Annotated in this window: 47 protein-coding genes (2 of these 47 running past the window's edge); 31 read left to right on the top strand and 16 right to left on the bottom strand. The window is 53.0% G+C overall.

Annotated elements, in window-relative coordinates:
• Positions 1–2,438, top strand: the 3' portion of a protein-coding gene (locus FBR45_RS12785; RefSeq protein WP_138502873.1) for a PIG-L family deacetylase. The gene continues 79 nt to the left of window position 1, outside the view; the window shows 2,438 of its 2,517 coding nt (coding positions 80–2,517); its start codon lies off the left edge, out of view; the stop codon is at positions 2,436–2,438.
• A gap of 30 nt (positions 2,439–2,468) precedes the next feature.
• On the opposite strand, the gene FBR45_RS12780 is transcribed toward FBR45_RS12785, so the two are convergent.
• Positions 2,469–3,059 (bottom strand): NUDIX domain-containing protein, encoded by a 591-nt coding sequence (locus FBR45_RS12780; RefSeq protein WP_138502871.1) that lies wholly within the window; start codon positions 3,057–3,059, stop codon positions 2,469–2,471.
• A gap of 53 nt (positions 3,060–3,112) precedes the next feature.
• Here FBR45_RS12780 and FBR45_RS12775 point away from each other — a divergent pair, with 53 nt between their 5' ends.
• From FBR45_RS12775 to FBR45_RS12750, 6 genes are all read left to right on the top strand, one after another.
• A complete protein-coding gene (locus FBR45_RS12775; RefSeq protein WP_138502869.1) occupies positions 3,113–3,865 on the top strand; it encodes a DeoR/GlpR family DNA-binding transcription regulator in 753 nt (250 codons plus the stop codon).
• Positions 3,866–3,868: 3 nt separating this feature from the next.
• Entirely contained in the window at positions 3,869–7,711 is a 3,843-nt protein-coding gene (locus FBR45_RS12770) for a hydantoinase B/oxoprolinase family protein (RefSeq protein ID WP_138502867.1), read from the top strand.
• Between the two features lie 178 nt (positions 7,712–7,889).
• Entirely contained in the window at positions 7,890–8,828 is a 939-nt protein-coding gene (locus FBR45_RS12765) for a sugar phosphate isomerase/epimerase family protein (RefSeq protein WP_138502865.1), read from the top strand.
• Between the two features lie 72 nt (positions 8,829–8,900).
• Positions 8,901–9,425 carry a Dps family protein gene (locus FBR45_RS12760; RefSeq protein WP_138502863.1) on the top strand — a complete coding sequence of 175 codons (525 nt, stop codon included), beginning with the start codon at positions 8,901–8,903 and terminating at the stop codon, positions 9,423–9,425.
• Between the two features lie 84 nt (positions 9,426–9,509).
• Entirely contained in the window at positions 9,510–10,703 is a 1,194-nt protein-coding gene (locus FBR45_RS12755) for an Nramp family divalent metal transporter (RefSeq protein ID WP_138502861.1), read from the top strand.
• A gap of 148 nt (positions 10,704–10,851) precedes the next feature.
• On the top strand, positions 10,852–11,661 hold the full coding sequence (locus tag FBR45_RS12750) for a hypothetical protein (RefSeq protein ID WP_138502859.1): 810 nt from the start codon (positions 10,852–10,854) through the stop codon (positions 11,659–11,661).
• 6 nt (positions 11,662–11,667) lie between these two features.
• Here FBR45_RS12750 and FBR45_RS12745 read toward each other — a convergent pair whose 3' ends face one another.
• Positions 11,668–11,997, bottom strand: coding sequence for a tetratricopeptide repeat protein (locus FBR45_RS12745; protein WP_138502857.1), 330 nt, complete (start codon positions 11,995–11,997; stop codon positions 11,668–11,670).
• 163 nt (positions 11,998–12,160) lie between these two features.
• On the opposite strand from FBR45_RS12745, the gene FBR45_RS12740 reads away from it, so the two are divergent.
• The 3 genes from FBR45_RS12740 (at position 12,161) to FBR45_RS12730 (ending at position 14,672) form a co-directional block, all read left to right on the top strand.
• Positions 12,161–12,898, top strand: a complete 738-nt coding sequence (locus FBR45_RS12740; protein ID WP_077921928.1) for an electron transfer flavoprotein subunit beta/FixA family protein — start codon at positions 12,161–12,163, stop codon at positions 12,896–12,898.
• Positions 12,899–12,978: 80 nt separating this feature from the next.
• The gene (locus FBR45_RS12735) at positions 12,979–13,941 is read left to right on the top strand and encodes an electron transfer flavoprotein subunit alpha/FixB family protein (RefSeq protein ID WP_138502855.1); all 963 of its coding nucleotides are present in this window, start codon (positions 12,979–12,981) and stop codon (positions 13,939–13,941) included.
• A 131-nt stretch (positions 13,942–14,072) separates the two neighbouring features.
• Positions 14,073–14,672, top strand: coding sequence for a bifunctional nuclease family protein (locus FBR45_RS12730; RefSeq protein ID WP_138502853.1), 600 nt, complete (start codon positions 14,073–14,075; stop codon positions 14,670–14,672).
• A 62-nt stretch (positions 14,673–14,734) separates the two neighbouring features.
• On the opposite strand, the gene FBR45_RS12725 is transcribed toward FBR45_RS12730, so the two are convergent.
• Positions 14,735–15,139 (bottom strand): PPC domain-containing DNA-binding protein, encoded by a 405-nt coding sequence (locus FBR45_RS12725; RefSeq protein WP_138503111.1) that lies wholly within the window; start codon positions 15,137–15,139, stop codon positions 14,735–14,737.
• Between the two features lie 120 nt (positions 15,140–15,259).
• On the opposite strand from FBR45_RS12725, the gene FBR45_RS12720 reads away from it, so the two are divergent.
• Entirely contained in the window at positions 15,260–16,312 is a 1,053-nt protein-coding gene (locus FBR45_RS12720) for a transglutaminase domain-containing protein (protein WP_138502851.1), read from the top strand.
• Positions 16,313–16,396: 84 nt separating this feature from the next.
• On the opposite strand, the gene FBR45_RS12715 is transcribed toward FBR45_RS12720, so the two are convergent.
• The 6 genes from FBR45_RS12715 to FBR45_RS12690 form a co-directional block, all read right to left on the bottom strand.
• The gene (locus FBR45_RS12715) at positions 16,397–18,412 is read right to left on the bottom strand and encodes a hypothetical protein (RefSeq protein ID WP_394344371.1); all 2,016 of its coding nucleotides are present in this window, start codon (positions 18,410–18,412) and stop codon (positions 16,397–16,399) included.
• 639 nt (positions 18,413–19,051) lie between these two features.
• A complete protein-coding gene (locus FBR45_RS12710; RefSeq protein WP_171044882.1) occupies positions 19,052–19,621 on the bottom strand; it encodes a GNAT family N-acetyltransferase in 570 nt (189 codons plus the stop codon).
• Complete coding sequence (locus FBR45_RS12705) at positions 19,618–20,379, bottom strand: HpcH/HpaI aldolase family protein (RefSeq protein ID WP_138502847.1); 762 nt, start codon at positions 20,377–20,379, stop codon at positions 19,618–19,620. Before FBR45_RS12705 ends, FBR45_RS12710 begins: the two co-directional genes overlap by 4 nt.
• Positions 20,380–20,706: 327 nt before the next feature.
• Positions 20,707–22,302 carry a peptide chain release factor 3 gene (locus FBR45_RS12700; protein ID WP_129605897.1) on the bottom strand — a complete coding sequence of 532 codons (1,596 nt, stop codon included), beginning with the start codon at positions 22,300–22,302 and terminating at the stop codon, positions 20,707–20,709.
• A gap of 102 nt (positions 22,303–22,404) precedes the next feature.
• Entirely contained in the window at positions 22,405–22,782 is a 378-nt protein-coding gene (locus FBR45_RS12695) for a DUF423 domain-containing protein (protein WP_129605899.1), read from the bottom strand.
• Positions 22,783–22,853: 71 nt separating this feature from the next.
• Entirely contained in the window at positions 22,854–23,510 is a 657-nt protein-coding gene (locus FBR45_RS12690) for a YggS family pyridoxal phosphate-dependent enzyme (protein WP_138502845.1), read from the bottom strand.
• Between the two features lie 178 nt (positions 23,511–23,688).
• On the opposite strand from FBR45_RS12690, the gene FBR45_RS12685 reads away from it, so the two are divergent.
• The 4 genes from FBR45_RS12685 (at position 23,689) to rplI (ending at position 25,927) form a co-directional block, all read left to right on the top strand.
• Positions 23,689–24,630 carry a hypothetical protein gene (locus FBR45_RS12685; RefSeq protein ID WP_138503107.1) on the top strand — a complete coding sequence of 314 codons (942 nt, stop codon included), beginning with the start codon at positions 23,689–23,691 and terminating at the stop codon, positions 24,628–24,630.
• 146 nt (positions 24,631–24,776) lie between these two features.
• The gene (gene rpsF / locus FBR45_RS12680) at positions 24,777–25,148 is read left to right on the top strand and encodes a 30S ribosomal protein S6 (protein ID WP_077921936.1); all 372 of its coding nucleotides are present in this window, start codon (positions 24,777–24,779) and stop codon (positions 25,146–25,148) included.
• A gap of 2 nt (positions 25,149–25,150) precedes the next feature.
• Entirely contained in the window at positions 25,151–25,402 is a 252-nt protein-coding gene (gene rpsR / locus FBR45_RS12675; RefSeq protein ID WP_012925715.1) for a 30S ribosomal protein S18, read from the top strand.
• An 81-nt stretch (positions 25,403–25,483) separates the two neighbouring features.
• Positions 25,484–25,927 (top strand): 50S ribosomal protein L9, encoded by a 444-nt coding sequence (gene rplI, locus FBR45_RS12670; RefSeq protein WP_077921937.1) that lies wholly within the window; start codon positions 25,484–25,486, stop codon positions 25,925–25,927.
• 51 nt (positions 25,928–25,978) lie between these two features.
• Here the strand turns inward: rplI and FBR45_RS12665 are convergent, their stop codons facing one another.
• Positions 25,979–26,356 (bottom strand): hypothetical protein, encoded by a 378-nt coding sequence (locus tag FBR45_RS12665; protein ID WP_138502843.1) that lies wholly within the window; start codon positions 26,354–26,356, stop codon positions 25,979–25,981.
• Positions 26,357–26,647: 291 nt separating this feature from the next.
• On the opposite strand from FBR45_RS12665, the gene FBR45_RS12660 reads away from it, so the two are divergent.
• The 4 genes from FBR45_RS12660 to FBR45_RS12645 all read left to right on the top strand — a co-directional run bounded on the left by FBR45_RS12660 (position 26,648) and on the right by FBR45_RS12645 (position 30,908).
• A complete protein-coding gene (locus tag FBR45_RS12660; protein WP_138502841.1) occupies positions 26,648–27,670 on the top strand; it encodes a GSCFA domain-containing protein in 1,023 nt (340 codons plus the stop codon).
• 35 nt (positions 27,671–27,705) lie between these two features.
• Positions 27,706–28,809, top strand: a complete 1,104-nt coding sequence (locus tag FBR45_RS12655) for an Mrp/NBP35 family ATP-binding protein (protein WP_138502839.1) — start codon at positions 27,706–27,708, stop codon at positions 28,807–28,809.
• 41 nt (positions 28,810–28,850) lie between these two features.
• Positions 28,851–29,117, top strand: a complete 267-nt coding sequence (locus FBR45_RS12650) for a NifU family protein (protein ID WP_138503105.1) — start codon at positions 28,851–28,853, stop codon at positions 29,115–29,117.
• 144 nt (positions 29,118–29,261) lie between these two features.
• On the top strand, positions 29,262–30,908 hold the full coding sequence (locus FBR45_RS12645; protein ID WP_138502837.1) for a D-alanine--D-alanine ligase family protein: 1,647 nt from the start codon (positions 29,262–29,264) through the stop codon (positions 30,906–30,908).
• Between the two features lie 57 nt (positions 30,909–30,965).
• On the opposite strand, the gene FBR45_RS12640 is transcribed toward FBR45_RS12645, so the two are convergent.
• The 3 genes from FBR45_RS12640 to FBR45_RS12630 form a co-directional block, all read right to left on the bottom strand.
• Positions 30,966–33,305: a TonB-dependent receptor gene (locus tag FBR45_RS12640; RefSeq protein WP_246082219.1), complete on the bottom strand. Its 2,340-nt coding sequence runs from the start codon at positions 33,303–33,305 to the stop codon at positions 30,966–30,968.
• 201 nt (positions 33,306–33,506) lie between these two features.
• A complete protein-coding gene (locus tag FBR45_RS12635; RefSeq protein ID WP_138502833.1) occupies positions 33,507–33,734 on the bottom strand; it encodes a helix-turn-helix domain-containing protein in 228 nt (75 codons plus the stop codon).
• 7 nt (positions 33,735–33,741) lie between these two features.
• The gene (locus tag FBR45_RS12630; RefSeq protein WP_138502831.1) at positions 33,742–34,578 is read right to left on the bottom strand and encodes a DUF2975 domain-containing protein; all 837 of its coding nucleotides are present in this window, start codon (positions 34,576–34,578) and stop codon (positions 33,742–33,744) included.
• A gap of 185 nt (positions 34,579–34,763) precedes the next feature.
• Here FBR45_RS12630 and FBR45_RS12625 point away from each other — a divergent pair, with 185 nt between their 5' ends.
• From FBR45_RS12625 to FBR45_RS12580, 10 genes are all read left to right on the top strand, one after another.
• Positions 34,764–36,536, top strand: a complete 1,773-nt coding sequence (locus tag FBR45_RS12625; protein ID WP_138502829.1) for a phospho-sugar mutase — start codon at positions 34,764–34,766, stop codon at positions 36,534–36,536.
• A gap of 252 nt (positions 36,537–36,788) precedes the next feature.
• Entirely contained in the window at positions 36,789–39,911 is a 3,123-nt protein-coding gene (locus FBR45_RS12620; RefSeq protein ID WP_246082231.1) for a SusC/RagA family TonB-linked outer membrane protein, read from the top strand.
• An 87-nt stretch (positions 39,912–39,998) separates the two neighbouring features.
• Positions 39,999–41,579, top strand: a complete 1,581-nt coding sequence (locus FBR45_RS12615; protein WP_138502825.1) for a RagB/SusD family nutrient uptake outer membrane protein — start codon at positions 39,999–40,001, stop codon at positions 41,577–41,579.
• 233 nt (positions 41,580–41,812) lie between these two features.
• Positions 41,813–43,105, top strand: coding sequence for a Gfo/Idh/MocA family protein (locus tag FBR45_RS12610; RefSeq protein WP_138502823.1), 1,293 nt, complete (start codon positions 41,813–41,815; stop codon positions 43,103–43,105).
• Between the two features lie 39 nt (positions 43,106–43,144).
• Positions 43,145–43,567 (top strand): tRNA (adenosine(37)-N6)-threonylcarbamoyltransferase complex ATPase subunit type 1 TsaE, encoded by a 423-nt coding sequence (tsaE, locus tag FBR45_RS12605; RefSeq protein WP_138502821.1) that lies wholly within the window; start codon positions 43,145–43,147, stop codon positions 43,565–43,567.
• Positions 43,568–43,649: 82 nt separating this feature from the next.
• Positions 43,650–44,861, top strand: a complete 1,212-nt coding sequence (locus FBR45_RS12600) for an alanine dehydrogenase (RefSeq protein WP_138502819.1) — start codon at positions 43,650–43,652, stop codon at positions 44,859–44,861.
• Between the two features lie 56 nt (positions 44,862–44,917).
• The gene (locus FBR45_RS12595) at positions 44,918–45,322 is read left to right on the top strand and encodes a hypothetical protein (RefSeq protein ID WP_138502817.1); all 405 of its coding nucleotides are present in this window, start codon (positions 44,918–44,920) and stop codon (positions 45,320–45,322) included.
• Between the two features lie 402 nt (positions 45,323–45,724).
• Positions 45,725–47,728, top strand: coding sequence for a DNA topoisomerase (ATP-hydrolyzing) subunit B (gyrB, locus tag FBR45_RS12590; RefSeq protein ID WP_138502815.1), 2,004 nt, complete (start codon positions 45,725–45,727; stop codon positions 47,726–47,728).
• Positions 47,729–47,800: 72 nt separating this feature from the next.
• Positions 47,801–50,155 carry a polyphosphate kinase 1 gene (gene ppk1, locus FBR45_RS12585; RefSeq protein ID WP_138502813.1) on the top strand — a complete coding sequence of 785 codons (2,355 nt, stop codon included), beginning with the start codon at positions 47,801–47,803 and terminating at the stop codon, positions 50,153–50,155.
• A 147-nt stretch (positions 50,156–50,302) separates the two neighbouring features.
• On the top strand, positions 50,303–51,544 hold the full coding sequence (locus FBR45_RS12580; RefSeq protein WP_077921952.1) for a NupC/NupG family nucleoside CNT transporter: 1,242 nt from the start codon (positions 50,303–50,305) through the stop codon (positions 51,542–51,544).
• Positions 51,545–51,559: 15 nt separating this feature from the next.
• On the opposite strand, the gene FBR45_RS12575 is transcribed toward FBR45_RS12580, so the two are convergent.
• Positions 51,560–52,495, bottom strand: a complete 936-nt coding sequence (locus FBR45_RS12575; protein WP_246082218.1) for a fatty acid desaturase family protein — start codon at positions 52,493–52,495, stop codon at positions 51,560–51,562.
• Between the two features lie 480 nt (positions 52,496–52,975).
• Between FBR45_RS12575 and FBR45_RS12570 the strand changes: the two genes are divergently transcribed.
• Entirely contained in the window at positions 52,976–54,643 is a 1,668-nt protein-coding gene (locus FBR45_RS12570) for a fatty acid--CoA ligase (protein WP_138502809.1), read from the top strand.
• Positions 54,644–54,662: 19 nt separating this feature from the next.
• Entirely contained in the window at positions 54,663–55,154 is a 492-nt protein-coding gene (locus FBR45_RS12565) for a metallophosphoesterase family protein (RefSeq protein WP_138502807.1), read from the top strand.
• A 49-nt stretch (positions 55,155–55,203) separates the two neighbouring features.
• Here the strand turns inward: FBR45_RS12565 and ftsH are convergent, their stop codons facing one another.
• Positions 55,204–57,234: an ATP-dependent zinc metalloprotease FtsH gene (ftsH, locus tag FBR45_RS12560; RefSeq protein ID WP_138502805.1), complete on the bottom strand. Its 2,031-nt coding sequence runs from the start codon at positions 57,232–57,234 to the stop codon at positions 55,204–55,206.
• Between the two features lie 148 nt (positions 57,235–57,382).
• Positions 57,383–57,671: the 3' portion of a ribosome silencing factor gene (gene rsfS / locus FBR45_RS12555; protein WP_138502803.1), read on the bottom strand. Its footprint extends 107 nt past the window's final position; only the last 289 of its 396 coding nucleotides appear in the window; its start codon lies off the right edge, out of view — the gene reads right to left on this strand; its stop codon occupies positions 57,383–57,385.

The raw sequence follows: 57,671 nt of genomic DNA, 5'->3' as shown, positions 1-57,671 counted from the left end.
CTATAAAGCCAACCCCTCCGGGTGAGATTCTGTCGAACCTGAAAAAGCTGAATGTACTCGGCTCCGTCCTGTATATAGCGGCCCATCCTGACGATGAAAATACCCTGTTTCTGGCGTACCTGTCAAAAGAACGGCTCCTGCGCACAGGCTACCTTTCGCTGACCCGTGGCGACGGTGGCCAAAATCTGATCGGTGCCGAACAGGGCGAAAACATCGGTATCATCCGCACCCAGGAGTTGCTGGCTGCCCGGCGCATAGACGGCCCCGACCAGTTCTTCAGCCGGGCCTATGACTTCGGCTTTTCAAAATCGACCGATGAGGCTGTACGCACCTGGGGGCAGGACAAAGTGCTGGCCGATGTGGTCTGGATGATTCGTACCTACCAGCCCGATGTAATTATTACCCGTTTCCCGCCCGATGCCCGCGCCGGTCACGGCCATCATAGTGCTTCGGGTTTTCTGGCCGAAGAAGCGTTCAAGATATCCGGCAACCCCGCCCGGTTTCCAGAACAACTGGCCTATGTAAAACCCTGGCAGGCCAAACGTATTCTCTGGAATGTGTTTATCCCGGGTCAGTTTCTGAGCAACCGCAAACCCGACGAAGCCGGTAACCTGATTGGACTGGAAACCGGGCTCTACAATCCGCTGCTGGGAAAATCGTATGGCGAGATAGCCGCCGAAAGCCGCAGCCAGCACAAAAGCCAGGGCTTTGGGGTTCCGGCCAGCCGCGGAGCCAAGGTAGACTACCTGCTGCTGAAAAACGGTGACCCGGTCCAGAACGACCCTTTTGAGGGCATCGACATGAGCTGGAAACGGGTGCCCGGTGGCGAAGCCATTCAACCGCAGGTCGACCAGTTGATCAGCAGCTTTTCGTCCGATCAACCAGCCAGACTGGTCAGCGGCCTGGTACGCCTGTACGGCGCCATCAGCCGGTTGGACACGACCAACCTCTACGTCCGCACGAAGCGGCAGGAGGTGCAGACCCTGATTCAGCAATGCCTGGGCCTGTGGTTCGAAACCAACCCAGCCAACTATGCCGCCACACCCGGCGAAACCATTAAGCTGACGACCACCGTAGTGGGCCGGTCCGACAGCCCGGTGCGGCTGGTCAATGTCCGGTATTCGACCGGCAAGGACAGTACGCTGAATGTGCTGCTCAAACCCAATGATCAGCTAACCCTGCCTACTAGCTTGACCATCCCGAAAACGCAGAAAATCTCGCAACCCTACTGGCTCGAAAAACCCATTGAGAAAGGTCTCTTTCAGGTCGATAATCAGGCCCTGATCGGTTTGCCCGAAAACCCGGCGGCTTTGTCGGCGGCCTATACCATTGAGATTGACGGCCAGCGGTTTACTTACCGCCGTCCGGTTGTCTATAAATCGACCGATCCGGTTGAGGGGGAAGTTTACCGACCGTTTATTATTCAGCCCGATGTAACGGCTAATCTCTCCGAGCGCGTCTTTACCTTTGCCGATACCAAATCAAAAACGGCCGAAGTCATTTTGAAAGCCGGGCGGGCTAACGTGTCGGGTACGCTCCGGCTCAACGTGCCCGCTGGCTGGCGGGTAGAACCGGCTTCACTGCCGTTCTCCCTGGCCAATACCGGCGATGAACAGCGCCTGACGTTTACCGTATCGCCAGCAGCAACCGCTCAGAACGGGCTGCTCCGGGCCACGATGACAACCAGCAACGGCAGCACCTTTACGACCGGGCTGCGGACCATTGCCTACAAACACATACCGACGCAGACGCTCTTCCCGCCGGCCGAAGCCAAACTGGTGAAGCTGGATGTGAACGTGCTGGCCAAGAACATAGGCTACATCGTCGGCGCGGGAGATGAAGTGCCCGCGGCCCTGCAACAGATGGGGTGCCGGGTTACCCAGTTGGGGCCCGCCGAGCTCAGCCGCGACCTGTCGGGCTACGACGCTATCATAGCCGGAGTCCGGGCCTACAACACCAACGACTGGCTCGGTATCTACCAGAAAAAACTTATGGATTACGTCAGCAACGGCGGCACTATGATCGTACAGTATGTGACCCCGGGCGGGTTTGTCAACAATGGCGGTATCAAAGTAGCTCAGCTGGGCCCTTATCCGTTCACGATTGGTCGCGATCGGGTTACGGAAGAAGATGCGCCCATGACCTTCCTGAACCCGAAACACCCGCTCCTGAATAGACCCAATAAAATTACCGACGCTGATTTTGCGGGTTGGGTGCAGGAACGCGGCATCTACTTCGCTCAGGACTGGGACAAAGCGTACGAACCGATTTTCTCGGCCCATGACCAGAACGAAGCCGACAAGAAGGGTAGCCTGATCTACGCCCGATACGGCAAAGGTCATTACATGTATACGGGACTGGTTTTTTTCCGGGAGTTGCCCGCGGGTGTACCGGGCGCCTACCGGCTGTTCGCGAACCTGATCTCGGTCGGCAAATAGCCCGACTATCAACTGGCCTGACCAAAATTGTCAGGCCAGTTGCCGTAACCGCAGGTGCTGAAGCAACATAATGGTTTTTCCATCTTTGATCTCGCCCGTTCCGATCATGGCCATGGCCTGACTGAGTGGCAGCTCCAGTATATCGATCTCCTCTTCATCGATTCCGCCACCGGCTTCTCGTTCGGTGTCGGCCGTGTATTCAGCCAGGTAGAAAAACAGCTTTTCGGTGACTGAGCCGGGACTCATATACGCTTCCATCACTTTCTCGACCGCCTGCAGCCGATAGCCGGTCTCTTCTTCCGTTTCGCGAAGAATAGCCGTTTGCGGATCGTCGTTGTCCAGCAGGCCGGCGCAGGTCTCGATCAGCATACCAGCCAGTGGGCCACCGGTATCATTGCCATTGACGTAGGTTGGTAGCCGAAACTGGCGGGTCAGGATAACGGTGTCGGTTTCGGGGTTGTGCAACAATATGGTCGCGCCGTTGCCACGATCATAGGCTTCGCGTTGCTGCGTAGTCCATTGTCCGTTTTTCCCCAAATAATCGAAGGTGTATCGTCTTAATACATACCAGTTGTCAGACAGCAGTTTTTCGTCGGTTATGCGAATACGTTCAGCCACCATTTGTTTATTTATGTTTGAAATTGTTTATTTTTGAACAAAAGAAGAGAAATGATATGAATTTTCAAAATCGCAAACGGCTCATTGTACAAACGGTAGAGGAACGCGGCTCGGTAGAGGTGCAGGAACTGGCTGAGTTGTTGCACACCTCTGAGATGACAGTTCGGCGCGATTTGGTGCAGCTGGCGGCCCAGGGGCTGGTCTACCGGACGCGGGGCGGGGCCATGAAGGTGAGTGCGGTTACCGATGCCTTTCGGTTTGAAAACAAAGCCGCCGTTAATGCTGACCAGAAAGATTATATCTGCCAGCTGGCCGCTCAAACCATTCAGGAAGGCGACATACTTTTCATGGATTGTGGCAGTACCGTTTTCCGGTTATGCCCGTTTATTCGCAACCGGCGTATTACGGTCATCACCAATTCGCTGCCGGTTGTTGCCGAGTTGATAAACAGTTCGGTATCGGTAAACCTGGTGGGGGGCGAAGTGGACAAAGACCGGCAGGCAGTACATGGCCTTATTGCCGAGGAGCACATAGCCCGCTACCGGGCCAACCGGGCCTTCATTGGCGTTGATGGCATTTCACTACGCAAAGGACTGACAGCCAACAGCGAACGAGAAGCCAGCACCGCCGTAGCCATGGCCCGGCAGGCCGAAACAACGTACCTGCTGTGTCACTCCGCTAAATTGGAAACCGAGAAATACCTCTATTTTGCGCCTTTAACCCTGTTCGACATCCTGATTACGGACAATGAAGCCCGACCCGATGTCGTTGACGCCTACCGGCAGGCGGGGGTTACTGTGATGAACTAACCCATGTGGCAGATCTGGATTGATACAGGCGGAACCTTTACCGATGGGCTCGGCCTGGCCCCCAACGGCGTTTTACACCGCACAAAAGTGCTCAGCAGTAGCCGACTTCGGGCCCAGCTGATTCATGATCGGCTAACCGCGTCATGGCTGACTGCCCCCCTCTTCGACGGGTACCAGCTCCGGCTCATCGAAACGGGCGAAACATTTACGGTGGCATCGCTGAACGCCGACGGGCAGTTAGTCGTAAACGCCCCAACCGGCCCCGTAGACGGCTCGGCGCTACTTCGGGCGCGGGGGCTGGACCGGCTAACGGTAGAACTGTTCACGAACGAAGAAGCCCCGGTACTCGCCACCCGGCTGCTGACCCAAACCCCGCTCCAGCAGCCTTTTCCGGCCCTGGACATGCGGCTGGGTACCACCCGGGGCACCAATGCGCTACTCGAGCGAAAAGGCGCCCGGGTTGCGTTGCTGATCACCAAAGGCTTTCGGGATTTGCTCCGAATCGGTACCCAGCAGCGACCCAACCTGTTTCAGCTGGCTATACCACCCGCCGAGGTGCTGTATGAAGAGGTATTCGAAGTTGACGAACGCATGGCTGCCGACGGCCAGGTACTGACGTCACTGGCCGGGCCTGCGCTCGCGACACTCATCGATCAGCTCCGGCAGATCAAACCCGAGGCCGTGGCGATCTCGCTGCTGAATGCCTATCGGAATCCGGCGCATGAGCAGCAGCTACGCGAGACACTACTGGCCGAAGGGTTTCCTGTCATCACCCTCTCCACCGACGTATCGACCGCCCCCGGCTACGTTTCCCGCACCCAGACCGCCGTCATCGACGCGTATCTGACTCCGGTGCTGCGGTCATACCTAAACAACGTACAGACGCAGTTGGGTAACGGCACAGCGGGCAAACAGCCCGTGCGGGTTATGACCAGTGCGGGTGGGCTAGTGCGGGCGGATCTGTTCCGGCCCAAAGACAGCCTGCTCAGCGGCCCTGCGGGTGGTGTCATTGGCGCAGCGGCTGTAGCCAACAGCCTGATGCAACCCGGCACCCTAACCCTCGACATGGGTGGCACCAGCACCGATGTAGCCAGGATTCAGCAAACCCCCGACTATCGTTATTCGACTCCCATCGGCCCGTTTGACCTGCAGCTTCCGTCGCTGTCGATCGAAACCGTGGCGGCCGGCGGAGGCTCCATCTGCTGGTTTGACGGCGCTCAGCTGCGCGTAGGGCCACAGAGCGCCGGTGCCAACCCCGGTCCGGCCTGTTACGGAGCTACCTCCCCGTCGGCCCCGGCGCTGTTGACCATTACGGATGTCAACTTGCTGCTGGGCAAACTTCATCCCAGCCAGTTCGGCATTCCGGTCTTCCCCGAGAAAGCACAGGATGCCCTGCAGACCATAAGCCTTCAAATTGAGTCGAAGACCGGCACCCAACCCGATCCGGCTACCCTGCTGCGCGGATTCGAACGCATTGCGAACGAAACGATGGCGGGGGCTATCCGCAAAATTTCGGTAGCCAAAGGGTTTGATCCTGCCCACTATAGCCTGCTGGTCTTCGGCGGAGCCGGCGGACTCCACGGCTGTGCCATCGCCCGGCTTCTGGGTATGGAACGAATTATACTTCCTTTCGACGGGGGGCTGCTCAGTGCCTATGGGATCGGTCAGGCTCGTATCGAACGAATGGCTGCCCGGTCGGTGCTTCAGCCGCTTCATCAGGTTAGCGACCAGCTACCGACCATCGCCAGCGAGCTGGTTGAGCAGGCTACCCGGGCCCTGCGGCAGGACATAGCCGCGGATGCTGCTATCAGAACCGACTCCGTGAACGTATTTCTTCGGCTCCAGGGGCAGGAGGCCAGCCTGGAAATACCCTTCAGCGATAACCTGGCCGACGATTTCCGAACCAGGTACCAGCAACTCTACGGGCACTATCCCGGCACCAGCACCGGCCAGCCCCGCCCGATCGACGTAGAAAGTCTACGGGTTGTTGTCAGTACAATCAGCCCTGAGGTTCCGGAGAACGGGCCGCCGGTCAGCCATCGGCATGCTGTTTCGTCGTTCGAGACGGATACCTACCCGGCCTATGACTGGACCCGCTTGCGGGAAGGCGACACCTTCCGTGGCCCGGCCTTGCTGCTGAATACCACCTCCTCGGCCTTCGTTGAACCCGGCTGGCGTGTAGTGATCCAGGCTGACCAGAATGCGCTTATTAACTACATTGCCGACTACGATTCTCCGGATGATTTCCAGTCCGGGCCAATTTCGACGGACGAAGCGGAGCAGGCCGACGTTATTCAGCTGGAGCTATTCACCCAGCGTTTTCGGGCTATTGCCGAAGAGATGGGCGCGCAGCTCCAGCGTACTGCGTTCTCAACCAATGTAAAAGAACGACTCGATTTTTCGTGCGCCCTGCTCGACGCCCGGGCCGAGCTGGTAGCCAACGCTCCCCATATTCCGGTTCATCTGGGCAGTCTGGGCGTATGCGCGCGGCTTTGCCTCGATAAACTCCCCCTGGCTCCGGGCGATGTCATTATCACCAACCACCCGAAATACGGCGGTTCCCATCTGCCCGATGTCACCCTCCTGCAGGGCGTATTTACGGACGACGCGCAGCTGATCGGCTACGTCATCAACCGGGCTCACCACGCCGAAATAGGCGGCAAAGTGCCGGGATCGATGCCCCCCGATGCTACCCGGCTGGCCGAGGAAGGGGTCGTACTGGAGCCCCAGTATGTTGTTAAAGCAGGTCAGTTTTTGTGGGATGGCGATGCGGGAACGGGCTTACAGGCACGGTTCACGCAGGCGCCCTACCCCACCCGCTCCCTGGCCGAGAACCGCGCCGATATAGAAGCCGCCCTGGCCTCGCTGCGGGCGGGCGAAACGGCTCTGCGCACCCTCGTCCGGCAATACGGTCTGGCTACGGTTCAGCAGTATATGACCCAGCTGAAGAACTCCGCTACCGCAATCATCACAACTGTACTGCATCGCTTCGACGGGCAGACCTTCGCGGCCGACGAATCACTCGACGACGGGCATACGATTCGGGTGAGTCTGACCATAGCCAATGGGCGTATCACCATCGACTTTTCGGGCACTTCGGCCGTACACCCCCATAATCTGAACGCCAACGTTTCGATTCTGCACAGCGCCATTCTGTATGTGCTCCGGTTGTGGGTAGGGACCGACGCTACCGTCAGTGATATACCGCTCAACGAAGGGCTGATGGCACCCGTGGATTTGGTTCTGCCCGAATCCTCATTCCTGAACCCAGTCTTTCCCAACCATGAAACGGAATGTCCGGCCGTGGTGGGCGGCAATACCGAGGTGAGCCAGCGGCTGGTCGATACGCTGCTGAAGGCCTTGGGACTGGCGGCCTGCAGTCAGGGGACCATGAACAATTTTCTGTTCGGCACCGCCACGATGGGCTATTACGAAACCATTGGCGGAGGCACGGGAGCGACGCCGGGCGCTGACGGGCGTTCGGCGGTTCATCAGCACATGACTAACACTAAACTGACCGACCCCGAAGAACTGGAACGACGCTACCCCGTCCGGCTCCACCAGTTCGGCATACGCCCCGGCTCGGGCGGCAGCGGCCAGTGGCGCGGTGGCGATGGCATTGTTCGTGAGATCGAGTTTCTGGAACCAGCCCAGGCTACCCTGCTGAGTCAGCACCGGCTGATGGCGCCCTATGGCTTAGGGGGCGGCCAGCCCGGTGCGGTAGGCCGGCAAACCCTGCTCCGGCAGGATGGCAGCGAAGAAGACATGCCTGGCATTTTCACCCGACCCATGCAGGCTGGCGAACGCATCCGCATCGAAACCCCCGGCGGTGGCGGAGTCGGGTAAATCCGGATGGGCCGCCCCTTTTCACCCTAATATCCCGCCAGACCATAGATAGAAAAACCTAACTGCCTGCCCGGCATTACCTTACTTAACTGACAACCAGCACCTTGAAAAGGTTACTCAGCTTTTTAGGGGCATCGACTGGGCTTACAGGCGGGAAACCGGTTATCGTTTATTGCTTATGTTTTCAACCAGACGAAATTTCTTATCGTCGCTCACGGCACTTACCGGCGCGACGTTGCTCCCCGATATCAAGCCAGCGGAAGGGCATTCGGCTGCGCCGGAGCGCCAGCCTCTTTCCTGCAACGCCTATACCTGGAGCACCTTTTACGGGCGTGAGCAGAAAGACTGGATGGCCGACCCCGACGCGTCGCTGAGCGAGTATGTAAAGACCGGACTAACCGCCTACGAACCGTCGTTTACCAGCGTCGATGAGGTGAAAAAGCTGGCGCCTTACCTGACTAAGTACAAGCTGACGATGCCATCTCTGTACGTCAACAGCTCGCTGCACCAACCCGACGAGGCCCCAAAATCTATCGCGTCGGTACTGGCCATTGCTGAGGCCGTGAAGCCCCTGGGCTCGCGGGTGATCGTTACCAACCCCAACCCCATCCGCTGGGGCACCAAAGACGACAAGACCGATGAACAACTGGCCGAACAGGTCAAAAATCTCGACCGGCTCGGGGCTGAACTCCGCCAGCGGGGGATGACCCTTGCCTATCATACCCATGCGCCCGAACACCGGCAGGCGGCCCGTGAATTTCATCATATGCTACTGGGCTCCGATCCTAAAAATGTGTCGCTCTGCCTGGACGCCCACTGGGTATACCGGGGGTCGGGCAATTCGCAGATAGCCCTGTTCGACGTGGTCCGGCTTTACGGTAACCGCATCGTTGAGGTACACATCCGCCAGTCGAAAAACGGCGTCTGGCAGGAGTCTTTTTCCGACGGCGACATCGACTACCGGCGACTGACCAGCGCCCTGAAAGCGCACAACCGCAGGCCGCTGCTGGTGCTGGAGCAATGTCTCGAAGAAGGCTCTCCGAATACAATGGGAGCAGTTGAAGCCCAGAAACGCAACATCGCTTATTCGAACGAAGTCTTCGCCGGACTCATCTGAGTTCATCAGTCGGTATTGGCAACAATTTCTGTGTGGTCGGGTTATACTTCCAATACATACACACTCCATGTTATGACTACCGATCTGAACAAACCGGAAACCCAACAGAAAGAGCCGAAGAACATTCAACCGAATATCGGTCTGGAGAAAGACTCGCTCAAAAAAGCGAATGAACTGCTCAATGCCTACCTGGCCGACCTGCACGTTCTCTATATTAAAACCCGTAAATATCACTGGAACGTAGCGGGTCCGAGCTTTAAGGAATACCACGAGTTTTTCGAAGAGCAATATAAAGCGCTCGAAGAAATGATCGACGAGGTTGCCGAACGCATCCGTACCCTGGGTGGTAAGCCACTCTCCACTATGGCTGAATTCATCAAAGGCACCAGCCTGGAAGAAGACACCAGTGGTGAGATAAAAACCCGCGATATGTTCGATCGGCTGCTGGCCGATCACGAGCAGATTACCCGAGAACTGCGCGAAGACGTTGACACCTGCGACGAAGACCTGAACGACGCCGGTACGGCCGACTTCCTGACCGGTATGATGGAGGCCCACGAGAAAATGGCGTGGATGCTTCGGAAGTACTTGTCCTAACTGGACGATGAACGATAAATGATGAATAATGGATTGTAGTTTTTTTCGGCTACATTCATCGTTCATCATTTATCATTTGTAGACGTGCCTAAATCGCTCTCCCTCCGCGCTGGTCTTGGCAGCGTGCTTTTCTGGTCGGTTATCTCGGCGGCTTTCATCGGTCCCGGCACCGTTACGACCTGCGCCATGGCTGGCTCCGGCTTCGGCCTTCGGCTGCTCTGGGCGCTGACCTTCTCCACCCTCGGTACTATTTTGTTGCAGGAAGCCGCGGCTCGGGTAACCATAGCTTCCGGCTTGAGTCTGGGCGAACTGTTGACACAAACCTACGGCTCCCGGGTACGCGGGCTGATGACGGTACTGTTTGGGGCCGTCGCGCTGGGTTGCGCAGCCTATCAGGCCGGTAATATTTTGGGAGCAGTATCCGGCCTGGCGCTACTAACGGGTGTGCCGAGTCAGGTGTTAACGGTAGGAGTCGGTATTGTCTGCGTGGGCCTATTGTGGCAAGGCTCTACCCGCCTTATTGCAAACCTCCTGGGGCTGATTGTCTTTGCCATGGGGCTTTGCTTCGCCTATGTAGCGGTCAGCGTGGCGCCTAATACGATGGAATTAACCAAAGCCCTTTTTATTCCTGCCTTGCCCGACGGGTCTACCGTACTGGTCATTGGGTTAATCGGCACTACCATTGTTCCCTATAATCTGTTTTTAGGCTCGGGCATCGGGCAGGGTCAATCGCTGACCGAAATGCGGTTTGGTATTGCATTGGCTGTCCTGATCGGTGGCTTCATCTCCATGGCAATTCTGGTTTCGGGCATGCTCGTTACGGGCGATTTCTCCTTTCAAACGTTTGAACAGACATTGTCCGCTCGCCTGGGAAGCTGGGCAGGTGCGCTGTTCGGCTTCGGGCTTTTTGCCGCTGGTTTTACGTCGGCCCTGACCGCCCCCCTGGCCGCTGCCGTTACGGGTCGAAGTATGCTGGGCTGGTCTGAACAATCCGGCCGCTACCGGGCAACCTGGCTTATCGTAATGGCCGTAGGGCTGACGTTTGGCCTGCTCGGCGTGAAACCCATTCCGGTAATCATTCTGGCGCAGGCGGCCAACGGCCTGCTGCTTCCGCTGGTGACCGTCTTTTTGTTACTGGCCGTCAACAACAAAACCCTTTTACCGGCTCAATACCGCAACCGGCCCTGGCAGAATGTAGCCATGCTGCTGGTTGTGGCGCTTACGACCTTTCTGGGTTTACGTAATGTATGGCTGGCCATAGAGGCCGGGCAGTTCTAGCGCAGTTCATCTGCCTGACCTGACCTCCTCCTGTCGGGTAACGGACAGATACACAGTCGGTAAAAAACCGGGGTTTACTGGATACATAGAAAGCCAGCCGCTAATTACCTTTACGCTAACAAGCAAATAGCCTCTTACCCTGACGGTTATGAACGCATCTGTTTACGTTAAATGGAGTTTACTCACGGCCGTTGTGCTGCACACAATGAGTAGCTGTGCGCCTACCATAACGACCTACCAGCTGGAACCCGCTTCGGGCGATATCACTACTATTGACGGTCGGCCCGTTACCAAGGCGGAAGATAACGGCGTAGGGGTTGTGGCGTCGTTCGAACGCGAAGACCTGGAGTATGCCGTACTCGATATTGAAATTAAGAACCGAACCGACCACCCGATCAGCATCAACCCTGCCGATTTTCGGTTTGTGGCCTTAGGCCCGCACCAGGACACCCTGCCCGATCCGCACAGCACCGGCCTGCCCCTCGCCCAATCAGCCGCCGACCCAACTTATGAAGCCAGTCGGATCGGTATCAAACGCAAACAGGAAGAAAAACGGCTGAAACGGGCCAAGATCATGAATACCGTGCTGCTCGTAGCCGCAGTTGCCTCGGATGTATCGTCCTCAACGAATCGAAACCGAACTTCGTACCGGGAATGGGTGAATAACCGGGTTACGCATGATTTCATGTACCAGGGCATAGCCGCCAAGCGCGCCATCGATTACGGCACCTTCGCCAACCGAATGCAACGCTACGATTACGAAGAATACCGCTGGCGCGAACTAGCCCTTAGAGCCAATACGCTTGAGCCCAACGAGTCGATACGCGGATTTGTATACTTGCCCAAAGTAGCCTCAGCCAACTACATAGCGCTCAGCTATACCCTGCCCGAACAGGCTACCGTACCGCTGCTCTTCAAACAGGGCTTCATAACGGAAAAGAAAAAACGCCGGCGCTAGCCAAACCTACCACTCGTCGTCGTCATCGTCGAACGCCTGGCGGGCGCGCTGCAACTCCTGTAACGCCTTCTGGTTATTCTGTACCTCTGCCAGCCTGATCCCTTTTTGGTAAAGTTCGGCCGCCTTATCGCGCTCATCCAGCTCGGCATACAAAGCGGCTACGTGGTAATACGTCGGCAGATAATCAGGATGATCGCTCAGGAGTTGGTCGAAATAAACCCGTGCCTGCTCGGGCTGACTGTTCATGTATTCCATGGCCAGCGCATAAACATTGAACGGCTCTCCGGGTTCTTCCTGTACAAATCGAATTAATTGTTGGATACGCTCGTTATTCATTGAGGCAAGAAAATTAGTATGCATGCATACTTTCTATAGGCGTATGATTACTTTTGCGCCGTAAAAGTAATGGTTAGTTTTCCGTTGTCTGCTGCCAACCGGCAGAAAGCAGGCTTCGAAAAACCGATCATCAGTCACTATATCAACCAAAACCGCATAGCCAATGAAGATTTTAGTGTGTGTGACGAGTGTGCCCGACACCACCACCAAAATTGCCTTTACGGACAATAACACCAGGCTCAACAAAGCGGGTGTAACGTTCATCACCGGCCCTTACGACGATTACGCACTGGCGCGGGCCGTTGAGCTAAAAGAAAAACTAGGTGCCAGCGTAACGGTCCTGAACGTAGGCGAAGCCGACGCCGAACCCGTCATCCGCAAATGTCTGGCTATCGGCGCCGACGATGCGATCCGGGTTAATGCCGAACCAACCGACGCTTATTTTGTAGCGGAACAGATTGCGGCCATTGCCAAAGATGCGCAGTACGATCTGATCCTGATGGGCCGCGAATCAATCGATTACAATGGCGGTCAGGTACACGGTATTGTTGGCGAGATGCTTGGCATTCCGTCTATCTCACCGGTTATGCTTCTGGATATCGCCGGCGACACGGCTCAGATCACCCGCGAAATTGAGGGTGGCAAAGAAGAGCTGGAGGCTAAGCTTCCGTTGGTTTTAGGTTGCCAGGAGCCGATTGCCGAATGGAAGATTCCGAACATGCGTGGTATCATGACCGCCCGGACTAAGCCGCTGAAGATTGTAGAACCAACCGGCACAGACAAACTGACCGCCGTCGGTAGCTACGAACTCCCCGCTCCCCGTGGCAGCGTGAAAATGATCAAGGCCGAAGAAGCCGAAACCCTGATCCAGCTCCTGCGCACCGAAGCTAAAGTTATCTGATCAAAGCTGTTTTCACCGGGTGGTTCCTGGACCTCGTCCGACGAACCGCGTGTCGAAAACCATAAACCGAAACCTCGTATATGTCTGTTCTCATATTTGCCGAATTAGACGAAGGCAAACTCAAGAAATCTTCACAGGAAGCAATTTTTTACGGCGCCAAGGTCGCGGCAATGCTCGGCACATCGGCCACCGCTATTGTAATTGGCCAGGCCGACGACAGCGAGCTGGCTTCGGCCGGTCGTTTTGGCGCCACCAAGGTGCTCCACGCGGCCGACGGCAAGCTTAACGAACCCAACGGCATGGCCTACGCTACCGTTGTTTCGGCCGCAGCGCAGCAGGAAAGCAGTAAAGTAGTTGTACTCGCCAAATCATCCCTGGCCGATGCGATGACGGCGCGGCTGGCCGGCAAACTCAAGGCGGGTCTGGCGGCCAATGTGATCGAATTACCCGACCTGTCGGCTGGCTTTCGGGTCAAAAGCAGCATTTATACTGGTAAAGCCTTTGCCTATAATGATCTGAAAGCCGACGTAAAAATTCTGGCTATTAAGAAAAACACCATTACGCCGGAAGAAAGTGAGGCAACGGCCTCCGTAGAGACTTTTTCGCCCACCCTTAACGAGAACGATTTCGTAATCACCGTTAAGAAAACGGAAAAAGCCACTGGCGATGTCCTGTTGCCCGAAGCCGATCTGGTTGTTTCGGCCGGTCGCGGTCTGAAAGGTCCCGAAAACTGGGCCATTGTAGAAGACCTGGCTAAGGCGCTGGGAGCCGCAACGGCCTGCTCGAAGCCGGTGTCGGATCTGGACTGGCGCCCTCACCATGAGCACGTTGGGCAAACCGGAATCAAAGTAAGCCCAAATTTGTACATAGCCGCCGGAATTTCAGGCGCTATACAACATCTGGCTGGCGTAAACTCCTCAAAGGTAATTGTTGTTATCAATAAAGACCCCGAGGCTCCGTTCTTCAAGTCGGCCGATTATGGTATCGTTGGCGACGTGTTCGACGTATTACCGCGGCTTACGAAGGCAGTGCAGGGGCTGTAACCGATCGGGAGTAGCAACAGAGCCACCCCGCTTGTCGTATAGATGACTAATTTCATAAATCGGTAGGCACGCAGACGCTTACTTATTATGCACCAGGTGGCCCTGTTACTACTTTTGATTAAATTCGCGCTGTGGATAAGATTAAGCTGGAAATACTAGGACTATCGCCCAGTCAGTCGCAGTCGGGTTCGTTTGCGCTGGTACTGGGAGAAGAATATGGCAACCGCCGGTTGCCAATCATCATTGGCATGTTTGAGGCCCAGGCAATCGCCATTGAGATTGAAAAAATCGTTCCGAATCGGCCGATGACGCACGACCTGTTCAAGCAGTTTGCGGAGCAGTTTCGGTTTACGGTTCGCGAGATCGTAATTTCGGATTTGCGCGAAGGCATCTTTTTCGCCAAAATCGTCTGTTTCGATGGCGTTCGCGAAACGGTCATCGATGCTCGCCCATCCGATGCTATTGCCATCGGCATTCGGTTCGATGTACCCATCTACACGAACGAGTCGATCTTGTCCGAAGCAGGAATCACCGCAAGTGGCAGCGACGAAGAGGAAGAGCAGGAAGAACTGGTTCGCTCGACACCTAACCGACCCTCGTCACGCTCTTTCGGTGATCAGCTGAAAAATGCGTCGTCGGAAGAATTGCAGAAGATGCTCGAAGAAGCGCTTGGCAACGAGGAATACGAGCGAGCTGCCAAGATTCGTGACGAGATGAGCAAACGCAACTAAATCATTTATTTTCAGCATATGTATACGCAAAAGCCATTCCCGTCGGGGAGTGGCTTTTGCGCTTATTTCTTCTTACGTTTTCTCACGACCAGCTCCCGATACCCAAACGCAGGGTCGGGCTCACGCGTATAGGTGATCTCAGGCATGACGCCAATCAACAATTCGGCGGTGGTGTATATGGTACAGCCGTCCAGCAGATGACCGCCCAGCGTACGCCCTGTCGAGTCGGAAACTGACAGATGGATGTGACTCCCATTGGCGGAAAGAGTACCAACCAGCGATACGATTTCGAAGTGCCCATGCCATGTACTGGGTCCTTCCTGATTGGCCAGCCGCAGCGTCACGTCAGTCAAACTGCCCACACAGGTCAGTATAGCCCCCGCCCCGATTCGCTGTTGCTGCACCACTTTTTCCAGTTCTTTTTTCAGATCCTGACCCGGCCTGAGCCGGAATGAATACGTGTGCATGGCCGCACCAACGGGCGTCGGTTGGGCGTGTGTATTGTCCGGAAGCATGACCAGAAGGGGTAAAATCAGCAATAAAAAAGCCTGCATTGGTGTTATGAAATTAGTGATACTGACTGAGGAATGCGAACATACACAACCTGGTTTCGGCAGAAAATTACCCTGCTGTTCCCCTCTTTGCAAGCCTGTTTCTGCCTGCTTTTCTTCACCGCCTTTTCAGCGCCAAACGAATCGGCAGTTCAACTATCAACATTGACAGCCGATATACCGCGCCCATCGAAATTTGTTACCGTCGATTATGGCGTAATTGACGCTTACGCCCGCAAGACACCAGAATCGGCAACCCGAAACCTGAATACGCTCAGCGATTATCTGACAGCGCCCGCCCGCAGCGAACTGGCCAAGGCCCGCTCGGTCTACGCCTGGATTACGTCGCATGTGCAGTATGACGAGGATGCCTATAGCGGTCAGCGTTACTCCTCCGAGACCGAGTATGCCGGCCGTGTGCTCCGGAGCCGGAAGACCGTCTGTACGGGCTTTGCCCTGCTTTACAAACACCTGCTCAACCGGGCCGGCATTGAGGTCGTAAACGTCAAGGGGTACTCTCGTACCAACGATAGTGAGGCCGGCCAGCCGATTCGTTATATTGATCATGAATGGAACGCGGTCCGGCTCGATGGTGATTGGTATCTGGTCGATATTGCCTGGGCCCAAACAACGGCAAAAGGTGGTCAGCCCAACGACTTTTATTTTCTTACGGAGCCCGTTGCATTCGGCGCCAACCATTTCCCGGCCGACCAGCGCTGGCAGCTTCTCGACAAGCCATTCAGTAAAGCACAGTTTGACCAATTTCCCAAGATCTACGATGCCTACTTCCGACTTGGATTCGACGACAACTTTCCCAAAACAGGTCTAATCCGGTCGACCAACGCGGTTACTCTCACGCTTCAAACCAGCCAGCCCGTTGAGTTTATTTGCTCGCTGGGCCGGCAAAACGGCTCTACTACGAGCCATGTTCCGATCAGCATCCAGCTGACGGCTGATGGCTATCGGTTAACAGTGCCAATCAAACAGCGCGGCACCCATACGTTACATGTGTATGCTAAACCTAAAGGTGCCCGCACCGAACGCTACAAATCCTACGAAGCTATTTCTGCTTTTACCGTAGTCTATTAATAACCTTTTTCCCCCTGCCTGATCGACACCTAACAAAAAAACCGGAAGCGTTGGCTCCCGGTTTTTTTGTTGGGTTTTCTGTGCTTATTCTACACCGAACATCACATCCGAACGACGGCCACTGTTGCCACCCCGGCGACGTGGTGTCTGCTTACGAGGTGCAGGCGGTGCCAGCAGTTTCGTACGCTCAGCGTCGGTCAGCGGTTTCAGATCAGTGATCGAGTATGTGTTGTCGCTGATGATCGTATTGAAGCTTCCCACCTGCTGCTCAGGCTGACCGTTGATCGGCAGCTTGGTGACAGTGAACACAGCGCGGAAGTACGATACCTGCGGACGAACTCGACGACCTTTGTAGCGGATACCACCGTTGTTTTCGATGTTGCTCTTCTCAGTCTGCAGCGTTGTAGCCAGATTGCCTGGAATGTCGCGCAGGTTCAGGATCACCGTGTTGGTGTCGAACTCAACTTCACCCGTAGCCAGACGGCGGTTCAGGCTTCTGTAGAACAGACGGTTCTTCTTGATCGTCTTACCGGTGATCTCACCGTTACAGTAACAGATACTGGTGAAGTCACGTGAGCCAGGCGTTCTGTAGAATACTTCCAGGCGCTCCAGACGGTGACGGAAACGAGACTCTTTGTCGATAGGGACACGTACGTTGGCGAAGCTTGTCGTAGCCACTTCGCTCATGCAGGAGCCACATTTGGCCGACTGGCGGCTGTGTACCGTTACGTAGTAGAAGCCACGGTTCAGCTGACCGTTCGTGAAGTACTGAGCGGGGAATGTCAGCGTGGTATCGGTGGTGTTCTCTAGCTGCGCGATCACCTGATCAGCACCCGGAGCACCCGCTACTACTGAATCGGCACGGTAGTACAGACGAGCGGTGAAGGTTTCGTTCTTCGGATTCGGAGTCGTGCTGCGCCAGCTGATAACCGGGGCGGCTGCCGATGGATTAACAGGCTGATCCGTGTACGAGAGCGATACGCCTTTGAGCGACTGACCATTGAACTGAACGCTCAGCTGCGGAATAGAATCGCAGGTTGGGCAGACAGTTGGTGCTTTCGGGATCAGCTTCTTCTGAACGAATCCTTTGCGAACAGCTACACCAGCACTAAAGCCACCATGTTGACGACGGAACTCCAGCAGTTGATCCTGGATACCGTTTACAATGATGTAGTTCAGACGGGTGAAGAAGCCCTGGCCCTGGATACCGATGTTCCAGTTGTTTCTGCCCACCGGGAAGAAAACGCCCAGCGATCCGATCACGCCCGGATGATACAGCCGGTAGCTTGGGTTTACAGTCCGAAGCAGAGCACCACCTTCTACGAACGAAGGAATGTTCGTTGGGAGCGATCCACCCTGCGACGGGATGAAAGCCGCGATCGTTGCGGCTTCGGTACGGAACAGACCACCCCGTACGCCAGCCTCAATAAAGGTGGTAGCATCTGGGTTACGACGGCTGCGAGCTACGGTGAAGGTCAGGACCGGACCGACAGTCAGGAACATGTCTTCCGAAGCACGCTGACGAATGGTTACCTGATCCCGGTTAACGCCCCGCACGGCAGCAAGGCCGTACAGATAATCCCGATAAACACCGCGCGTAATGTAATTCTGATAACCCAGTGCAGCGCCAACACCGAACCGTAAACGACGGGTTGCAGGTGTCAGGAAGTAATCAATGTTACCCGTGATGTTGAAGCCAGCACCATTGTACAGGGTGTTGTCACGACGGGTAGGACCAAACGTGTTTTCCCAGGTACCGCAATAGGCGAAGTTGGGACCGGCAAACAGTCCGATCCGCCAGGGCGACAGGCGCCGTACGAGTACAAACGTTTGGAACGTGGTGTCGCAATCGTCAAGCTCTGCCACATCGCTCGCCTGCGCTTTGAAGTCGTCCCGACGTAACGTATCGGTATAAACTCCTTTGCCTAGTCGATAAATGTTTTCGCGGGAGTAAGCTCGGTTGGGAGTTGTTGAACTCGGTACGGCGTCCCGACGGACTGTGTCTGCCTCTTGAGCAAGACCGACAGAAGGCATTGCAAAACCTAGCAACACGAGTCCAGCCAGCATCCGCATGGGGTGTTGTTGGATAAATGTTCGCATACTTATTGAGTTAATTTTGACGCAATGTTTCAAACTAAACTGTAATTCTCCCAAACGCGGCTACGGAAACTTAGGGAACGGCCTATCCACTGTTAAGGTGTTTTTTTTTACTTTTTAGCCAATCTGTTATGCCTTAGCCGCCTATCGGTTAACCTGACAATTCTTCTTGACTAGTTTCCCAAGTAAAATGTTTTCAAAATTTCGGCATCCCTGTAAAGATACCGTGCCTTTGACAACGCTGCTCCCGTCCGATTGTAACCCGATTGGGTTTGTGGTTGTATGCCGGATGGGTATGCTTACCATCCTCAAACAGCCCTCCAATGGTGAATTTTGGTGCAATGTTAATGGGTTATTACAAAAGTCAATTCATCTGGCTACTTTTTTTTCATCTTTCGAATAAAGTAACCTTTAAAATCATCCAATTTGCGTGAGGCTGACGGCGAGATTTCTGCTCATAACCGCTCCAAACCCCATTTAGCGACTAGAATCGATATGTTTTGCCGATCTCTATGAGCAAATTTATCAGTGGTCAATTATAAGTATTGTGTATTGATTAAAAAATCAGATCAGGTCGTTTTCGCAAATAGTTATGATTTTTCTACTGTAATTCCAATTTACCCTTCTGCTACGACTGGCATACTAAACACATTGGTGATTAATGGTCCCTAATTCGTCCGTGACCGCTCGCTTCATCTGAAGCATTCGCCGATAATGGGGCTTCATCTGGCTATAGGTAAGGTGAGTTTCGCCGACGGATTTGTAGCCATGTTTTTTGTAAAAAGCGATAGCATTTACGTTGCTGTCCATTACGTGTAACCAGGTATAATTCCGGCCATAATGTTGGGCGGTTGCGTGCGCATAATTCATGAGCCGTGTTCCAAGACCTAAGCCGGTAAACTCGTTTAAAAAATAGAGTCGTTCGACCTGTAATCCCCCTGGCTCATTAGCAAGATCGTTGTTGAGCTTCATCTTCATATACCCAACCGGTTTTCCGTCTACGCACGCATAATAAAACAGAACGCCAGGCTCAACAATCTCTTTCCTAAGCTGATCTGTATTATAGGTATGTTCCTGGTACCAGACCCCGTTATCGTACCATAAATGCTGGTAGTGTTGCGGGTAAATAGTCAGGCATAAAGCCGACAGCTCAGCAGCCTGATCGGCCCGTATCGGCGCACTGATTTCTGTATACTCCCTGCTGCGGTTCACTGACGTCCTTTCATAAATTCGCCGGTAGCTGACTTCAGCAGACCGGCAAATGAGTTCAGACAAAAGAGTACCCCTCTGTCAACAAGTGCTTTAGCCTGATCACCGGTAGCCGCCGTGGTACCTACAATTAAACCCGCTTTCCGGATTCGATCAACTACGCTACCAATCGTGCGCTTAACCTCGTCATGTCCGGGCCCATCGTAATACCCCATGCTCATCGCCAGATCACGGGGGCCTATCACGAACCCGTCTACTCCTTCTACAGCCAGCAGCTCATCAAGATTATTGATAGCTTCGCGGTCTTCAATCTGCGGCAAAACCAAGGTCTGCTCATTCGAAAACTGAACGAACTCTCCCTGGTTCATATCCCCCAGCAGATAGTCTGCCGCCCGAACAGGAGCCACTCCCCGATTACCCAACGGTGGAAATTTTACCGCCCTAACGAGCGCTTCCAGTTCCGCTACGGTGCGAACCCCCGGCATCATGATTCCTTGCACTCCAGTATCCAGGTACTGCCCGATGAGCTTGGCGTCATTGCTTCGCACCCGGGCCAGTGGCGTAATACCACTCGTTTCGCAGGCACGCACAATGTCCTGAACCTGGGCTGTTGTAACGGGGCTGTGCTCACCGTCGATCATATAGAAATCCAGACCCGAAAAGCCACACAGTTCTGCTACGGTTGGATCGGTCGTGTTCGACAGCACGCCCAGGACAGGCAGGTTGTTTTTGAGTCGGGTTTTAACAATGTTTGGCTTCATGAAGCAGGAAAAAGAGACCGGTGACAGATCCGAAGGACTGGCTATATAGGTAAACTGACAAAGTAAAGGAGTTTTGATGGCTAAACTATCCACCATCGTCCGGGGCTGGCTAGTCAGTACAGCGCCGGAGTTTGACTACAGCCAACGAAGCTAACAGCCTCCTGGCTTCCTGTATTTGTAAGAGTGGCTGACAATCAACCCGCCGGAGGGTGGTAGAAACAGCTGCCCCTGGTTGTGGAGAACGACCGGCCTCAGTGCAAAAAAAGGGCTGATAATTTTCGGATAGAAAACAACCAGCCCTTTTTTCCACACATTATATATGACTTTTTACGCCGTCACTTTAAACTCAGACGTCAGGTGGAACTGAATGTCGGGGTTATTTTGCTGATTCATCCGCAACATCCAGTCAGACTCGGCTAGAAATACAGGATTCTGATCTTTATCGTAAGCAATCTGGTTGCCTTTGAGCCGGATAAACTCGTTGAGCTTAGCGGAGTTTTCAGCCGTTATCCAGCAGGCTTTGGTATAGTTGAGTGGCACCCAGCGACATTTAGCACCGTATTCGTTCTCCAGACGGTACTGAATAACTTCAAACTGGAGTTCTCCGACTGTCCCTACAATTTTACGGTTGCCCAACTCCAGATTAAACAGCTGCGCAACGCCCTCGTCGGTCAACTGCTGAATGCCTTTGTCCAGTTGCTTGGACTTCATAGGGTCCAGGTTGACCAGTTCTTTGAAGATCTCGGGTGAGAAGCTGGGAATACCCTGAAATTGCAACTCCTCACCTTCGGTCAGCGTATCCCCGATTTTAAACGTTCCCGTATCGTACAGGCCCACCACGTCGCCGGGGAACCCTTCTTCGACTACGCTCTTGCTATCTGCCATGAAGCTGAACGGACTGGCAAAGCGAACGTTCTTATCGAGCCGGGTATGGTGGTAAAACTTACCCCGCTCAAAAACGCCCGAGCAGATGCGCAGGAAAGCAATACGATCACGATGGCGTGGATCGAGGTTAGCGTGGATTTTAAAAATGAACCCGCTGAAATTCTTTTCGTCCGGCAGCACTTCGCGTTTGTCGGTGGGCCGGGCAATGGGTTCGGGAGAGATATGGCAGAACCCTTCCAGCAGCTCTTTAACCCCGAAATTATTAACGGCCGAACCAAAAAATACGGGAGCCAGCTTACCGTCCAGATAAGCCTGCCGATCAAACGAGTCATATACCCCTTCGATCAGCTCTACATCTTCGCGCAGTTGAGCGGCATCCCGATCGCCCACCTTCTGATCCAGTAGGCTGTCGGCGAGTTCGATGGGCAGTACATCGTCCTCGACCTTTGTTTTATTGACTTTAAAGAAATATAATTTTTTCTCGATTAGGCTATATACCCCCTTAAAGTCGGACCCCATATTGACAGGCCATGTCATTGGTCGTACCCGAATGTTGAGCTTCTCTTCCAGTTCGTCGAGCAGATCGAACGGATTACGGCCTTCCCGATCCAGCTTATTGATGAAAATAATAACCGGTGTGTCGCGCATCCGGCACACTTCCATCAGCCGTTCTGTTTGCTCCTCTACCCCTTTTACGCAGTCGATAACCAGAATAACGCTATCAACCGCCGTCAGGGTCCGGTAGGTGTCTTCGGCAAAATCTTTGTGGCCAGGGGTATCAAGAATATTTATTTTCAGATTGTCGTATTCAAACGTCATCACCGACGTAGCAACCGAGATACCCCGCTGCTTTTCGATCTCCATGAAGTCTGACGTAGCCGACTTTTTGATTTTATTGGATTTAACGGCCCCCGCCGTCTGAATAGCTCCGCCAAACAGCAGCAGCTTTTCAGTCAGCGTGGTCTTGCCAGCATCCGGGTGACTTATGATGGCGAACGTCCGCCGACGGGCGGTTTCAGCCTGAACAGTAGTTTGCATTATTCTCAGAATCAGACTACAAAGATACAGAATAGAATGGGGAATGAGTACCGGGCGACCTCAACCGAGGGCAGGTTGTCTCCGACGCATTCGGTTATCCGATTACAGGAAAGCCCAGGCCAGCAACGCCCAGCCCGCAATCATCAAAACCCCGCCAATGGGCGTGATAGCCCCCAGCCAGGTAATGCCGGTTGCGCACAGTATATATAACGAGCCCGAAAAAATTAGCGTTCCGCCCAGAAATGAGTTCCCGGCCCAGCCCAGCCACTTGACCGTGGCCGGATTGCTACCAAAAACATGCATCAACAGGCCTACCAGTACCAGCGCCAGCGCGTGGTAAAACTGGTACTTTACGGCCGTTTCGAAGGTGTCGAGCCGCCCCGAAGCGGTCAGTGTTGCGCGCAGAGCGTGAGCCCCAAAGGCGCCAAGTGCAACGCCCAGTAAGCCCAGTATGGCTCCGGATAAGATAAAGAATTTCATAGGATTGAAGCCGAATGTCCACATTCGGCGCTTGCTTAACGAGTGGTAAAGACAGACGTGGACATCTGAGGTTATCGGCTTCCAAAAATAGCACTGCCGACCCGAACTAAGGTGCTGCCTTCCTCGACCGCAATTCTGTAATCACCGCTCATGCCCATCGACAATTCGCGAAACGCGAGCATGGGTCGGTGTAGGGTAGCCAGGTTATCATAGAGCGTTTTCAGGCCGCGGAACTCCCTCCGAATCTGTTCCTGGTCGTCCGTGTTGGTCGCCAGCCCCATCAGTCCTATGATGCGAACGTTTGGCAGCGCATCAAGTTCCGGACTATTCAGCAAAATGGCGGCTTCGTCGGGCAGGAGGCCAAACTTGGTCTCTTCGTCGGCAATATAGATCTGGAGCAGGCACTCTATTACCCGGTTGTACCTGGCGGCCTGTTTGTTTACTTCCTGTAATAACTTCAGGCTATCGATCGAATGAATCAGCGTCACGAACGGAGCTATGTACTTTACTTTATTGGTTTGCAGGTGTCCGATCAGGTGCCACTCTACATCGGCCGGAAGCTGGGGTTGTTTATCAGCCATTTCCTGCACTCTGTTTTCACCAAACAGGCGGCACCCGGCCTCGTAGGCCTCGGCTAACATACTGACAGGTTTAGTTTTGGTGACCGCAATCAGGCGGGCGCGGCCCTGTAAATCAGTTTCTATCTGGCGAATATTTTCAGCAATCATAGGGAGCTGGCCGGCTGTTTTATAACAGCCGTTTATTAAGATTGTGCAAAGATAGGTTTGAGAACTACGCAGAAACGCGTAGTTTTTCGCCGTGAACCGTCGAATCGTACAATAAGTGACCCAATCAGTTTGTTTTGGTCAAGAATCAACCTAACCTCTCGGCTTACGAATGACACCCATGGAACCCCGACCCCAACCGAAGAATAACAGCCGTAGCTTTCTGCTTGCTGCCCTCTTAATTCTGGCAGCTCTCAACGTTTTATTACTTTACTTCTGGTACCAGGAACGGCAGGACAACAAAACGAAAGACGCTACCATTGCCGCCAAAACCGAAGAGGTGCTGGTTACCAAAACTAAGCTCGATTCGATCTCGGCTCAACTGGACGCCAAGATTGCCGAAATTCAGCAATTGGGCGGCAGCGTAGACTCACTCCTGAAAGTAAAGGAACAACTGGAGGTCGACAAGAAAGAACTACGTAATGTCAACTCATTCGACAGCCGTAAGTACGATCAGAAGATCAAGAACTACCAGGCCATTCTGGCCCAGAAGGATCAGGAAATTGCCCGGCTGAAAGAAGAAAACGGTGTACTCACCCAACAGAACGAAACCCTGGCTCAGGAAAACTCGGGCCTGAAAGCCGAACGCCAGACGCTAAGTGATTCGGTGGCAGCTGTGGTATCAAAAAATCAGGAATTAAGCGAGAAAGTAACCATTGCTGCGGCCCTGCGCGCGGAGAACGTCACCGTCAGTGCCATCAATACCCGCGGTAAGGAACGCGACGGCGACAGCTTCAAGGCCCGGCGCATCGATAAGGTAAAGGTCGTGGTTCGGCTGGCTCCGAACGGATTAGCCAAACAGGATGAGAAAGACCTGTATATGCGTATACTCGACCCGGCCGGAGCTGTCATCGCCGACATGGCAACGGGGTCGGGCGAGTTTACCTACAACGGCCAGGGCGTCATCTACACGGCCATGCAACGGTTTAGCTTCGATAACACCCGCCAGCAGGTCACGTTCGTATACGGGCGCGGTGGTCAGCGTTTCAACGAAGGCAAGCATACGATCGAAATTTATTGTGAAGGATTCCGCATTGGCGAAGGCTCGTTCACTGTGCGGTAATTCCTGAGCAGATAGGTTATAAGCGAGTGCGATTGGCGGGGCTGGTCGCACTCGTTTCGTTTATACTGATATTTTCTGGCCGTTCTCTTTCGTGATTCGGTGATTTTTCATACCTTTGCGCCCTCATTTCAAACCAATTACGTACAATGTTTCCTAATAACTACGAAACGGTGTTCATTTTAACTCCCGTTTTATCTGAGATTCAGATGAAGGACGCCGTTGACAAGTTCCGCAAAGTGCTGACCGATAATGGGGCGGAGCTCGTTCACGAAGAGAATATGGGCCTGCGCAAGCTTGCCTATCCGATCCAGCACAAGAACACGGGCTACTATCAGCTTTTCGAGTTCAAAGCACCCGGCACGATCATCGAGAAACTCAACACCGAGTATCTCCGCGATGAGCGCATCATCCGTCACCTGACGGTTTCGCTCGACAAACACGCTGTGGCCTACAACGACCGCAAGCGGAATGGACTGGTGGGAAAGAAAAAACAAACCGAAAACGCTGAGAGCAAGTAATCATGAGCCTGCAAAACGAATCAGTCTCGAAAACCGAGAACCGCAAAAAGTACGACCGCTTCAAGAAAGCCGGCATCAAATATATTGACTACAAAGACGGCAACTTCCTGCTGAAACTGCTTAACGAGCAGGGCAAAATTCTGCCCCGCCGGTTAACTGGTACCAGCCTGAAAAATCAGCGCAAAGTTGCTCAGGCCGTTAAGCGTGCTCGTCATCTAGCCATCCTGCCGTACGTCGGCGATTCATTAAAATAGTTTACGGTTTTCGGTTTACGGCTTCCTGCCTATCAGCACTCCGTAAACTTATAAACTGTTAACCGAAAACTTTTTTCATAAATGGACATCATCCTAAAAACCGACATCGCCGGTCTGGGCTATAAAAATGACACCGTAACGGTGAAGCCAGGCTACGGCCGCAACTACCTGATTCCGCAGGGGTATGCGATCATGGCAACTGACTCGAACAAGAAGATCGTTGCTGAAAACATCCGTCAGGCAGCTCACAAAGCGGAGAAAATCAAGAACGACGCCCAGTCACTGGCCGACAACATTGGAGACCTAACGCTGACCATTCCTGCCAAAGCAGGGGAAAGCGGCAAAATCTTCGGACGTGTAACCAACACCCAGGTAGCTGACGCGCTGCGTGAGAAAGGCTTTGACATCGATCGTAAGAAGATTGCGGTTGACGATGTGAAGACCCTGGGATCGTACGAAGCCGTTCTCGACCTGCACAAAGAGGTGAAGCACACGGTAAAATTTGAGGTAGTATCGGCTGAATAAGCAACTACACAATCTCCAGAAAAGGCCCGGCATGTGTCGGGCCTTTTCTGTTTAGTTCAGGCTCGTTTGCTCAATGAGTCCGTAATACAGTTCGAGCGGGGCCTTACTGTTTTGAAAAGCCTGCTGAATCTCGTCAAACGCTTTACCGTTTTTGAATCGAATATGCCGCCAGTCGTCGGGAACTAGTAGCTTCAGGGTCTCACATAAAGTTAGTTGACCCGCATTCTGATAGTACGCCAGCTTATTTTTCTCGGCAACCGTTCGATACAGTATATCCCGGGCCCGAACCGACAGCGTCAAGTCCCGCAGCCGAAGCTTGGGAAGCTGGTCTATGAAACGCTGCCGACGGTCAATTTCTTCATGAGCCTGTTCAATGAGTTGGTATAAAGAATCGAAACTAAGGGCTTTGACGCGTTTATCGAGTGACATGCTGGCAGGAAAAGCGGAGTAATTAAGTTGCTCAAATATATAAATCGTAAACCAAAAAGAAACTTTATCTTCGTTTGCACAATAAACATTAACCAATCCAACCGGGTCTGGCATCACTGCTGTGCATTGGCATCTGCTCTTTCTCCCTGACGAACGTGCCTGAAGTGAAGTAACATCATGTCAAAAATTTGTTTACGCACATAATGTATCCTTCCTGACGGTGAGGCATTTACCACCTAATAATTAGCCTGTTCCGCGGACCTAATCAACCCCGTTTATTGTTAATTTAGTATGCATTTTCACACTGAATTAACGCCGGAGCCAATTCCGTATTCGATCGGCCTAACCAGCCGGATTGTAACCCTGGGCTCCTGTTTTGCCGAGGTCATGGGACGCCGACTGGCCGATCATAAGCTGACAGTGCTCAATAATCCATTTGGTACGCTGTTCAATCCGGTATCGCTGGTGAAGCTGGTCAGCCTGGCACTGGATGACGAAACTCCTGATGACACTCGCTATGTTAACCGGGATGGCGTGTGGTTCCACTACGATTTTCATTCTTCGCTATGGGCCCGGAGTCTGCCTGAACTACGAGCGTCCTTACAGAACGTACTTGCCGAAACGGGCGCTTTTCTTCGCACGGCAGACTACCTGCTACTAACCCTTGGTTCAGCCCTGGTTTATCGACACCTCGAAACCAGTCAGGTTGTAGCCAGTTGCCACAAAATGCCCGGGGCTTTGTTTCAAAAATATATGTATTCGTACGAGTACATGTTGGATGATATGAAACGGCTGCTCAAGCGATTGCACCGGGTCAACCCGCACCTTAAGGTCATTCTGACGGTTAGTCCGGTTCGTCATACGCGCGACACGCTTCCCTTAAATTCGGCAAGCAAGGCGACCCTGCGGGTAGTTGCTCACGAGCTGACGCTCTGGCACGACTGGGTTCAGTACTTCCCGGCTTACGAGATTATGCTGGACGATCTGCGCGACTATCGCTTCTACGAATCGGATCTGATTCACCCTAACTCCCAGGCTCACGACTATATTTTCGAAAAGTTTGCCGCAAGCGCCTTCGATGACGAACTTCGCACCTTCGTTGCCGACTGGAAAGCGGTCTCAACTTCCCTGGCGCACCGCCCACTTTATGGCACGGATTCATCCGCTTATCAGCAGTTTCTGATCCGCTTGCAGGAAAAGCTCGAAAAGCTGTCCGGGTATGTTGATGTTTCAACGGAACTGGCAGAAGTACAAAGCCGTTTAACAAGGCAGAAGAACCAGGATTTGGAACCGGGAGAGAAGCAATCTGCCTAGTATCTGCCCTGCCGTTCGCCCTCCTCCAGAAAAATATGTCTGACTACCGATTACATAAGGAAGCCGTTCTACGCGCGCTCAGTACTGTTGAAGAACCGGATCTGAAGCGGGATATCGTATCGCTCGGAATGGTTAAAGAAATAACGCTCGGGATCGACTCGGTGCGCTTTACCGTTGTGCTGACCACCCCGGCCTGTCCGCTGAAAGAAGTGATTCGCAAGCGCTGCGAAGACGCCATCCATTCGCACATAGGTCCTGACATAACCGTTACGATTGATATGACATCAGACGTGACGTCAACGCGGATGAACGCACCCACTTTACCGGGCGTTAAAAACATCATTGCAGTATCGTCGGGCAAAGGGGGCGTGGGCAAGTCGACGGTAACAGCTAATTTGGCGATTGCGCTGCATAAATCGGGGGCTAAAGTAGGGATTATCGATGCGGACATCTACGGCCCTTCTATTCCGACCATGTTTGGTGCCGAGGAGATGCAGCCGCGAATTTTCCAGGTAGACGGGCAAACCCGCATGGAACCGATCCGCCAGTTTGGTATCAAGCTGTTATCGATGGGCTTTCTGGTTGCGCCCGGACAGGCTATTATCTGGCGCGGTACCATGGCCGGCCGGGCGTTGCAGCAGTTCTTTTCGGATGCAGACTGGGGTGAACTCGATTACCTGCTGATCGACCTGCCGCCGGGAACGGGCGACATTCATCTGACACTCGTACAGACCGTTCCGGTAACCGGAGCAATCATCGTTACGACCCCGCAGAAGGTAGCGCTGGCCGATGCCACAAAGGGCTTGGCCATGTTTCAGCAGCCGCAAATCAACGTGCCGATTCTGGGGGTTATCGAAAATATGTCATTCTTCACCCCGGCCGAATTACCCGACCACCAGTACTTTATTTTTGGCAAAGGCGGGGGTCGCCAGCTGGCCGAGCAGTTCAGCGTTCCGTTGCTGGGGCAGATTCCGCTCGTGCAAAGCATCCGCGAAGCCGGCGATGAGGGCAGGCCAGCCATCAGTATTGGCGAACCTATTGCCTCCGAAGCGTTCCAGGCTACGGCCGAAGCGCTGGCCCAACAGGTAGCCATCCGCAACGCAACGGTCGACCGAACAAAGCGGGTGGAAGTTGCATAAAACCCCGACACCCTGTAACTTTACCGTAAATGCAGAATTTCATGGAGACGGCAGTCAACAACGACCATTTGATTGAGAAAATAGAACGTGCGCTGGACAGCATGCGCCCTTATCTGGCTGCAGACGGCGGCAACGTGAAAGTCCTCGAGGTTACCGACGACAAAGTGGTGCGTCTGGAACTGATAGGTGCCTGTGGTTCATGCCCAATGTCGGCCATGACGTTCAAAGGTGGTCTGGAAGAAGCCATTCTGAGAGCCGTGCCGGAAATCACGAAAGTAGAAGCCATCAACATTACCCCCGCTTTTTAACTGAGCCGGTTTAGCCAGATTCAGGTCAGTACTTGCTGGACCTGCCCGATCTTATACGGTACCGGTCTTTAGGAATACATCAGCCGCTTGTTTTAAACAGGCGGCTTTTTTGTTTCTTTGTGGGTAGCAATATCCCTCAAATCTGTGAAAATAGGCATTTTCTTCGGTGGTCCGGCGCGGGAGCGCGAAGTATCGTTTGCTGGTGGACGTACCGCGCTGGCAAATCTGGACAAAGGGCTTTTTGAGCCAGTACTCGTATTTGTCGATGGTCGAGGCCGCTTTCGGCTGGTTCAACCCGAGTTTTTACAATCGCCTTCGCTGCGCGATACGCTGCCTGCCGACAGTTCGGGGTTTTCCGTCTATGACGAATCGCTCAGTCCGGATGCCCTGGAGGCCACGCTGCCCGAACTACGGCCAGAACAGTTCAACATCCATTTCGATCTGGCATTCCTGGCCATGCACGGCCCCGATTGTGAAGACGGAGCGATTCAGGGATTGCTCGAATGGTACAAAATGCCGTATACGGGTCCTGGTCTGGTTGGCTCAGCGGTAGGCATCAATAAAATTCTTCAGAATGAATTGATTGCGCTGGCCAATGGGCAACAGAAAAAAACGGCGACCATCAGCCGGGATGCCTACGAACGGGCCGATAAAGCGCAGTTTTTCCAGTCCCTGACCGAGCATCTGGGCTTGCCCATTGTCGTGAAAGCCCCCCACCAGGGCTCCAGCATTGGTGTTGCCATTGTACGGGAAGCCGATCTGACCCAGTTCTGCCGGGCTGTTGAACAATGCTTTTTCACCATGACCGTACAGCCCGATGGCTGGTCGAAGCTCAGCGCCTGGGGTGAGTTGTCGGCCGATGAAAAGCGGGAGCTGGCGCAGCGCATGGTCAGCCTCGACGCAGGTATCAGCTTTCCGGTGGTTGTGGAGCAGACGGGGCAGGTCATTACCCACCCAGCCCAGTTGATTGAAGTGCTTGACGAACGGCAGGGACAGCCTACCCGACTGGCTTCGGTCAATGCCGAAGACGAAGTTCTCTTCGAGGAGTTTATCCGTGGACAGGAGTTCTCCTGTGGCGTTATCCAGGACGATGATCAGATGGCCATTGCCCTGCCCCCTACCGAGATTTACAACGCGGAAGCCTTCGACTTCGAAACCAAATACAAAACCAACGTAGCCAAAAAGCGGATTCCGGTCGGTACGAGTCTCGAAAACAATCGTAAGATCCAGCTCGCCGTTGCCGAAGTCTTTACCAAGCTGGGCATCAACGTCTACTCGCGCATCGACGGGTTCCTGACGCCCGACAACCGGGTGCTGCTCCACGACCCCAACACCATTCCGGGCATGTCGCCGACCTCCCTGATCTTCAAACAAATGGCGGAGATCGGGCTGAACCTGGCTAACTCGCTGACCTACCTGATTCGCCAGTCGCTCCGCGAGCGCATTCGGACGGGTAAGGACACCTACCGGCTCAAAAGCCTCCTGGCAAACCTAGACGCCCAGCTGGCCGACCGGAAAACAAACCCACTACCCGAGCGGGTTATTTCATTTGGCGAAAGTGACGAGTCGTTTGCCAACGCCAAGCAGCAGTATCATGAACTGGCAGCCAGTGGTACGGTGCGGCCAGTACTGCAATACATCAAAAATAAAACCGAGAGCCACGAGGTCCCGGTCTATTGCTTATTCAGGGAGACGATTGCGGAACTGGAAGCGGCCCTGAACGAACCCCGCCATCCGTTGCTGATCGAAACAACCGAACGTACGGCTCATATCACTTCCCGGTACATATAAGCCTATTTATACGGTCGGGCAGGCGAATGCATCTGTTCGCCTGCCCGACCGGCGTTATTACCAGCGGTACGACAGCGTAGTCGAGAACATACGGGGAGCAATCGGATTCACACTGTTGTCATCGTGAATCTGGTAACTCAGCACGTTGAGCAGGTTAGACAACTTAGCCCGAATCGAGAACTGCGTCAGCGAATAGCCAACCGATGCGTCGAGCTGCGTATAGGCGGCTACCGGAATCAAACGATAGGTGTCGTTATTCACCGTCAGACGGGTTGACCGACCGGCCACGCGCTCACCCATATAAAAGGCGGTAAATCCGGCGTTCAGCCCTTTGGCCCAGCCCGCCCGCTGGACGGTGTAATAGACACTGGCGTTGGCGGTGTGGTTGGGGTTATACCGGAGCAGGCTGCCAACAATGTAGATATTACTGGCGGTGTATTTGGTCTGGTTGTAGCTGTAGCCGCCCAGCAGGGAAAAACCACCCATCTGTTTAGTTTTAAGATCAACTTCAACACCCCGGCTCGTTACCTCACCGGCCAGTTCTCTGATGGTGCTGTTGGTATTTCCGTTGGCCAGGCTGGTTTGCGCCAGATTACTATTCTTGATCTGATAAACAGTTACGTTGGCTGACAGGAATCCATTCAGCAGATCGTTTTTCATACCGGCTTCGTACTGATCGATGAATGACGGCGGAAGCGCATTACCAGCTACGTCAACTCCCGTGTTAGTGTTGAACGAATTGGCATAACTGACAAACAGCGACGTGGTCGGGATAGGTTGATACACGAGTCCAAGACGTGGTGTAATGGCTCCGTCGAAGGTGGTAACGGCGGTCGTTTTGTTGTCGGCATACGTCAGCACCTGGCTGCCGGTCTGCTGATAGCTGTAGCGGAGACCAGCCAGCAGCTTAATTTTAGTAGAGAAGGCAATCAGATCCTGTGCATATACGCCAACCCGATTGATGGGGGCCTGCGTCAGGCTACGAAGGGTCAGCGTAGGGATGTCCGTACGCTGGCGGTACTGGTTCAGGTTGTAGATATTGATGGTGTCATAAACGGCCAGCGGATTGAAAGCGGTGGTGTTAGTCCGATACTGGTCGGCATCAGCACCAAGAAGTACGGTGTGTTTAATGGCACCAGTAGTGACCTGGCCGGTAAGATCGATTTGACCAATCCAGTAGGTTTCGGCTACTTGTGATCGTTGCAGGCCCCGTATCCAGCGGCCATCCGTACGAATAAACTGACCGCCATTAGGGCGCTGGCTGGCAAACTGTTCACTGTTGTATCGCTGCCCGGAGGCCAGTGCCCGAACCTGCCAATTCTGGCTAATCTGGTGCGTCAGGGTAGCTGTAGCACTCCGCTGCTCAATCCGGTTGTAGCCCCAGCGCACGCCCAGGAACCGGTTTCGTGGGATGTCGGCAATCGTGTAGTTAACTGCGCCCGTACCGAAGTCGGCGGTGCGGTCATCATACAGATAGTCACCTTCAAGCAACAAACTCGTCCTGGGAGCCAGGTTGATGAGTAATGACGGATTTACGTAGAACCGCTTACTCTTCACCTCGTCCCGGAAACTGTTACCCTGTTCATAGGTGGTGTTGAGCCGATACGCGACCCGCTCACCTTTTCCGATACCGCCGTATACGTCAACGATAGGCTTCACAAAGCCAAAGCTGCCTACACGCACCGAGGCTGAACCGCCCGACTGAAACTGAGGCTTTTTGGTAACCAGATTGATAATACCGCCAGCCGCTACGTTCCCGAACAGAATGGCACCGCTGCCTTTCAGGACTTCTACCCGCTCCAGGGCGCTGATCTCCGGCATGGCTGCATTATTGAAGCGCGCGCCGTTCTTGAAAGTGTTACTGCTGTTGAACGCAAACCCGCGGCCTGCCAGTTCTTCCTGAGTCCCCCCGGCCGTACCCATCACATAAACGCCGTTGGTGTTCATCAGCACATCGCTCAGGCGCAGCGTCTGCTGGCGTTCGAGTACCTCGCGTTCTACCACCGCCACCGCCTGAGGCAGGTCGAGCGGACGGATGGCCACTTTGCCAACGCTGACGGGCTTCTGATTGTCACTTTTAAAACCCTTTACCTGCACTTCGTTCAACTGGCTGGCCGTTTCGGCCAGCGCAAACTGAATGTCGGCCGACTGACCAGCCGTTACTGTCACGGATTGCTCCTGGGGCTGAAGTCCAACAAACGTAGCAACCAAGGTGTACTCGCCCGCCGGCAGATGACGCAGGATGAAATTACCTTCTTCGGTAGATACAGTCCCCTTGTTGGTTCCTTTCACCGAGATACTGACAAAAGGAGCAGGCTTCCGATCGCTGGTGTATATACGACCACGCACCGATCCCGCCGGAACAGGAGGCCCATCTTCTGCCAGAACAAGTTGCAAACTGAGTACAACCGTTAAAACGAGGGTTAAAAAAGAGGCAGGTAAAACGTACAAGCTCATGTAATTTTTATTTAGATCAATTCTTTACAGCACAAAGGTGGTACTTATTTAGAATTCATCCAAACAACTAGAAAACAAAAAACAGACTTGGCTATAGCATTTTCTAGAATGTCTATTCTATTGAATAAATTTATTAAGTCATTACCTATGAGCCAGTTCAAGCTCAGTCTCTACATATTCAAGCAGGTCGCCGGGTTGACAGTCAAGCGCCTTGCAAAGCGCTTCCAGCGTTTCAAATCGTATGGCTTTTGCTTTGCCCGTTTTTAGAATAGACAAGTTAGCCAGGGTAATACCGACCCGGCCGGCCAGCTCGGTCAGCGACATTTTGCGTCGGGCCATCATAACATCGACGTTAACGATTATAGGCATATTGCTGTCAGATGGTTAATTCATGTTCCTGCCTGAGCTGAAGACCATAGGTAAAAACATGAGCTAGTGTAAGTATCACGGCTCCTATGAATAAGGTTGCACTCCCGGCCGGCCAGCCCCAGACAAGGCGTACCGTCGGGCTCATGACTAATCCATAGTCGAGAAGGGTAGTACGCACATACCAGAACTTAAGCACGTGGATAGTGAACTCAGACAGGCCATACCCCATGAACAACCACCCGATGGTGGTTAACCGGCTAACCTGCTGCGGCTCAAAATACCCTCTCTGCGTAAGGCCATCGAACAGACGTTTACCCATGTACGTAATGACCACAGCCAGGACAATCGTAAGCAACGGATACACAATAGTCAGCAGGATTACCGGCAACGGTAATGTCGTGAAGTCAGCCCAGTTCCTCCACCTGTATTCCAGGTAATGCATGGAGGAGGCTGAAGGCGCTTTCGAGATATAAACGGCCGATGTACTATCTACTCTGACAGGCAAAGGCGTTTTTAGAAAGGTAGCCCATTTTGTAAAGTGGGCATGCGGCCAGTCCGGGTTAACCGTAGCATTTATCTCTAGATAAGAAGACATCCAGCTATTCGGTTCCTCATCGCTCCGCTGCTGTTCTGGCAGAGGTAACTGCGTTTTAGGTAACGGCTGGCCCTGACCAGCCTCCGGCTCCCCCAGCTTCTGCACCCTGACACCAGACGAGGTTGGATGGGTTGACCGAATGAACAAAACAATTCCTACCGGTGTCAACACAAACAGAAACAGCAACTCCCCATAAAACAGAATTGTAAGAAACCGTTGCAGGAACCTGATTAATCGACTTGCTTTCATCAGAGCGAAACAGATTAAACTGACAGACAATGATCAATAAATATTTATTCCAAATCAATAAATATTTATCATAAAACACAATAGTTAATGAAATCCTTAGCGTAACCTACCTATCGGATTTGCGGGGTAGCGGTGTAATCGTAATTTTGGCCACAAATAATTGACTCTTACGATCAACCTTCAATATGACAGCACAAACCCTTGATTCAGCTACTCAGCAGCGTGTAGAGCAATGGCTCGGCGGCAATTACGATGCCGACACCAAAGAAGCAATTCAGCACCTGCTCGATGCGGGTAACTTCAATGAACTTACCGATTCGTTCTACCGGGATCTGGAATTTGGTACGGGTGGTTTACGGGGCGTACTAGGTGTGGGGTCAAACCGCATGAACCGATACACCGTAGGGGCAGCTACGCAGGGGCTTTGCAACTATATCAATCGGTACGCCGAAGCGGCCGCTTTTCCCGGCCAGGACCTCAGTGTCGCCATCGCTCACGACAGCCGTCGGATGAGTCCGGAGTTTGCCCGGCTGGTAGCCGATATTTTTTCGGCCAATGGCATCAAGGTCTATCTCTTCAGCGCCCTGCGCCCTACCCCTGAACTCTCCTTTGCCATCCGGCAGTTGGGTTGCCAGAGTGGCATTGTCGTTACGGCCTCCCACAATCCACCCGAATATAACGGCTATAAGGTTTACTGGAACGACGGTGCTCAGGTGGTAGCCCCCCATGATAAAGCGATCATTGCCGAAGTTAACAAGATCACCTCAGTCGATGATATTAAGTTTGACGGGGTTCCGGAACGCATCCAGCTGATCGACGAAGAAATCGATGCGCCCTACATTGAGCGGGTAAAGTCGAATGCGGTTAACCCGGATGTGATTAAGCGGCAGGCCGACCTGAACATTGTCTTTACGCCTATTCACGGTACAGGAATCACGCTGGTTCCGCGGGCGCTGGAGGCTCTGGGTTTTACCAACGTGCATATCGTTAACGAACAGGCAACGCCAGACGGTAATTTCCCGACGGTAAAGTCGCCAAACCCCGAAGAGCGGGCCGCTATGCAACTGGCTCTGGATATGGCCCTGGCCATCAATGCGGATCTGGTGATTGCAACCGACCCCGACGCTGACCGGGTTGGGGCCGGGGCGCGCAATCACCATGGCGAGTTTGAGCTGCTGAACGGCAACCAGATGGCCAGCCTGATCATCTACTACCTGCTGAATGCCTGGCGCGATGCCGGCAAGCTGACGGGTAAAGAGTTCGTTGCCAAGACGATCGTTACAACCGATCTGATTGACAGGATGTGCGAACGCTACGGAGTGAACTGCTACAACACTCTTACCGGCTTCAAATACATCGCCGAAGTCATCCGCGAACTGGAAGGCAAGGAACAGTTTATTGGTGGCGGTGAAGAAAGCTATGGCTACCTGATCGGCGATTTTGTTCGGGACAAAGATGCGGTGGCTAGTTGCGCCATGATTGCCGAACTGACAGCGTATGCGAAAGATCGTGGGCAGAGCCTGTTCGATATGCTGATGGCCATGTATCAGGAGAACGGGTTTTTCTACGAAGCCCTCGTTTCTATCACCAAGAAGGGAAAGAGTGGCGCTGAAGAAATTCAGGAAATGATGGCTGGTTTCCGGGCTAATCCGCCCAAAGAGATTGCCGGATCGCCGGTTGTTCGGATCGACGACTACAAGGCCCTCACCCAAACCGACGCCCAGGGGCAGTCGACATCCATCGAAGCGGGTAAAATGGGTATTGAATCCTCGAACGTGCTTCAGTTCTTTACCGCCGATGGCACTAAGGTATCGGCACGGCCTAGTGGTACGGAGCCTAAAATCAAGTTTTACGTTTCTGTTAACGAACCACTCGAAAGTAAAGAAGCCTTTGACGATACCTATGCTCAGCTAAAAGCTAAAGTACAGCGCGTCATTGACGATCTGAATCTGAAGTAGCAAGTAGTTTTGCTGGCAATCAGCAGGTTAGTTACTAAGTAATACCTAGGTAGCCCCGGAAGAGCAGACTGCAAGACAGTCAGGCTTTTTCGGGGCTATGTTATTTTTAAAATAAATTAAAAAGGGTTAATTAGAAATGTGCACTTACTCTCTTTCTCTGATAGTATAAATCTATTTTTTTATTTACATTTTTCTTACCTACTACTATTTCTTATGAAAAACACTCTACAAAAATCGCATCGTGCTTTGCCCATGTTGCTGCTGGGCTGGCTACTGTGCGTCGGTGTAATGGCCCAGGATCGGCGGGTCACAGGCCGGGTTAACGATGAAACCGGAACAGGCCTGCCCGGCGTAAGCGTCGTGGTGAAAGGCAGCCAGCAGGGTACTACCACCGATGCCAACGGTGCATACAGCCTAGCAGTCAATAATGCCAATGCCACCCTTGTTTTCTCGTTTGTTGGTTACCAATCGAAAGAAGTGGTGGTTAATAATCAGTCAACTATCAACATCTCGCTGCAGGCCGACAATAAAACGCTGGACGAGATTGTCGTAATCGGTTATGGTACGACTCGCAAATCTGACTTAACCGGTTCGGTCGCTACTGTTAAACAGGCACAGCTTCAGGAGCGGCCTGCTCCTTCGCTTAACCAGGCTCTCCAGGGCCGGTTGCCGGGTGTACAGGTCAACAACAACTCAGGACGGCCGGGTGGGCGCACTACGGTCCGGATTCGGGGTTTCAGCTCGATTAACACCTCGAACAACCCACTCTACGTGATCGACGGCGTCATTCTGCCACAGGGTACCCAGAACCAGTTCAGCAACGCCATCGACTATATCAACCCAAACGACATCGTGTCGGTTGAAGTTTTAAAAGATGCCTCATCGACGGCCATTTACGGCGCGCGGGGTGCGAACGGTGTCATTCTGGTGACCACCAAAAAAGGCAAAGCTGGTGAAGGCACCGTAACCTACGACGCCCAGTTCAGTGTCAACACGATTGGTCCTAACCGGCCTCGCGTACTGAACGCCCGTGAATATCTGGCTACGGAAGACTTAGCTTACGCCAACATTGCCAAGTATGACCCTGCTGGGTGGGCCGCCGGCCGATATACGGACCTGGATCCAGTTGCTCGTCGGCGGACGTTTAGTGCGGCCCACCCGGGTGTTTTCGACGCCAATCTGAACCCGCTTTACGACACGGACTGGTTTAAAGAAACCACGCAGAATAAACTGTCGCAAAACCACCAGCTAAACTTCAGTGGCGGCAGCGAACGTACTCAATACTCGCTATCGCTGGGCTTCCGCGACGACCAGGGTCTGATCAAAACGTCGTACCTAAAACGTTACTCGGGTCGTTTCACCATAGACGATCAAATCAAGAAATGGCTGAAAGTAGGCGGTACGCTGGCCTATAACAACCAGTCCGAAAACATTGTGGACCAAAACGACGCCGTTGCGCGGCAAATCGTGGAAGATTTTCCGTTTCTGCCCGTTACTTACCCCGACAATGGGGCGTACGCCAGTAACCGCGATTATCCGAGAGCTGAGGGTTCGTTTAGTTCGTACGCCCGCCTGATGGGCCGCCGGTACATTCTGAACACGCAGACCTCGCAGGGTAGTTTGTACGCAAATGTCGCCCTGGCCAAAGGATTGGAATTCCGATCGGTTCTGGGTATTAATATTGTTACGCAGGAGCAGAACAACTCAGAAAGCCGGACGCTGAACATTGGCGGCAGCGGAACCGGGGAAGCTCGTAACCAAAAAGAAACGTTCTGGTCGTTATCAAACACCCTGAATTACAACCGTCAGTTCGGCCAGGATCATTCCTTCCAGGGCCTGTTGGGTATCGAGTGGCAGGAAAACCGGTTTTTCAGAGTCGCGGCTTTGGTGAACGGCTTCTCTACCGATTACTTCGGTTACAACAACTTAGGTGCGGGTGCCATAAACCCCCGTGTTGAGTCAGATGCATCACGGTTCGCCTTCAACTCATACTTCGGACGGCTTAACTACGGGTATAAAGAGAAATACCTGTTTACCCTGACCGGACGGGCCGACGGGTCGTCGCGCTTCGGTGTAAACAACAAGTTTGCTTTTTTCCCGTCGGCGGCTTTGGCCTGGCGCGTGTCGGAAGAACCTTTCCTGAAAACCAACCCGATCATCTCGAACCTGAAGGTGCGAACCAGTTACGGACTGACCGGTAACGCCGAAATTCCGAACTACCAGTCGCTGGCTACGCTAAGCTCGACCTACGCAACCATTTATGGCGACACCCGGTACTCCGGAACGGGCGTCAACCGTCTGGCCAATCCTGATTTGCGCTGGGAAAAAACCGCCCAGTACGACGCAGGCGTGGAACTGGGCCTGTTTAAAGGCCGGATCAGTTTAGAAGCTGACTTCTACTACCGGAAAACAACCGACATGCTGCTTGATGCACCGGTTCCGCGCACCAGCGGTTATGCAACCATCCGTCAGAATGTAGGATCCATGCAAAACCAGGGCGTTGAGTTAGGCTTGAATACGGTCAACATCAGCCGGGGCGATTTTACCTGGAATACCAACTTCAACATTTCGTTCAACCGCAACAAGGTCTTGTCGCTGGCTACGCCGTCGGATATCTTCAACGTGGGTGGTCCGAATTTCACCAACCCGACCAACGTCATCCGCGTGGGTGAGCCGGTGGGGGCTTTCTGGGGTCTGACCCGCCTGGGCACCTGGAGCGAAGCCGAACGCGAAGAAGCCAGTAAGTTCAGAAGCTACCGCAATAACCTGACCATCTTACCCGGCGACATCAAGTACCTGGACGTAAACGGCGACTACGCCATTACGGACGCTGACCGGAGCATCATCGGCAATGGTAGCCCGAAAGGCTGGGGTGCACTGAACAACAACTTCCGGTTCAAAAACTTCGACGCCACACTTGAGCTGCAGTTTATGTATGGTAACGACGTTATGCTGATGAACCTACACGCCAGCGAAGACCGTCAGGCACTGGCCAACAGTTACACATCCGTACTGAACGCCTGGACACCACAGAACCAGAACACGCCTATTGCCGAAATTCGGGAAACCCGTGCAGGCTACGTTACAAACGTAGATAGTCACTGGATCAAGAACGGTTCGTTCCTGCGGGGTCGGAACATACTGCTTGGCTACACGCTGCCAGCTCAAGTAACGAACCGACTAAAGATCAGCCGGCTGCGGTTCTACGGCACGGTGCAAAACTTCTTCCTGCTGGTGGAGGACCCCATCATCGGCGATCCTGAAGTGACGCCCACCAACCAGGGGACCGGTAACAGTGCCTTCTCGCAGGGTATGATCTGGCACAACTATCCGAAACCAACTACTTACATGGTAGGTCTACAAATCGGCTTGTAAACGTAAAAAAGCGTCTGGTGGTCGTGGTCTCTTGCGAAATAAGTAGCGACCTGTACCAGACAAACCACTAAAATTTCAACAATTACCATGCGTAATACATTACTAAAAAACCTAGGTAAGGTGCTGTTGTGCGGCACCATTCTGCTCGGTCCGGTTGGCTGTTCTGACTTCCTGGAAGAACAACCACCCTCTAACCTAACCGCCGACAATTTCTTCCAGATTCCCGATCACGCTGAAGCCGGGTTGGCGGCAGTCTACGCCGATACGCGATTCTTTGGCGGTGATGCCGGTATTTTTTCAACCAACTGGCAGTTGCTGGAAGCCATGACGGGCACGTCTACAACGGAGACCGCTCAGAACTCTGATCTTAACAACCTGTACAGTTTAGCCCACGACGGCAACACGGCCCACGTTAACAACTGGTGGAACGGAGCGTACCGGCTTATTGCCAACGCGAACTTAGTGCTCGACCGGGTACCGGCTATCACACCAATGGACGAAGCGCAGAAAAAGAAAATTCTGGGCGAAGCGCGGTTCCTGCGGGCCTGGGCGTACTTCATGATCGTGCGGTTGTGGGGCGATGTACCCCTCATCACCACTCCGCAAACGGCTACATCCGAGAATTTTCGGCCCGAACGTGCTCCGAAAGAAAGCGTGTATAATCTGATTGTCGAAGACTTGCTGGCTGCCGAAGCCGCTGGCCTGGCCTGGACGGACGTAAGCGGTCGGGTTAATCTGGCTGCCGTCAAAACGCAGTTAGCCAAAGTATATCTGACGATGGCTGGCTTCCCCCTGAACAAAGGCGCATCGCACTACAAACTAGCGGCCGACAAAGCACTGGAAGTAATCACCTACGCTAATGCCAATCCATCGGCGATTAATCTGTTCACGAGCTACGAAGATGTACACCGCGAAAGCACCGAGAACCGCCTGGAGCACCTGTTTATGCTCCAATGCAACACGCTCGTAACAGGATCGAACGGCTTGCCAGGGGCAAACAATCCGATGGACAACTTCTACGGCAACTTCAAGCCGATCAACTTCAACGGTCCCACCGGTACGGGTAGTTCGATTCCAACACTGTCGTTCTACAATTCCTACGAAACGGGCGACCGTCGGACCAAAGATCAGGAAGGGTATTTTTACACGACCTACTTCACCAACGGTACCGGTGCTCGGTTCGAGTTAGGTCGTCCTTACGTGTTCAAGCACTTTAACCGCACCTCCAATGGTACACAGGGCGTGCCTGGCACGCGCCAAAACAACCTCAATGTGCCCCTCATCCGCTACGCCGAAACGCTGCTGATTTTTGCCGAAGCACAGAACGAAGTCGGTGGCCCTACGCAGGCCACCATCGACGCCTTGAAGCGCATCCGCGACCGGGCGCAACTGACCACACCCGCTACGTTCACGCAGGCTAGTTTCCGGGAAGCTGTCTGGCGGGAGCGCTGGTACGAGTTCTGCTACGAACAGATTACCTGGTTTGACATGGTACGGCTGCGGAAGGTGTTCAACGAAACCACAAAAGGCTTCGATAACTTTGTGGGCCACATCAATCTGAGCACCAATAAGGCATTAGAGGAAAAACACCTGCTGTTGCCCTTGCCCCGCCAGGAAATGCTGAACAACCCAAATCTGAAACCACAAAATCCAGGTTATCCGAATTAAGTACTGGTTTAGCGGTAATAGAGTAACCAGGTAATTGGCTGGGCTGTTGTAAGGCTACTATCAATCAACACCTAATTCCCAATTACTCAATTTTAAACGCCCCATCGGCTATTGGCTGGTGGGGCGTTTCTTGTATCAATAGGCTGAAAACGTCGCGTTCAGAGAATTATCTGCTGGTAAGTAAAGCCTATGGTTTGCCCACTTTTGCATGTATATACCTAAATCCTGGTCTGATGAAAACTCTGTCAACCGCCAACCGCCGGACGTTCCTGAAGCAGGCCACCGGACTGGCAGCTTTCTATATTGTTCCGCGCCATGTACTTGGCCGCGGATTTGTAGCACCCAGCGACCAGATTACCATCGGGTTTATTGGGCTGGGCCGACAAAGCAACGGCTTGCGCGGTCAGTTCCTGAAAAACGGCGGTCGCGTTATTGCCGCCTGCGACGTTGATGCCAGCAAAGTAGGCCCCTTTGCCGACGCGGTTAATACGCACTATGCAGCGCAGGCAGATAAAGCCGCCTACCAGGGTTGCGAGCGATACGACGATTATCGAAAACTGCTTGACAATAAAAGCATTGATGCGGTTGTCATTGCCACACCCGATCATTGGCATAGCGTCATCGCGATTCAGTCAACCCGGGCCGGTAAAGACATCTATTGCGAAAAACCACTCTCGCTGACAGTAAAAGAAGGCCGTGATATGGTCAAGGCTACGCGTCGGCATAAACGCATATTCCAGACCGGAAGTATGCAGCGATCATGGCCCGAGTTCCGGCAGGCCGTCGAACTGGTCCGGGGTGGATTCATCGGCGACGTCAAAACCGTAAACATTAACGTTGGCGGCCCACCGCGGCCATGGGACCTGGAAGCACAGCCACTTCCAGCTGGCGTGAACTGGGATGCCTGGCTTGGCCCAAATACAGTAACCCGTCCATACAACGGCGTGCTGCTACCGACGCCCAATGATAAGTTCTGGGGAAAATGGCGCGACATTGATGAGTTTGGCGGGGGCGGCATGACCGATTGGGGTGCTCATATGTTCGATATTGCGCAATGGGGTCTTGGCATGGACAATTCAGGGCCTGAGCAGCTTACCCCCCCTACCGACGGTAGTGGTAAAGGACTGGTCTATCAGTACGCCAATGGGGTTATTATGAATCACCAACCGGTTGAGGGCAGGCAGTATTGTCACTTCATCGGTACCGAAGGCGAAGTGAAAGTTAGCCGTGGCGAGTTGATAACAACGCCGGCCGGCCTGAAAGATAAAGTAATAGCCGAGTCGGATCGCCACGTTTACTTCAGCGAAAACCACTACAAAGATTTTCTCGACGCCATCAAAACCCGCAAAGCCCCCATTTGCGACGTAGAAGTGGGTCATCGTACAGCCTCGGTCTGCACAATCGGCAACATTGCCTACCGGCTCAAGCGTCCCTTACGCTGGAATCCTGACAAAGAAACCTTTCAAAACGACCCGGAAGCTAACCAACTTCTCAGTAGACCCATGCGAAAAGAGTGGTCCGTCTAAAATTCCGTATCTTTGCGGGCCGATAAGCAGGACGCGACCATGATAACGCATTTCCATCGACTCGACGAACTTGACGCCGTTGCCCACCAGCTGCTTGCCGAAGGGCGAACCCAGTCGGTCTGGCTGTTTGAGGGTGAGATGGGCGCGGGAAAAACGACACTCATCAAGGCCTTGTGCCGAGCCCTGGGCGTCGTTAGCATGGTCCAGAGTCCGACGTTTGCCATTGTAAACGAATACACAACCCACGAAGGCCATTCCATTTACCATTTCGATTGTTACCGGCTCCGGAACGAAGCCGAAGCATTGGATATTGGTATTGAAGAATACTTCGATTCGGGCAGCTACTGCTTCGTCGAGTGGCCAGAACAGATTCCATCGCTCTGGCCCGCAACCTATTACAAGGTCCATATTTCGGCCGACTTAGACGGTCGCCGGACGGTTGAAACGCAGTCGGTTTACTAGTACTCAGCTGTTGATAGAGAGTTGTTCGTTTCTGAGGATAGCCGCTATCGATCAATGCCTGACTACTGAAAACTAAAAAAAGGTGACTGGATTCGAAGAACTGGCCAAACAAACGGCCCTATATCCCAAAGAAGCTCCGCTGGCCCTGAAGACCAGCAGAAACAGCCTGCTGATCGGTCTGCCCAAGGAAGTGTCGCTTCAGGAAAACCGGATTGCGCTGACGCCCGAAGCCGTGGCCATTCTGGTGCGTAACGGCCACAATGTTATCGTTGAGCGGGGAGCCGGTGAAAAAGCCAAGTTCTCCGACACCGAATATAGCGAAGCAGGCGCGCAGATTGCCCAGTCGGCCCAGGAGGTATACGAAGCCAACCTGATCTTGAAGATTGAACCGCTCGTTTACAGCGAATTTGACCATGTCCGATCAGGGAGCACGGTTATTTCGGCACTCAACCTGCCGGCTCACGAACGCGGCTACTTCGAAAAAATCAACGAAAAGAGCATCACCGCCATCGGGTACGAGTTCATTCAGGACAAGGCCGGTAATATGCCGGTGATCCGGTCGATGAGCGAAATAGCGGGCAGTGCCGTGATGCTCATCGCGGGCGAATACCTAAGCAATGCCGATAATGGCCGGGGCATTATCCTGGGCGGTATAACAGGCGTTCCGCCGACCAAAGTGGTTATGCTGGGCGCGGGTACCGTTACCGAATACGCCGTTCGGGCCGCCCTGGGTATGGGGGCCGATATCAAAGTATTCGACAAACATCTCTACAAACTTCAGCGGCTCAAATATTCGGTTGGTCAGCATGTCTATACGTCCATCATCGACTCTGACACAATGGCCGAGGCTATTCAGCGGGCCGATGTGGTCATTGGCGCCATGCGGGCCGAAGACGGACTCAGTCCGGTGGTGGTTACCGAAGAGATGATCGGTCGGATGAAACCGGACTCGGTTATTATTGACGTATCCATCGACCAGGGGGGCAACTTTGAAACCTCCCGCATGACAACCCATAAGCAGCCGACCTTCAAGCATATGGGCGTCATTCATTATTGCGTACCCAACATTGCGGCCCGGGTTGCCTATACAGCCAGTATGGCACTGAGTAACATCTTCTTACCCTTCCTGCTGGAGACTGGAACCACCGGCGGCATCGAACAGATGATGTATACGAACCGCTGGTTCATGAAAGGTGTTTATGCTCATAAAGGCACGCTTACCAACCTCTACATTGCCCGCAAGTTCAACATGCGCTTCAAAGATCTGCAATTGTTGCTGGCGGCCCGGTTCTAGGTCGAAATGTGTTAATGCTTCGGCGTTTTGCTGATGTATAAACGGTATCCATTCTCATGATCAACCACAGCAACGAAAACACCCTGCTCGACGATGCCAACTCGCCCGAGATCAACAAACAGTTGATGGGGCAGATTTCGTCAGATTTTGTCAAAGTAGCCGACCCACTCAAGGAAGCCTCCTATCAGATTCGGCAGCGGGGTTTTTCTGACTATCCCGTCTTTGTAGCGTCGCGCCGGGAAGTACCCGTAGGACAGCTTCTGATCGGTATCGGCGAACTGGAGAATCAATGGTCGTACAAAGCCAGTTTCCTGGATGAATTTGTTCAGCGTGGACTGATTGGCCCTGAGTCGGTAGACCTCTGGAAAGAGAACTACAAAAAGCCCGACGAATACAGCTGTCTGTTCGTGGTTCACGGCGATTTTGCCGGGTTTGTGTACATTCCCTATCCGGAAGATTAGCCGCTGACAGCCAGACTACCCAGCCTCTGCCAGACTGAATTTTGTGCGTAAAAAGCCAGGCCAGATCGAGATCGGCCTGGCTTTTTACTGGGCCCTGCAATAATACTTTTTCGGGAATAGCCGGGTCGTGATTCAGGCGGCTTTATTCGGGCGGATTGGCAAAACTTTCTGCCCAGCATACCGGCAAAACAAGATAACTTAGATAACAGAAAAGGGCTTAGAACAGGCCTGAGAGGCCATTATTGGCACTTGTGCTTACTTTTTTGTATTTTATGAAAATCTTAGCGATTTGACTAGGAAAAAGCTCTTATTTTTTGTATTTTTACAATCTGTAAAGCGCCCTTATACGGGCCGTTTCCTGATCCCCAAACAGCAAATTTTCTGACACTATTCAATTCTGATATGACCAGCGAAACCATCGAAGCAGAATCACCTATTGAGACCGCACCCAACAGCAGTTATGGTGCCGATAACATTACCGTTCTGGAAGGTCTGGAAGCCGTTCGTAAACGCCCGGCCATGTACATCGGCGATGTGGGTATTCGCGGTTTACACCACCTCATCTGGGAGGTCGTTGATAACTCCATAGACGAAGCTTTGGCGGGTCACTGCGACAAGATTACGGTTACGATCAATCCCGACAATTCCATTACCGTACAGGACAACGGCCGGGGCATCCCGACTGGCATTAACACGAAGATGGGCAAGTCAGCCCTCGAAGTGGTAATGACCGTTCTGCACGCCGGTGGTAAGTTTGATAAAGATACGTACAAGGTATCGGGTGGTCTGCACGGCGTGGGCGTTTCCTGCGTGAACGCCCTTTCGACAGACCTTCGCGTAGAAGTGCACCGCGACGGCAAGATCTTCGAACAGGAGTATAAAATAGGCGTTCCTCAGTATGACGTGCGCGTTATTGGCGAAGCCGACGATCATGGCACAACGGTTCACTTCAAACCTGACCCGACCATCTTCACCGAAACCGTTTACAAGTATGACACCGTAGCCAGCCGCCTGCGTGAACTGGCGTACCTCAACAAAGGCATTCATATTTTTCTGAATGACCTGCGCGAGCTGGACGAAGCCGGCCAACCTGTCAACAAAGACGACTTTTATTCGCAGGGAGGCCTGGTTGAGTTTGTAGAGTACCTGGACCAGACCCGCCCCTCGCTGGATGGGATGAAGCCTATCTACATGGAGTCGGACAAAGGATCGACCCCCGTGCAGGTTGCGCTCGTGTACAACTACGAAGCCGGTGAGAACGTCCTGTCCTATGTCAACAACATCAGTACCATTGAGGGCGGTACCCACGTACAGGGTTTCCGTTCGGCTTTAACGCGGGTACTGAAAAACTATGCCGACAAAAACCCCGGTGTTCTTCCCAAGAACGTAGGTAAAGTAACCTTCAGTGGCGAAGATTTCCGCAAAGGACTGACGGCCGTTGTGTCGGTAAAAGTACAGGAGCCTCAGTTTGAAGGACAGACCAAAACCAAACTGGGTAACCAGGAGGTGGTAAGTGCTGTCAGCCAGGCTATGGCCGACCTGCTGGAGACGTGGCTCGAAGAAAACCCGAACACGGCCAAAGGCATTGTGAAGAAAGTGCTGGTGTCAGCCCAGGCGCGCATCGCGGCCGATCTGGCTTACAAGCGCATCATGACCGAGCGCAAAGACTTCATGGGTGGTATGGGGCTGCCGGGCAAACTGGCCGACTGTTCCGATACGGATCCCGAGAAGTGCGAGCTCTATCTGGTAGAGGGTGACTCGGCGGGCGGTACCGCCAAACAGGGTCGTAACCGGGCTTTCCAGGCCATTCTGCCGCTACGCGGTAAAATCCTGAACGTTGAGAAAGCGCTCGAACACCGGATTTACGAAAACGAAGAAATCAAGAATATCTGGACCGCCCTCGGCGTGCGGCTCGAGAAGAAAGATGATGAGACGGTAATGAATCTGGAAAAGCTTCGTTATCACAAGATCATCATCATGACCGATGCCGACGTTGATGGTAGCCACATCCGGACGCTTATTCTAACCCTGTTCTACCGGAACATGAAAGCGCTCATCGACAATGGATACATTTACATTGCGCAGCCGCCCCTGTATCTGGTCAAAAAAGGGAAAGAAGAGCGGTATTGCTGGACCGAAGCCCAACGCGAAGCAGCCGTAAAAGAACTGGCCGGCACCGGTCGGGAAGAAAACGTTGGCGTTCAGCGCTACAAAGGACTGGGCGAAATGAACGCCGAGCAGCTCTGGAGCACCACCATGAACCCCGATACGCGTAGCCTGAAAGTAGTTACCGTTGAATCGGCGGCCGATGCTGACCACGTGTTTTCGACGCTGATGGGCGACGAGGTGGCTCCACGGCGAGAGTTTATCGAACGAAACGCGAAGTACGCCCGAATCGATGTTTAACCGAATGATAACATAAAGCGGGCTTTGGGGCCCGCTTTTTTGTTGTATTTGTACGTACGAAATGAACTGAGTATGCGTAACCCCCTTAACTCAAACCGAACGATGCTGGGCACTCTGGTTTCCAGATTTACCCAGCAGCGGAACCCGGACAAGACCTCCCAGACCAGCGATAAAATGGCAAAGGTTAGCGAAAAAGTCAGCAGTGTAATCGATCAGAGCAATTACCTCAGTCGCGATCTTAGCTGGCTCAAATTTAACGAGCGGGTGCTGGACCAGGCCCGCAATGATAGCCGTACGCTGCTGGAACGTCTTAAGTTTCTGGCTATTTCAGCCTCGAACCTCGATGAGTTCTTCATGATCCGCGTCGGTAGTTTGTACAACTACCTAGATTATCAGAAACAACGCGTCGATTATTCGGGCCTGCGGGAAGTCCCGTTCCGGAAGGCACTGATGACCACGGCCCAGCAGTTTTGTCATGACCAGCAGGATGTATTCGTCAACAACCTGCTGCCGCTGTTTGCCGAAAATGACATGCAACTGGTGGCGTTCGATGCGCTGTTGCCCGACGAACAGCAGGAGGCCAACAACTACTTTGACCGAACCATTTTCCCTACGCTGACTCCGATGCTTTACGACTACACGCACACGTTTCCGGTGCTGTTGGCGAAAGTGCTAATCTTTGGCGTGGTAACTCAAAACCCCGACGGAGCCAACCTGCAAAGTCTGCGGTCAGAAGATGAAGAAGATCGTCAGCGGCTGTCGTTTGTGCAGATACCTGCCAACCTGCCCCGTTTCATGTCGTTCGAGCGGGATGAGAAAATCCTGTTTCTGCCCATTGAGGAAGTCGTTCGCCACAATATCAAAAAGCTGTATCGTAACGTAGAAATATCTTCCGTAAGTCTGTTCAGGATTACCCGGAACGGCGATTTTACGCTGGAAGAAAACGACGATGATGAAGTAGACTTCATTGACGAGGTGCGTCAGAAAATCAAGAACAGGCGACTGGGGCGGGTTACCCGGGTTGAAATTGAAGCCGGGGCGATCAGCAAAGATGGCGTCTCGGCTTCGGCCTCGCCCTGGATGATCAATCTGCTAAAAAAACGCTGGGAAATAGACGATCTGAATATTTTCGAGTCGCGTACGCTGCTCGACTTTTCGGCCTTCTGGCAAATTATCGGTCTGCCCGATTTTAAGGACGACATGCCCCCGCCCCACCCGCCCGTTCCTCCGCTGGGCTTGGGCCGGGATAAAACCGACAACATTTTTGACCTGATCAAGCAGCGCGACCTGTTGTTGCACCACCCCTATAATAACTTCGAGCCCGTCCTGCAGTTGCTCGAGCAGGCCGCCGAAGACCCGAATGTACTGGCTATTAAAATTACCGTTTATCGGCTGGCCAAACGCTCACGGATTACCGAAGCACTGCTGAAAGCCGCCGAAAACGGGAAACACGTATCGGTACTGTTTGAGGTGAAAGCCCGATTCGATGAAGAAAATAACATTCGCGAAGCACAGCGCCTTCAGAAAGCAGGTTGTTTTGTCATTTACGGCATTAGCCGCTACAAGACACATACCAAACTGCTACTGGTTGTTCGGAGCGAAGGTAGCCGGGTTGTACGCTATGCCCACATGGCTACCGGCAATTACAATGAAGACACATCTAAACTATATACCGATATTGGTCTTTTAACTACCAATGAAGTATATACGCAGGACATAGCCGAGTTCTTCAACGTCATTACAGGTCACTCCCTGCCCAACGAATACCAATATCTGATTACCGCTCCGCGCGACATGCGGGAGCAACTTCTGCGCCTGATCCGCCTGGAAGCCGAAAATGCGCGCCGTGGCTTACCCAGCGGCATCTGTATAAAAGTAAATTCGCTGGAAGACAAAGGGGTGATCGACGAACTTTATAATGCTTCCGAAGCCGGCGTACCCATACGGCTTATTGTCCGGAGCATCTGTTGTCTCCGCCCCAAACGCGCGGGTCTGAGCGACAACATTACCGTTCGGTCAATTGTAGGCGATTATCTGGAGCACACTCGTATTTACTACTTCCATAACAACGGCGATCCGAAAGTATACGGGGGCAGCGCCGACGTTATGGTCCGCAGTTTTGACCGACGCATAGAATCGCTGTTCTTCCTGGCCGACCAGCGGGTTAAACAACTGGCGGTGCTCATTCTGGATTACAACCTGCAGGACAATGTAAACGCCTACGAACTAAACGAAGACGGCTCATTTACGAAGTGTGAAGTCCCCGCCGGAAGCGAACCGTTCAATATGCACAAGCGCTTTTTTGACGTGACAGAAAAGCAGGTGACCGAAGCGCATCTTTTCGACCCAGAAATTAAACCGGCCGAAGTTGCCCAGATTGAAGAAGAATATCAGGAGGGTGCCGAGCGAGCGATAGCTGACATTTAATCAGCTACTTAGAGATAACCGTAAAAGCCGACAGGATTTATATATTCCTGTCGGCTTTCATTTGTTTACAGGGTTGATTTTCTGCACTCGTTCCTGCCTTTTTCTTTCTATCTTCGCCATCTTAACTGCAACTGTGTATTTAACCGAATGGATCGTTTTACCGGCCTGATTGGCATCGTTTTAATTCTGGGCATTGCCTACGCTCTCTCCGACAATCGTAAAGCTATCAATTATCGTACTGTTGGCGTAGGACTGGGTCTGCAGTTTGGCCTTGCCGTATTTGTCCTGAAAACCGACATTGGTCAACAGCTCTTTCAGGGCCTGGGCTATTACGTAGATCGCCTGCTTCAAAAGGCCAATAAAGGAGCCGAGTTTGTTTTTTCATCGCTTGTCAGAACTGACGTACTGACCCGGGCATTCGGGCCAGGTAATGACTTTATTTTCTTTTTCAAGGTCATACCAACGATCATCTTTGTGGCAGTACTGGTCAATATTTTTTACCACCTCGGCATCATGCAGCGCGTAGTGGCCGTTATGGCCCGGGCTATGAAGTGGCTCATGGGGGTTAGCGGAGCCGAAGCCCTCTCTAACGTTGCCAGCACGTTTGTCGGTCAGGTAGAAGCCCAGATTATGATTAAGCCGTATCTCAACGGCATGACCAACTCCGAGCTACTGGCCAGCATGACAGGCTCGTTTGCCTGCATTGCTGGTGGTGTACTGGCGGTCTATATATCGCTGGGCGTACCGGCTCCCTATTTGCTGGCCGCCAGCATTATGGCCGCGCCGGGCGCGCTGGTCATCAGCAAAATCGTTATGCCCGAAACGCAGATGTCCGAAACCCAGGGCACCGTTAAGGTCGAGATCAAAAAAGCGCACGCCAACCTGCTCGACGCTATTGCCGCCGGAGCCAGTGAAGGCCTGAAAGTTGGGTTTAACGTCATAGCCATGCTGATTGGCTTCATTGCCCTCATCGCCCTGATCGACAGTCTCTTGTTTCGGCTGGGCTTTTATGTATTCAGCATCGACAACCTGAGCCTGAATTTTCTGCTCGGAAAACTTTTCTCCCTGTTTGCCTGGGCAATGGGCGTGCCGGCCAAGGATATCGAAGCGGCTGGCGCCCTGATGGGTACCAAAATGGTTGTCAACGAGTTTGTTGCTTACCTGGACCTGGTCAAGATCAAACAGACGCTCGACCCCAAAACCATAGCGATTGTCAGCTTCGCCCTGTGCGGATTTGCCAACTTCAGCTCGATTGCCATTCAGGTGGGGGGTATCGGCGAGCTGGCGCCCAACCGCCGGAGCGATCTGGCCCGGCTCGGCTTCAAAGCGCTGATCTGCGGCACACTAGCCAGCTACATGTCTGCCACCCTGGCCGGACTCCTATTGTAACAGAAACGAAAGGACTTACTGACCCAGCGTTTTCAGCATGTTGATGTGCGAACTGAGGGCCTGCTGAAAAGAAGGCTTATTATTGTAGGGGATCCCATACTCTTCGGCCGTTTGTTGCACAATTGGAGAAAGCGCCCGGTAGTGAATATGCGAGATATTGGGGAAAAGGTGATGCTCGACCTGAAAGTCAAGCCCGCCAATATACCACGACAGCAGCGCCGGACAGGAGAAATTTGCCGTCGTATACATCTGATGAATTGCCCAGGTGTTGTATACGCATCCGCTCTCGTCCGGCTCCGGCTGGCAAGCTCCCTCCACGACGTGCGCCAGCTGGAAAATCGTGCTCAGGACAAGCCCGGCGGTAAAATGCATGATGGCAAATCCAAGTAGCCACTGACCAAATGTCAGATCGGTAACCGCCAGCGGCAAAACAGCAATGAATAGTACGTATAACAGTTTACTGGTAATTAGCGTCAGGATGTTACGTCGGGTAAAGGGCTTCACAAGTTTCTGATTACCCGAGTGGTTGTACTTGTAGGCCGACCGGAAATCTTTCACGAAAAACGAGAACGTCATCAGCCCATACAGCATGAAAGCGTAGATATGCTGGTACCGATGAATCTTCCAGCGCCGGTCCCCCTGCGATAAGCGCAGTAGAAACTTACCCGTAATGTCCTCATCGACATCGTGGATGTTGGTGTAGGTATGGTGCAGGGTATTGTGCTGCACTTTCCAGTTCAGCACATTACCACCGAGCAAGTACAGGCAGGAACTGAAGAATGTATTCACCCAGGGAATGCTGGAAAATGAGCCATGGTTGGCATCATGCATCACCGACATGCCTACGCCAGCCGTTCCCAATCCCATCAGTATAGCCAGACACAGATCGATGCCGGGTGAGAACTGGTTGCTGAGTATCAATCCATAGGGCACCAGCAGCAACCCTAACATAAAAATGCCCTTCCAAACCAGGAGTTGATCACCCTGCTTGAGAAGAGCTTTTTCCTTAAAATACTGGTCTATTCGCTCACGTAATACCGGAAAGAAAAGAGACTTATCCTTATTTACGAACCTGATTGTCTCTTTCCTCATAGGCCTACCTGCACCTGTATTATAGTAACAGTCTTTTTATAACTAAACGCCAAAACGAAGAATTCTGTATTTAATTAGTAGACTATTAATAAGGTCATATACCACTTATAAGATTTTACCGCTTCGTTCACCATCGTTAAAGCCGGCTTTACCGCCATTTTGTTTTCCTGAGCAATCCGCCCCCGTACAGTGTGAAAGCGAATATACGGTGGTATTAGTGGATCATTGCCTGCTAGAAGGCTGAAGACCAGCCAATTGCCTTATATCAAGAGAATATTGTAATTTGCCCCATCCAATACGAACAATTGCGTCGCCCGGGCGCAGTTATAACTCACGAGTATGATTCAGACCAAACTCATTCCCCGAACAGCTGAGGCCATCGAGCCTCCTATGCTGATCAAAAACCTCCTGGCTCAGTCGCTGAAATACGAACCACACCGCGAAATTATTTACCGCGACCTCTTCCGGATGAACTATGTTGAGTTTAACCGGCGGGTTCGTCAGCTGGCCAACGTATTGACCGAGCGCGGCATAGGCCCCGGCGATACAGTGGCGGTATTTGACTGGGATAGTCACCGCTACCTCGAATGTTTTTTTGGAGTGACCAGCCTCGGGGCCGTCCTGCATACGGTTAACGTTCGGCTATCGCCCGCGCAGATTCTTTACACGATGAATCACGCGCAGGACAAAGCGGTACTCATTCATGAGGATTTCCTGCCAATTCTGAACGCCGTCCGCGACCAGCTAACCACGGTAGACGAGTTTATACTCTTGAGCGATAAGGTCTACACCGGCGAAGACCCAGCCATTCCGGATGGCTTCTCGGGTGAGTATGAGCAATTGCTCAAGTCGGCGTCCGATGCGTATACCTTTCCGGATTTTGATGAAAATACCTGGGCGACTACTTTCTACACGACCGGCACGACGGGTAATCCCAAGGGCGTATACTTTTCGCACCGTCAGCTGTTCATGCATACCATGGGCCTAATGACTTATCTATGCGGCTACCAGGCGGTACCTTTTTCATCAGTCCAGGACGTATACATGCCGATTACGCCCATGTTCCACGTCCATGCCTGGGGGTTTCCATTCCTGGCCACGATGCTCTCAACCAAACAGATCTACCCCGGGCGTTACGAACCAGAGATGCTGCTCAAGCTCCTGTTGAAAGAAGGGGTTACCATGTCACACTGTGTGCCTACCATCCTGAATATGCTGGTCAACAGTCCCGTAGCCAAACAGGTTGACCTCAGCCGCTGGAAAGTAATCATTGGGGGCTCAGCGCTGACAAAGGGCCTGGCCAAAGCAGCACTCGACCTCGGCATTCAGGTGTATCAGGGCTATGGCATGTCAGAAACGGCGCCTGTCATGTCAATAACCCACCTGAACGATACGGAACGTCAGCTGCCTATCGATCAGCAGGTCGACCTACGCACTCGTGCGGGACGGATAGCGCCCTTCATTGAGATGCGGCTGATGGACGATAACGGCAACTTTGTACCACACGATGGGCACTCCATTGGCGAAGTTGTGGCTCGTGGGCCGTGGCTTACCCAGGGGTATTACGAAGACTTCGAACGTGGCTCAGAACTTTGGAAAGGCGGCTGGCTTCACACTGGCGACGTGGCCAGCTTAACCCCCGACAACTGGCTTCAGATAGCCGATCGTACCAAAGATGTGATCAAGACCGGGGGCGAATGGGTTTCTTCGCTCGATATTGAAGACTTGTTATCGCAGGTTGAGGGCGTTGCCGAAGCGGCAGTAGTAGGCTTTCCCGACGAGCGCTGGGGTGAGCGGCCTCACGCACTCATCGTACAGAAGCCAGACGCCGGCCTTACAGTAGCCGGAATAAAAGCGAGCTTACAGGCTAAAATTGATCAGGGACATCTCAACAAGTGGTACCTGCCCGACCAGATCGTGTTTGTACCGGAAATCCCCAAAACCAGCGTTGGCAAAATTGATAAGAAGCGGATCAGAAGCGAGATGAAAACCCTTATTTTAGGGTAAAATCGGCACTTATCCCATTATGACGCGTATAGGCCTCCTTTCAGATACTCACTCTTATCTGGACCCAAAGCTGTTCGACCATTTCAACGATTGCGATGAAATATGGCATGCGGGCGATGTTGGGGCCATGACTGTTGTCGATGAACTACGCGCCTTCAGGCCCCTGCGCGTTGTGTGCGGCAACATAGATCAGGAGAGTAGCGACCTCCAGGCACACCAGCGGTTTACGCTGGAAGGTTTGGACATATGGATTACTCACATTGGTGGTACGCCCCCCAAGTACAACCCAATCGTTCGCCCCAACCTGCAGATAACGCCACCGGACATCTTTATCTGCGGCCATTCTCACATCCTGAAGGTAACGCGCGATCCGGGTTTAAACAACCTGTTGTTCATTAATCCGGGAGCCGCTGGCAAGACCGGATTCCACCTCGTCAGAACGGCCATTCGATTCACGCTTGACACGGGTCGGATCAGCGATATGCAGGTCATCGAACTAGGTAAAAAATAAAACGGGTGGGAGACCAATCTCCCACCCGTTTTGTATAAGGTATCATAGCTTATAATGGCAACGATTCCGGCTGCGTTTCAGCAGGTTTGGCTTCGGGACCAATTTCCTCCTTGATCTCTTCAGCCGTCTTTTTGTTCTTGTAAGCCTGGTAAACGGTTTCCCGTTCAAAGGGTCGCTTACCAATCAGACGAACCAGATCATTTTGGTACAGAATTTCTTTCTCAAGAAGTTCTTTTGCAATGACCTCGAGTGCCTCCCGTTTGTCGGTGAGCAGATCTTTGGTCCGGCTGTAAGCGATGTCTACAATCTTACGCACCTCTTCATCGATATACTTAGCCGTTTCTTCCGAATATGGCTTGTTGAAGCTGTAGTCTGACTGCTTGGAGTCGTAGAACGATACGTTACCGATTTTGTCGTTCATGCCGTACATGGTCACCATGCTGTAAGCCAGTTTGGTGATCCGCTCCAGGTCGCTCAAGGCGCCGGTCGATACTTTGCCAAAGATCAAATCTTCAGCGGCCCGACCACCCAGAGCCATGCACATTTCGTCCATGAGTTGTTCTGTCCGGTACAGATACTGCTCACGGGGCAGGTATTGGGCGTATCCCAGCGCAGCTACGCCACGCGGCACAATGGTAACCTTAACGAGCGGATCGGCATGTTCGAGGAACCAGCCAGCCACGGCGTGACCTGCTTCGTGATAGGCAACGATTTCTTTCTCCTCGGGCGAAATCAGCTTGTTTTTCTTTTCAAGACCACCAATGACGCGGTCCATCGCGTCCTGGAAGTCTTTCATATCCACCGCTTCCTTATCGCTCCGGGCAGCAATCAGAGCCGCTTCGTTACAAACATTGGCAATCTCAGCACCAGCGAAGCCGGGGGTCTGAGCGGCCAGTTCTTTCGGATCAACGTCAGCAGCCAGTTTGATTGGCTTCAGGTGCACCCGGAAAATGGCTTCACGACCAACAATATCGGGTTTGTCGATGCTGATCTGGCGGTCGAAACGACCAGGACGCTGCAGGGCCGAATCAAGTACATCAGGGCGGTTGGTAGCGGCCAGGATAATGATGCCTGAATCTGTGGCGAAACCATCCATCTCTACCAGCAGTGAGTTCAGCGTGTTTTCACGTTCGTCGTTGGCGCCGGGCATAGACCCGCGGCCCCGCGAACGACCTACCGCATCGATCTCATCAATGAAGATGATACAGGGCGCTTTCTCTTTAGCCTGCTTGAACAGGTCGCGCACCCGGGCAGCTCCTACCCCGACAAACATCTCAACAAAGTCGGAACCAGACAGGGAGAAGAATGGCACACCTGCCTCACCAGCCACGGCTTTAGCCAGCAACGTTTTGCCGGTACCCGGAGGGCCGATCAGCAGCGCGCCTTTCGGAATTTTAGCGCCGAGTTTGGTGAATTTGGTCGGGTTTTTCAGGTAATCGACAATCTCCTTAATCTCTTCTTTGGCTTCATCAAGGCCAGCTACATCATTGAATGTAATCTTGACCTTGTTGTCAGCGTCGAACAACGCGGCTTTCGACTTACCGATGTTGAAGATCTGCCCGCCTGGCCCACCAGCGCCTGACATCCGGCCCAGCAGGAAATACATAGCCAGAATCATGACGATCAGGAAGCCCCAGGTGCTGATTATACTGCCGATATCGCTTCGCTGCTCAAAGCGGTACTCGATTTTTTCATTATCGGGCACCCCCTGCTGAATGGTATCAAGGTCTTTCTTGAATGTTTCTCCAGACGCAACCTGGAACTGAAAATGCGGCCCCTGGTTGGTACCGAAGTACGGCTTATCGGCAAACAGTCCCCGGTATTTGGGGCTTTGTGCAGCTTGCTGGGAGAGCGTTACTTCGGCAATCTTGTCGTTTACGACCACTACTTCGGAGACTTCGCGGTCTTTCACCATGCGCTCAAACCGCTTCTGAGAAATCTCACGAGTGGCGGAACTGCGGTTAAAGAACGTTATCCCCAAGATAGCGGCAATCAATAGAGCGACAATCCATCCCTGGAAGTTGGGCTTGCGCGGCCCTCCCCGGGGTACTAACGGATTTCTATTATTGTTTTCTGCCATTTCCTCAGGTTGTACAAACGGATTTCAAAGGGTAACACCGTTTTAATGACTAATGTTTCTACCTTAAAACGGTTAGGACAAACGGTTTATATGCCCTACAAGCGGCCCCGAAACGGTAGTGAGTTTATTTCGGTCAGCAACTTTTCACTCAGGCCGCTTCCGAAAATGCGTTATCATCAATCAGCTGTATCTCGGCGTCGCCCCAGAGCTGCTCCAGGTCATAGAAGGAACGTCGATCTTTCTTAAAAACGTGTGCCACTACGTCTACATAATCCAGCAAAATCCACTCGCGGTTCAGTTTCCCTTCCCGATGCCACGGATCCTGATGGCTGGCTTTATAGACTTCTTCTTCAATAGACGTTGAGATGGCATCGATCTGGGTATCGGAAGTCCCCGAACACAGGACGAAGTAGTCACAAATAGCGTTTTTCACATTT

The organism is Spirosoma lacussanchae (genome assembly GCF_005870035.1).
GTDB lineage: Bacteria > Bacteroidota > Bacteroidia > Cytophagales > Spirosomataceae > Spirosoma > Spirosoma lacussanchae.
The sequence above is the reverse complement of the archived record's forward strand: the minus strand, read 5'-3'. Positions and strand labels throughout refer to the sequence as shown.

Excerpts from the sequence above, each read along its gene's own strand:
- FBR45_RS12780 (WP_138502871.1), bottom strand. The coding sequence starts at position 3,059 with ATGGTGGCTGAACGTATTCGCATAACCGACGAAAAACTGCTGTCTGAC.
- FBR45_RS12775 (WP_138502869.1), top strand. The coding sequence starts at position 3,113 with ATGAATTTTCAAAATCGCAAACGGCTCATTGTACAAACGGTAGAGGAA.
- FBR45_RS12770 (WP_138502867.1), top strand. The coding sequence starts at position 3,869 with ATGTGGCAGATCTGGATTGATACAGGCGGAACCTTTACCGATGGGCTC.
- FBR45_RS12765 (WP_138502865.1), top strand. The coding sequence starts at position 7,890 with ATGTTTTCAACCAGACGAAATTTCTTATCGTCGCTCACGGCACTTACC.
- FBR45_RS12760 (WP_138502863.1), top strand. The coding sequence starts at position 8,901 with ATGACTACCGATCTGAACAAACCGGAAACCCAACAGAAAGAGCCGAAG.
- FBR45_RS12750 (WP_138502859.1), top strand. The coding sequence starts at position 10,852 with ATGAACGCATCTGTTTACGTTAAATGGAGTTTACTCACGGCCGTTGTG.
- FBR45_RS12745 (WP_138502857.1), bottom strand. The coding sequence starts at position 11,997 with ATGAATAACGAGCGTATCCAACAATTAATTCGATTTGTACAGGAAGAA.
- FBR45_RS12740 (WP_077921928.1), top strand. The coding sequence starts at position 12,161 with ATGAAGATTTTAGTGTGTGTGACGAGTGTGCCCGACACCACCACCAAA.
- FBR45_RS12735 (WP_138502855.1), top strand. The coding sequence starts at position 12,979 with ATGTCTGTTCTCATATTTGCCGAATTAGACGAAGGCAAACTCAAGAAA.
- FBR45_RS12725 (WP_138503111.1), bottom strand. The coding sequence starts at position 15,139 with ATGCACACGTATTCATTCCGGCTCAGGCCGGGTCAGGATCTGAAAAAA.
- FBR45_RS12720 (WP_138502851.1), top strand. The coding sequence starts at position 15,260 with ATGCGAACATACACAACCTGGTTTCGGCAGAAAATTACCCTGCTGTTC.
- FBR45_RS12715 (WP_394344371.1), bottom strand. The coding sequence starts at position 18,412 with ATGCGAACATTTATCCAACAACACCCCATGCGGATGCTGGCTGGACTC.
- FBR45_RS12705 (WP_138502847.1), bottom strand. The coding sequence starts at position 20,379 with ATGAAGCCAAACATTGTTAAAACCCGACTCAAAAACAACCTGCCTGTC.
- FBR45_RS12700 (WP_129605897.1), bottom strand. The coding sequence starts at position 22,302 with ATGCAAACTACTGTTCAGGCTGAAACCGCCCGTCGGCGGACGTTCGCC.
- FBR45_RS12695 (WP_129605899.1), bottom strand. The coding sequence starts at position 22,782 with ATGAAATTCTTTATCTTATCCGGAGCCATACTGGGCTTACTGGGCGTT.
- FBR45_RS12690 (WP_138502845.1), bottom strand. The coding sequence starts at position 23,510 with ATGATTGCTGAAAATATTCGCCAGATAGAAACTGATTTACAGGGCCGC.
- FBR45_RS12685 (WP_138503107.1), top strand. The coding sequence starts at position 23,689 with ATGGAACCCCGACCCCAACCGAAGAATAACAGCCGTAGCTTTCTGCTT.
- rpsF (WP_077921936.1), top strand. The coding sequence starts at position 24,777 with ATGTTTCCTAATAACTACGAAACGGTGTTCATTTTAACTCCCGTTTTA.
- rpsR (WP_012925715.1), top strand. The coding sequence starts at position 25,151 with ATGAGCCTGCAAAACGAATCAGTCTCGAAAACCGAGAACCGCAAAAAG.
- rplI (WP_077921937.1), top strand. The coding sequence starts at position 25,484 with ATGGACATCATCCTAAAAACCGACATCGCCGGTCTGGGCTATAAAAAT.
- FBR45_RS12665 (WP_138502843.1), bottom strand. The coding sequence starts at position 26,356 with ATGTCACTCGATAAACGCGTCAAAGCCCTTAGTTTCGATTCTTTATAC.
- FBR45_RS12660 (WP_138502841.1), top strand. The coding sequence starts at position 26,648 with ATGCATTTTCACACTGAATTAACGCCGGAGCCAATTCCGTATTCGATC.
- FBR45_RS12655 (WP_138502839.1), top strand. The coding sequence starts at position 27,706 with ATGTCTGACTACCGATTACATAAGGAAGCCGTTCTACGCGCGCTCAGT.
- FBR45_RS12650 (WP_138503105.1), top strand. The coding sequence starts at position 28,851 with ATGGAGACGGCAGTCAACAACGACCATTTGATTGAGAAAATAGAACGT.
- FBR45_RS12635 (WP_138502833.1), bottom strand. The coding sequence starts at position 33,734 with ATGCCTATAATCGTTAACGTCGATGTTATGATGGCCCGACGCAAAATG.
- FBR45_RS12630 (WP_138502831.1), bottom strand. The coding sequence starts at position 34,578 with ATGAAAGCAAGTCGATTAATCAGGTTCCTGCAACGGTTTCTTACAATT.
- FBR45_RS12625 (WP_138502829.1), top strand. The coding sequence starts at position 34,764 with ATGACAGCACAAACCCTTGATTCAGCTACTCAGCAGCGTGTAGAGCAA.
- FBR45_RS12620 (WP_246082231.1), top strand. The coding sequence starts at position 36,789 with ATGTTGCTGCTGGGCTGGCTACTGTGCGTCGGTGTAATGGCCCAGGAT.
- FBR45_RS12615 (WP_138502825.1), top strand. The coding sequence starts at position 39,999 with ATGCGTAATACATTACTAAAAAACCTAGGTAAGGTGCTGTTGTGCGGC.
- FBR45_RS12610 (WP_138502823.1), top strand. The coding sequence starts at position 41,813 with ATGAAAACTCTGTCAACCGCCAACCGCCGGACGTTCCTGAAGCAGGCC.
- tsaE (WP_138502821.1), top strand. The coding sequence starts at position 43,145 with ATGATAACGCATTTCCATCGACTCGACGAACTTGACGCCGTTGCCCAC.
- FBR45_RS12595 (WP_138502817.1), top strand. The coding sequence starts at position 44,918 with ATGATCAACCACAGCAACGAAAACACCCTGCTCGACGATGCCAACTCG.
- gyrB (WP_138502815.1), top strand. The coding sequence starts at position 45,725 with ATGACCAGCGAAACCATCGAAGCAGAATCACCTATTGAGACCGCACCC.
- ppk1 (WP_138502813.1), top strand. The coding sequence starts at position 47,801 with ATGCGTAACCCCCTTAACTCAAACCGAACGATGCTGGGCACTCTGGTT.
- FBR45_RS12580 (WP_077921952.1), top strand. The coding sequence starts at position 50,303 with ATGGATCGTTTTACCGGCCTGATTGGCATCGTTTTAATTCTGGGCATT.
- FBR45_RS12575 (WP_246082218.1), bottom strand. The coding sequence starts at position 52,495 with ATGTTAGGGTTGCTGCTGGTGCCCTATGGATTGATACTCAGCAACCAG.
- FBR45_RS12570 (WP_138502809.1), top strand. The coding sequence starts at position 52,976 with ATGATTCAGACCAAACTCATTCCCCGAACAGCTGAGGCCATCGAGCCT.
- FBR45_RS12565 (WP_138502807.1), top strand. The coding sequence starts at position 54,663 with ATGACGCGTATAGGCCTCCTTTCAGATACTCACTCTTATCTGGACCCA.
- ftsH (WP_138502805.1), bottom strand. The coding sequence starts at position 57,234 with ATGGCAGAAAACAATAATAGAAATCCGTTAGTACCCCGGGGAGGGCCG.